This is a genomic window from Planococcus maitriensis (assembly GCF_003289925.1).
In the GTDB taxonomy this organism is placed as follows: Bacteria; Bacillota; Bacilli; order Bacillales_A; family Planococcaceae; genus Planococcus; species Planococcus maitriensis.
Genome location: NZ_QLZQ01000003.1, coordinates 285012 through 342352, shown reverse-complemented (window position 1 = coordinate 342352; position 57341 = coordinate 285012). Strand labels below are relative to the sequence as shown.

At 51.2% G+C, this 57341-nt stretch carries 59 protein-coding genes (2 of these 59 cut by a window edge); 19 read left to right on the top strand and 40 right to left on the bottom strand.

Annotation, left to right across the window (positions count from 1 at the left end):
• The 6 genes from DP119_RS10125 to acpS all read right to left on the bottom strand — a co-directional run.
• A protein-coding gene (locus DP119_RS10125; RefSeq protein ID WP_058381774.1) for an STAS domain-containing protein crosses the window boundary here: on the bottom strand, positions 1-285 show its 5' portion. It extends 78 nt beyond the left edge of the window; 285 of the gene's 363 nt are visible here — the first part of the coding sequence; the start codon lies at positions 283-285; its stop codon lies off the left edge, out of view.
• On the bottom strand, positions 282-1112 hold the full coding sequence (locus DP119_RS10120; RefSeq protein ID WP_112233068.1) for an RsbT co-antagonist protein RsbRA: 831 nt from the start codon (positions 1110-1112) through the stop codon (positions 282-284). Before DP119_RS10120 ends, DP119_RS10125 begins: the two co-directional genes overlap by 4 nt.
• 179 nt (positions 1113-1291) lie before the next feature.
• A complete protein-coding gene (locus DP119_RS10115; RefSeq protein WP_058381776.1) occupies positions 1292-1642 on the bottom strand; it encodes a type II toxin-antitoxin system PemK/MazF family toxin in 351 nt (116 codons plus the stop codon).
• Positions 1643-1646: 4 nt separating this feature from the next.
• A complete protein-coding gene (locus DP119_RS10110; protein ID WP_112233067.1) occupies positions 1647-1931 on the bottom strand; it encodes a transcriptional regulator in 285 nt (94 codons plus the stop codon).
• Positions 1932-1975: 44 nt separating this feature from the next.
• On the bottom strand, positions 1976-3124 hold the full coding sequence (gene alr / locus DP119_RS10105) for an alanine racemase (RefSeq protein WP_112233066.1): 1149 nt from the start codon (positions 3122-3124) through the stop codon (positions 1976-1978).
• 16 nt (positions 3125-3140) lie between these two features.
• Positions 3141-3494, bottom strand: a complete 354-nt coding sequence (gene acpS, locus DP119_RS10100; RefSeq protein WP_112233065.1) for a holo-ACP synthase — start codon at positions 3492-3494, stop codon at positions 3141-3143.
• Between the two features lie 68 nt (positions 3495-3562).
• Here acpS and DP119_RS10095 point away from each other — a divergent pair, with 68 nt between their 5' ends.
• The gene (locus DP119_RS10095; protein WP_058381780.1) at positions 3563-4177 is read left to right on the top strand and encodes a rhomboid family intramembrane serine protease; all 615 of its coding nucleotides are present in this window, start codon (positions 3563-3565) and stop codon (positions 4175-4177) included.
• Positions 4178-4194: 17 nt separating this feature from the next.
• On the opposite strand, the gene DP119_RS10090 is transcribed toward DP119_RS10095, so the two are convergent.
• The 7 genes from DP119_RS10090 to DP119_RS10060 form a co-directional block, all read right to left on the bottom strand.
• Positions 4195-5766, bottom strand: coding sequence for a PH domain-containing protein (locus DP119_RS10090; RefSeq protein WP_112233088.1), 1572 nt, complete (start codon positions 5764-5766; stop codon positions 4195-4197).
• Positions 5759-6238, bottom strand: a complete 480-nt coding sequence (locus tag DP119_RS10085) for a PH domain-containing protein (protein WP_112233064.1) — start codon at positions 6236-6238, stop codon at positions 5759-5761. The genes DP119_RS10090 and DP119_RS10085 overlap by 8 nt, the downstream gene beginning before the upstream one ends.
• A 152-nt stretch (positions 6239-6390) precedes the next feature.
• Complete coding sequence (cshA, locus tag DP119_RS10080; protein WP_112233063.1) at positions 6391-7881, bottom strand: degradosome RNA helicase CshA; 1491 nt, start codon at positions 7879-7881, stop codon at positions 6391-6393.
• Positions 7882-8217: 336 nt separating this feature from the next.
• Positions 8218-8913: an alpha/beta hydrolase gene (locus DP119_RS10075; RefSeq protein WP_112233062.1), complete on the bottom strand. Its 696-nt coding sequence runs from the start codon at positions 8911-8913 to the stop codon at positions 8218-8220.
• Positions 8910-10268 carry a UDP-N-acetylmuramoyl-tripeptide--D-alanyl-D-alanine ligase gene (locus tag DP119_RS10070; protein WP_112233061.1) on the bottom strand — a complete coding sequence of 453 codons (1359 nt, stop codon included), beginning with the start codon at positions 10266-10268 and terminating at the stop codon, positions 8910-8912. The genes DP119_RS10075 and DP119_RS10070 overlap by 4 nt, the downstream gene beginning before the upstream one ends.
• Before the next feature lie 13 nt (positions 10269-10281).
• A complete protein-coding gene (locus tag DP119_RS10065; protein WP_112233060.1) occupies positions 10282-11352 on the bottom strand; it encodes a D-alanine--D-alanine ligase in 1071 nt (356 codons plus the stop codon).
• Positions 11353-11476: 124 nt separating this feature from the next.
• The gene (locus DP119_RS10060) at positions 11477-12247 is read right to left on the bottom strand and encodes a hypothetical protein (protein WP_112233059.1); all 771 of its coding nucleotides are present in this window, start codon (positions 12245-12247) and stop codon (positions 11477-11479) included.
• Positions 12248-12404: 157 nt separating this feature from the next.
• Between DP119_RS10060 and DP119_RS10055 the strand changes: the two genes are divergently transcribed.
• The gene (locus tag DP119_RS10055; protein WP_112233058.1) at positions 12405-13589 is read left to right on the top strand and encodes an FtsW/RodA/SpoVE family cell cycle protein; all 1185 of its coding nucleotides are present in this window, start codon (positions 12405-12407) and stop codon (positions 13587-13589) included.
• A gap of 40 nt (positions 13590-13629) precedes the next feature.
• Here DP119_RS10055 and DP119_RS15840 read toward each other — a convergent pair whose 3' ends face one another.
• Positions 13630-13773: an Lmo0850 family protein gene (locus DP119_RS15840; protein WP_167399213.1), complete on the bottom strand. Its 144-nt coding sequence runs from the start codon at positions 13771-13773 to the stop codon at positions 13630-13632.
• A gap of 282 nt (positions 13774-14055) precedes the next feature.
• Between DP119_RS15840 and DP119_RS10050 the strand changes: the two genes are divergently transcribed.
• From DP119_RS10050 to DP119_RS10035, 4 genes are all read left to right on the top strand, one after another.
• Positions 14056-14376, top strand: a complete 321-nt coding sequence (locus DP119_RS10050; protein ID WP_068872067.1) for a metal-sensitive transcriptional regulator — start codon at positions 14056-14058, stop codon at positions 14374-14376.
• A 28-nt stretch (positions 14377-14404) separates the two neighbouring features.
• A complete protein-coding gene (gene copZ, locus DP119_RS10045; protein ID WP_068872065.1) occupies positions 14405-14626 on the top strand; it encodes a copper chaperone CopZ in 222 nt (73 codons plus the stop codon).
• Positions 14627-14692: 66 nt separating this feature from the next.
• Positions 14693-17080: a heavy metal translocating P-type ATPase gene (locus DP119_RS10040; protein WP_112233057.1), complete on the top strand. Its 2388-nt coding sequence runs from the start codon at positions 14693-14695 to the stop codon at positions 17078-17080.
• A 140-nt stretch (positions 17081-17220) separates the two neighbouring features.
• A complete protein-coding gene (locus tag DP119_RS10035) occupies positions 17221-18408 on the top strand; it encodes an MFS transporter (RefSeq protein ID WP_112233056.1) in 1188 nt (395 codons plus the stop codon).
• A gap of 36 nt (positions 18409-18444) precedes the next feature.
• Here DP119_RS10035 and DP119_RS10030 read toward each other — a convergent pair whose 3' ends face one another.
• The 3 genes from DP119_RS10030 to DP119_RS10020 form a co-directional block, all read right to left on the bottom strand.
• Positions 18445-18771: a DUF5658 family protein gene (locus DP119_RS10030; RefSeq protein ID WP_112233055.1), complete on the bottom strand. Its 327-nt coding sequence runs from the start codon at positions 18769-18771 to the stop codon at positions 18445-18447.
• A 78-nt stretch (positions 18772-18849) separates the two neighbouring features.
• Positions 18850-19704, bottom strand: a complete 855-nt coding sequence (locus tag DP119_RS10025) for an SDR family oxidoreductase (RefSeq protein ID WP_112233054.1) — start codon at positions 19702-19704, stop codon at positions 18850-18852.
• 126 nt (positions 19705-19830) lie between these two features.
• Positions 19831-21120, bottom strand: coding sequence for an MFS transporter (locus DP119_RS10020; protein WP_112233053.1), 1290 nt, complete (start codon positions 21118-21120; stop codon positions 19831-19833).
• Positions 21121-21346: 226 nt separating this feature from the next.
• Here DP119_RS10020 and DP119_RS10015 point away from each other — a divergent pair, with 226 nt between their 5' ends.
• Complete coding sequence (locus DP119_RS10015) at positions 21347-22576, top strand: helix-turn-helix domain-containing protein (protein ID WP_112233052.1); 1230 nt, start codon at positions 21347-21349, stop codon at positions 22574-22576.
• Between the two features lie 52 nt (positions 22577-22628).
• On the opposite strand, the gene DP119_RS10010 is transcribed toward DP119_RS10015, so the two are convergent.
• Positions 22629-23750, bottom strand: a complete 1122-nt coding sequence (locus DP119_RS10010) for an NAD(P)/FAD-dependent oxidoreductase (RefSeq protein WP_112233051.1) — start codon at positions 23748-23750, stop codon at positions 22629-22631.
• A 147-nt stretch (positions 23751-23897) separates the two neighbouring features.
• Here DP119_RS10010 and DP119_RS10005 point away from each other — a divergent pair, with 147 nt between their 5' ends.
• From DP119_RS10005 to cls, 5 genes are all read left to right on the top strand, one after another.
• A complete protein-coding gene (locus DP119_RS10005) occupies positions 23898-24749 on the top strand; it encodes an MBL fold metallo-hydrolase (protein WP_240616409.1) in 852 nt (283 codons plus the stop codon).
• Positions 24750-24907: 158 nt separating this feature from the next.
• The gene (locus DP119_RS10000) at positions 24908-26170 is read left to right on the top strand and encodes a glycosyltransferase (protein WP_112233049.1); all 1263 of its coding nucleotides are present in this window, start codon (positions 24908-24910) and stop codon (positions 26168-26170) included.
• Complete coding sequence (locus DP119_RS09995; protein WP_240616408.1) at positions 26115-26834, top strand: HAD-IIB family hydrolase; 720 nt, start codon at positions 26115-26117, stop codon at positions 26832-26834. The genes DP119_RS10000 and DP119_RS09995 overlap by 56 nt, the downstream gene beginning before the upstream one ends.
• 165 nt (positions 26835-26999) lie before the next feature.
• Complete coding sequence (locus DP119_RS09990) at positions 27000-27830, top strand: squalene/phytoene synthase family protein (protein WP_112233047.1); 831 nt, start codon at positions 27000-27002, stop codon at positions 27828-27830.
• Between the two features lie 181 nt (positions 27831-28011).
• Positions 28012-29469, top strand: coding sequence for a cardiolipin synthase (cls, locus tag DP119_RS09985; protein WP_112233046.1), 1458 nt, complete (start codon positions 28012-28014; stop codon positions 29467-29469).
• Positions 29470-30350: 881 nt separating this feature from the next.
• Here the strand turns inward: cls and DP119_RS09980 are convergent.
• Positions 30351-31223 (bottom strand): M15 family metallopeptidase, encoded by an 873-nt coding sequence (locus DP119_RS09980; protein WP_112233045.1) that lies wholly within the window; start codon positions 31221-31223, stop codon positions 30351-30353.
• A 124-nt stretch (positions 31224-31347) separates the two neighbouring features.
• Here DP119_RS09980 and DP119_RS09975 point away from each other — a divergent pair, with 124 nt between their 5' ends.
• Positions 31348-32499: a 3-phenylpropionate MFS transporter gene (locus DP119_RS09975; RefSeq protein ID WP_112233044.1), complete on the top strand. Its 1152-nt coding sequence runs from the start codon at positions 31348-31350 to the stop codon at positions 32497-32499.
• A gap of 218 nt (positions 32500-32717) precedes the next feature.
• On the opposite strand, the gene DP119_RS09970 is transcribed toward DP119_RS09975, so the two are convergent.
• The 4 genes from DP119_RS09970 to DP119_RS09955 all read right to left on the bottom strand — a co-directional run bounded on the left by DP119_RS09970 (position 32718) and on the right by DP119_RS09955 (position 35945).
• Positions 32718-32963 (bottom strand): hypothetical protein, encoded by a 246-nt coding sequence (locus DP119_RS09970; RefSeq protein ID WP_112233043.1) that lies wholly within the window; start codon positions 32961-32963, stop codon positions 32718-32720.
• Between the two features lie 48 nt (positions 32964-33011).
• Positions 33012-33809 (bottom strand): membrane protein insertase YidC, encoded by a 798-nt coding sequence (gene yidC / locus DP119_RS09965; protein ID WP_112233042.1) that lies wholly within the window; start codon positions 33807-33809, stop codon positions 33012-33014.
• A gap of 143 nt (positions 33810-33952) precedes the next feature.
• On the bottom strand, positions 33953-34738 hold the full coding sequence (locus DP119_RS09960; RefSeq protein ID WP_058381804.1) for an AraC family transcriptional regulator: 786 nt from the start codon (positions 34736-34738) through the stop codon (positions 33953-33955).
• A gap of 313 nt (positions 34739-35051) precedes the next feature.
• Positions 35052-35945, bottom strand: coding sequence for a diacylglycerol/lipid kinase family protein (locus tag DP119_RS09955; protein WP_112233041.1), 894 nt, complete (start codon positions 35943-35945; stop codon positions 35052-35054).
• 190 nt (positions 35946-36135) lie between these two features.
• Between DP119_RS09955 and DP119_RS09950 the strand changes: the two genes are divergently transcribed.
• Entirely contained in the window at positions 36136-37266 is a 1131-nt protein-coding gene (locus tag DP119_RS09950; protein ID WP_112233040.1) for an MFS transporter, read from the top strand.
• 50 nt (positions 37267-37316) lie between these two features.
• Here the strand turns inward: DP119_RS09950 and DP119_RS09945 are convergent, their stop codons facing one another.
• A complete protein-coding gene (locus tag DP119_RS09945) occupies positions 37317-37730 on the bottom strand; it encodes a hypothetical protein (protein ID WP_112233039.1) in 414 nt (137 codons plus the stop codon).
• 67 nt (positions 37731-37797) lie between these two features.
• Positions 37798-38256 (bottom strand): GNAT family N-acetyltransferase, encoded by a 459-nt coding sequence (locus DP119_RS09940; RefSeq protein ID WP_112233038.1) that lies wholly within the window; start codon positions 38254-38256, stop codon positions 37798-37800.
• A 94-nt stretch (positions 38257-38350) separates the two neighbouring features.
• On the opposite strand from DP119_RS09940, the gene DP119_RS09935 reads away from it, so the two are divergent.
• A complete protein-coding gene (locus DP119_RS09935) occupies positions 38351-38842 on the top strand; it encodes a GNAT family N-acetyltransferase (RefSeq protein ID WP_112233037.1) in 492 nt (163 codons plus the stop codon).
• A 79-nt stretch (positions 38843-38921) separates the two neighbouring features.
• Here DP119_RS09935 and DP119_RS09930 read toward each other — a convergent pair whose 3' ends face one another.
• The 6 genes from DP119_RS09930 to mntR form a co-directional block, all read right to left on the bottom strand.
• Complete coding sequence (locus DP119_RS09930) at positions 38922-39470, bottom strand: DUF4064 domain-containing protein (RefSeq protein ID WP_112233036.1); 549 nt, start codon at positions 39468-39470, stop codon at positions 38922-38924.
• A 454-nt stretch (positions 39471-39924) separates the two neighbouring features.
• Positions 39925-40206, bottom strand: a complete 282-nt coding sequence (locus DP119_RS09925) for a GNAT family N-acetyltransferase (RefSeq protein WP_112233035.1) — start codon at positions 40204-40206, stop codon at positions 39925-39927.
• A 77-nt stretch (positions 40207-40283) separates the two neighbouring features.
• The gene (locus DP119_RS09920; protein ID WP_112233034.1) at positions 40284-41252 is read right to left on the bottom strand and encodes a ring-cleaving dioxygenase; all 969 of its coding nucleotides are present in this window, start codon (positions 41250-41252) and stop codon (positions 40284-40286) included.
• Between the two features lie 212 nt (positions 41253-41464).
• Entirely contained in the window at positions 41465-42352 is an 888-nt protein-coding gene (locus DP119_RS09915) for a DUF1002 domain-containing protein (RefSeq protein WP_112233033.1), read from the bottom strand.
• A gap of 54 nt (positions 42353-42406) precedes the next feature.
• A complete protein-coding gene (locus DP119_RS09910) occupies positions 42407-43267 on the bottom strand; it encodes a CvfB family protein (RefSeq protein ID WP_112233032.1) in 861 nt (286 codons plus the stop codon).
• Positions 43268-43290: 23 nt separating this feature from the next.
• Positions 43291-43713: a transcriptional regulator MntR gene (gene mntR / locus DP119_RS09905; RefSeq protein WP_112233031.1), complete on the bottom strand. Its 423-nt coding sequence runs from the start codon at positions 43711-43713 to the stop codon at positions 43291-43293.
• Positions 43714-43941: 228 nt separating this feature from the next.
• Between mntR and DP119_RS09900 the strand changes: the two genes are divergently transcribed.
• Positions 43942-44097: a lmo0937 family membrane protein gene (locus DP119_RS09900; protein WP_112233087.1), complete on the top strand. Its 156-nt coding sequence runs from the start codon at positions 43942-43944 to the stop codon at positions 44095-44097.
• Positions 44098-44155: 58 nt separating this feature from the next.
• Here the strand turns inward: DP119_RS09900 and DP119_RS09895 are convergent, their stop codons facing one another.
• The 3 genes from DP119_RS09895 to DP119_RS09885 are packed head-to-tail and all read right to left on the bottom strand — an operon-like array spanning position 44156 to position 47714.
• On the bottom strand, positions 44156-45274 hold the full coding sequence (locus DP119_RS09895; protein WP_112233030.1) for a GNAT family N-acetyltransferase: 1119 nt from the start codon (positions 45272-45274) through the stop codon (positions 44156-44158).
• 21 nt (positions 45275-45295) lie between these two features.
• Positions 45296-47386 (bottom strand): heavy metal translocating P-type ATPase, encoded by a 2091-nt coding sequence (locus DP119_RS09890; protein ID WP_112233086.1) that lies wholly within the window; start codon positions 47384-47386, stop codon positions 45296-45298.
• The gene (locus DP119_RS09885; RefSeq protein WP_112233029.1) at positions 47343-47714 is read right to left on the bottom strand and encodes an ArsR/SmtB family transcription factor; all 372 of its coding nucleotides are present in this window, start codon (positions 47712-47714) and stop codon (positions 47343-47345) included. The genes DP119_RS09890 and DP119_RS09885 overlap by 44 nt, the downstream gene beginning before the upstream one ends.
• Before the next feature lie 167 nt (positions 47715-47881).
• On the opposite strand from DP119_RS09885, the gene DP119_RS09880 reads away from it, so the two are divergent.
• Complete coding sequence (locus tag DP119_RS09880; RefSeq protein ID WP_112233028.1) at positions 47882-48301, top strand: universal stress protein; 420 nt, start codon at positions 47882-47884, stop codon at positions 48299-48301.
• Between the two features lie 96 nt (positions 48302-48397).
• The gene (locus DP119_RS09875; RefSeq protein ID WP_112233085.1) at positions 48398-49384 is read left to right on the top strand and encodes a P1 family peptidase; all 987 of its coding nucleotides are present in this window, start codon (positions 48398-48400) and stop codon (positions 49382-49384) included.
• Positions 49385-49777: 393 nt separating this feature from the next.
• Here the strand turns inward: DP119_RS09875 and DP119_RS09870 are convergent, their stop codons facing one another.
• The 5 genes from DP119_RS09870 to murB form a co-directional block, all read right to left on the bottom strand.
• Entirely contained in the window at positions 49778-50113 is a 336-nt protein-coding gene (locus DP119_RS09870) for a fluoride efflux transporter FluC (RefSeq protein WP_112233027.1), read from the bottom strand.
• Positions 50110-50463 (bottom strand): fluoride efflux transporter FluC, encoded by a 354-nt coding sequence (locus DP119_RS09865; RefSeq protein ID WP_112233026.1) that lies wholly within the window; start codon positions 50461-50463, stop codon positions 50110-50112. The genes DP119_RS09870 and DP119_RS09865 overlap by 4 nt, the downstream gene beginning before the upstream one ends.
• 32 nt (positions 50464-50495) lie before the next feature.
• Positions 50496-52850 carry a penicillin acylase family protein gene (locus DP119_RS09860; RefSeq protein ID WP_112233025.1) on the bottom strand — a complete coding sequence of 785 codons (2355 nt, stop codon included), beginning with the start codon at positions 52848-52850 and terminating at the stop codon, positions 50496-50498.
• A gap of 86 nt (positions 52851-52936) precedes the next feature.
• A complete protein-coding gene (locus tag DP119_RS09855; RefSeq protein ID WP_068872674.1) occupies positions 52937-54412 on the bottom strand; it encodes a potassium/proton antiporter in 1476 nt (491 codons plus the stop codon).
• Positions 54413-54513: 101 nt separating this feature from the next.
• The gene (gene murB / locus DP119_RS09850) at positions 54514-55431 is read right to left on the bottom strand and encodes a UDP-N-acetylmuramate dehydrogenase (RefSeq protein ID WP_112233024.1); all 918 of its coding nucleotides are present in this window, start codon (positions 55429-55431) and stop codon (positions 54514-54516) included.
• A 202-nt stretch (positions 55432-55633) separates the two neighbouring features.
• On the opposite strand from murB, the gene DP119_RS09845 reads away from it, so the two are divergent.
• Positions 55634-56158, top strand: a complete 525-nt coding sequence (locus tag DP119_RS09845; RefSeq protein WP_058381824.1) for a YceI family protein — start codon at positions 55634-55636, stop codon at positions 56156-56158.
• Positions 56159-56203: 45 nt separating this feature from the next.
• On the opposite strand, the gene DP119_RS09840 is transcribed toward DP119_RS09845, so the two are convergent.
• Positions 56204-57341, bottom strand: the 3' portion of a protein-coding gene (locus DP119_RS09840; protein ID WP_112233023.1) for an FAD-dependent oxidoreductase. 416 nt of this gene lie beyond the right edge of the window; only the last 1138 of its 1554 coding nucleotides appear in the window; its start codon lies beyond the right edge, outside the window — the gene reads right to left on this strand; it ends in the stop codon at positions 56204-56206.

The following is a 57341-nucleotide window of genomic DNA, read 5'->3' as shown; positions in this document are numbered from 1 at the left end:
TCCGAGCTCGATCAAAGTGATGGCAACTGCCGGCTGGATACCGGTAATAACCACTCTTGCCCCCATCAGGCTGGACATGCTGATAACATCTCCCAGCACTTTGGCAATGAATGAATCAATAAAGTCGATGGACGTCAAATCGATGACCACCCCGCGGGCACTGGTTTCATGCAATTTAGTCAAAAGATCTTCCTGGAACTGCAAAGCCGTCTGGTCATCCAGTTCCCATTGGATCGAAACAATTAATGTATCTTTCAGTTTTAGAATCGGGATTCTCACATTCATGCTTCCTCAACCTCCACAATTTTTCGGTTTGTCCAAGCCAACGCTTGTTCTACGCCGCGCTGCAATGTGCTCGTTGTCGTAAAGTCGTTCAAATTGATGCCGAGCGTTACGATCGTCTGGGCAATTTCCGGACGGATCCCGACGAGCATGCATTTCGCCCCGACCAGGCGGACTGCATCGGCGGCTTGGATAATGTGATGGGCGACCATCGTATCGACGACCGGCACGCCCGTGATATCCAACAGCACCACTTCCGCACGGTGCTTGACGACGCCGTCGAGCAGGTTTTCCATAATCAATTTCGCCCGCTCCGTATCGATTGTGCCGACGAGCGGCATGACTGAAACCTTGTCAAATACCGGGATCAGGGAAGCGGAGAGTTCCTGCAACGCAATCTTCTGCAAGCTGACCGTGCGCTCCCACGTTTTGGAGTATGTATCGATCATGCTGTTGCGGATCGGCGTTGCCCAATTGGAAAATTCATGGATGAACCCATCCATATTTTCCTGGTGGATGATGCCGGAATCCCGCATTCCTTCATAGACGATTTCAGCGAAATGATCGATCGCTTTTGTCATGAACGTGATGGACCAGCCCAGGCGAACCACCTTGTCGGCGAAATCCTGTAAGCGGCTTTCATACACTTCGTTGCTTTCCAGCAAGCTCGAAGTCATCAAACCAGCGAATTCACGGCTCGTCTGATTCACCATCTCTTCTGACATTACCTGAAATGAGCGTTCATCCCTCTCATCTCTCATCATTTGCTGCCATTCAGCAATGACGCCGGTCATGTTTTCCTGTATATATGTAGCCATTTGTTTGTTCATCTTGTCGTAAAACCCTCCCGGTGACTCTTGCAGCCACAATTTCATACTTGTCTATCCATTGTATCGGAAAACGAAGCATTTCACATCTTTTTTGATGAACCGTCCCGATTTATGATGCTTTTCTATACGAAAACACCCCGAGAAAAGCCATCTCGGGGTATTTCCATGGAGTATGTATGCTAAAATTTTACAAGTCCGACACTAATTTCCAAGGCTTCGTCCACCTTTTCCATCAACGCATCGTCCAGCTGTGTGATCTTATCCGTCAAACGCGATTTATCAATCGTCCGCAATTGTTCAAGCAAAATAACAGAATCACGCTCAAAGCCATATTTTTTGGCGTTGATTTCCACGTGGGTCGGCAATTTGGCTTTCTGGATCTGGGCGGTGATCGCCGCAATGATCACTGTTGGACTAAACCGGTTCCCGATATCGTTTTGTATCACCAAGACCGGACGGGTCCCCCCTTGCTCAGACCCGACGACCGGTGATAATTCTGCGAAAAAAACATCCCCGCGTTTTACAATCAAGTTGTCACCCTCCGCTTACGAGTTGCACTGTCGTGTGCTCCGCTTCGTACTCAGCGTGCGAACATTCGCAGGCAATTGACAGGTTGATCTGCGACATTTCCACATAGCCCTTGATCATCGCTTCCCGAATATGATATGAATCGTAGACATTTTTTGTTACCCGTTGAGTCGATACATAGATAAATTCACCGTTTTCCTCAATGCGTTCGTTTGAGTGGGCAGTAAGTTCCGACATGAATTGCTTCGGCAATTTAACTACCACTTCTTTCGTCTTTGACTTCTCGTACACAGCCGACACCTCCGAAAATCCCGATCTCTGTCTAATTTACCTTCTCATCTTACCATTGAATCGTTCGGCTGAAAAGGCGATCCGGCATTTTTGGTGCCATTCACATAGACGCGCGGAACCCGCTTCGTCAAAATACAAGGGATTTCATAGGGGATTGTGCCCAGCTTTTCGGCCCATTCATCGATCAAGATTTCCCCGTCCCCTTGACGGCCAATCAGTTGGACCGGTTCTCCGACGGGCAGCTGCTCTTTCAGGCGGACCATGCATTGGTCCATGCAGATGCGCCCGACAATCGGCGCCCGCTGGCCACGGACCAGTACTTCCTGTCCTTGCAAGCCGCGCAGCATGCCGTCCGCATAGCCGACAGGAAGCGTGGCAATCCACTCTTCCCCTTCGCTCCGGTACGTCGCGCCATAACTGATTGTCGCACCTGGCTGCACTTTCTTGATGTGGACAATTTCCGTTTCCAGGCTCAGTGACGGCTCAAGCGCAATCGGCGAATGTTCGCCAACATAAGGTGACGGCGCGATGCCATAGAGCGATATGCCGATCCGGACGGCATCGCAAGCGACAGACGGGTGCATGAGCGCCGCAGCACTGTTCGACACGTGAACCATGACTCCTTCAGGCACTTGCCCCAGCACGCCGTTCATCCGCTCGGCTTGCTGCTCAAAAAGTGACGTGTCCTCATCGTCTGCTGCGGCAAAATGCGTAAAGATGCCATCAAACGAAAATACATCCGAAGCCAGTTTGGCAAATGCCGCTTCCGCTTCCTCGGGTTGTATGCCGAGACGCCCCATGCCGGTGTCGACTTTCAAATGGACACGGAGCGGCTGTCCTGAAACGGCAGCTTTCTCTGCCGACTCGATCCACTCGAGCGACAGGGCGGTAACGATGATATTTTCGCGTTGCGCTACCGGCACAAAAGCAGCGGGCACTGCCCCCATGACGAGGATATCCTGCTCGATTCCCCCGCGACGCAATAATAACGCTTCATCTGGCGTAGCGACAGCGAGCAGGCGGACGCCGTTTTCAACGGCAGTGCGGGCAACTTCTTCCGCCCCGTGGCCATAGCCGTCCGCTTTAACGACTGCGATCACTTCAGCGCCGCCAGCCCGTTTTTGGAATGCTGACAGGTTATTCCGGATCGCCTCTAAGTTGATGACTGCTTTTGTCGGTCGATACATTTCCATAATCTACACATCCTGTTCATTCGGTTTGCAAAACAACTTGCGCGGCGGCAAATTCTTTTGAGTGGGTGATTGAAACAAACCCGCATTCCGCACCGCGGAAAAACATGCCGGGTTTGCCGTTTGCATCTTTTCTGATTTCCATATCCGAAAAAGGGCAGGCTGCGCCGATTCCGGTTCCGCGGGCTTTGGCGAACGCTTCTTTCGCTGCAAAGCGGCCCGCCAGAAATTCGGTCCTGCGTTTGTTCTTCAATAGAAGATACTCGGCAAGTTCCGTTTCGGTCAGGACACGTTCGCGGAATTTCGAAGACCTTTCATCGAGCCTGCGGATTCTCTCCAGCTCGACGATATCAAGACCGATTCCTGTTATCATAAAGGTTTCTCCTTTCATTCGCAAATGGGTAACGGGTATAATAAAGCTATGAAATTGAGGTGACCTTATTGTTTATCAGAAGAGAAAGTTTTTCACAGTATTTAAGAATGTACCCAGTCGTATCGACGTTGATTGCGTTGAATGTCCTCATTCACTTACTGACATTTTTGCCGATGCTCGGTGAATACATTTACTATTATGGCGTCGGGTCGAACTTCCACATCGCGAATGGCGAGTGGTGGCGCTTTGTAACACCGATCTTCCTCCATGGGGGCTTTATGCATTTGCTGTTCAATATGTTCTCGCTGTTTTTATTCGGGCCGGAGCTTGAGCGTTTGACCGGCAAGATGCGCTTTATCACGATTTATATGCTAGCCGGCCTTTTCGCATCGGCGGCCACGTATTTCCTGCAGCCGCTCGATTATGTACATGTCGGGGCTAGCGGCGCGATCTTCGGGATCTTCGGCGCGTTCGGCGCGCTCGTCTATTACGGCGGCCGTGCGTTGCCGCAGCTCAAACAAATTATACTCCCGATCATTGTCATTAGTATAGTCATGACATTTGTGACACCGAACATCAACGTCACGGCGCACATCGCCGGCATGATCACCGGCTTCCTCATCGGGCTCAGCTATTTCCATCCGAAACGCATCGTCAGCTGGCGCGCCAAAAACCGCCGCTGACCCTCCTGAAAAAACCCTCAGCCGATTTCATTCGGTTGAGGGTTTTTCGTTGTTTCCTGATCGATTGCCTGGCGCTGCCTCGATGGTTCATACCAGGCCAGGATGCATTCGGCATCTTCCCGAGCCAGATTCGGCACTAGCGCGGTGGCTCCGAGCATGCCTGATTTGATCGTCGCATGGACAGACGCGACATCGCGGCGGCGCTGGAAAATCGTCCGTGTTACCGCAACTACTTGGATGCGTTTTTTCAGCATGTAAAAGCGATGCAGGCTGATGCCGCGGAATTGCGCCGTCAATTGGCGCCCCGAGATGGAGTATCCCGCCGAACGGTGCTGCCAGAGGCCGATGGCAACGATGACCGGAACGACCGCAATCGCCCATAAGCCATAAGGATAGAAGAAATAGCCGAGCGCCGCGAATGCCGGAACGAGCCAGCCGATCGACAGTCGGTAAAAGAACGGGCGGCTTCTTTTCGGCAAGCGGGTCAATTCCGGAGTCCAGTCGAAATCCGGGAACAGTTCATCCAGGACCGGCTTCATCTTCTCTTGCTTAACAAGCGGGAATAAACGGATCTTTTCATCTTTATCGGCCAAGGTGCCCCCTGCGCTTTCGACCGTGACGTTGACATAGCCGAATAATTGGCGCAGTGGATTTTGCGTCATTTTAATGCCTTGCACGCGGTTAAACGGCACAGAGACTTTTTTCTTTTCCAACAAGCCTCTTGTAATGTAGATCCGTTCATCGTCTGCATGGATGGTGAATTGATAATTGGCGATGAGTGTCATGGCCACCGAAATGACCCACGCAAGCAATAGCCCCGCGAACACGGTCAATGCAACAACCAGATAGCCGAAGCGCATGAATAGCATGACTTCCTCGTAGATGGCATCGTATGGGATCAACTCTGCGAATTGCGATAAGAACAAAGCCACACCGGAAATGACGACGCCAATCCCTCCGGAAGTGGTCGCGAGCACCAATAATTCCTTCATGCTCATGCGGTACAAAACACGCGCTTGTTCTTCCACAGGCTCATCGCGTGGCGGCTCGGCTTCGGCCGGCCCATAGAGCTTTTCGCCACCCGGCCCGGCTTGCGGTGCATAACCGCGTTTCGCCATATGCATTTCCTGTTCGATACGGTCGGCTTCCGCCCGGTAAATGGCGGTCAGTTCCGCTTCCGACTGTCCCGCTTTTCCGGAGCCGGCCGTTTCGACTTTCACTTTGACGAGCCCGAGCGGCCGGTGGAAAATCCCCTCCGTGTAGTTCAGGCTCTGGATCCGTTCAAACGGGATGTAGCGTTTCTTTTTGACGAACAACCCGTACTCGATCCGCAGCTCCCCGTCTTCAAACCAGTAGACAAAGCGTTTCCATTTGATGATGCCGGCAATCAGCATGAACAGCAGCACCACGCCGCCGATAAGCAGCGGCAATAAGCCTTGCCAGCCCTGGTTGAACATGCCCGAAATGCCGTCTTCGCGGAACAAGTTCGCTCCGAAAATGATGACGAAAGGCAAGATCAATTCTTTTAAGCCTTTAAGGAAATTAATGAGTGCTGAAATGGGATGCAGTTTGTAGCGTGTCTCAGACATCATCTTCCGCCACCCTTGCGAGCACGGAAATACGGGAGCGCAATTCATCCGCTTCTTCCGTTATCAATGCTGGAATGGTATGGGTTGTCGCGGCAGTCGAAATGGAGATCTCCGACAGGTCATATTTGCGGAGAATGGGCCCTTGTTCGGTGTCGACGTGCTGGACGCGGACCATCGGCACAAGCGTCCGTTTGACGATGAACAGGCCGTGCTGCAATTCGATTTCCTGGTCACGCACTTCGTAACGCCACCTTTCCCAGCGGATCTTCGGGAATAGATAGATGAACAGGAATGCGAACAGCACCAAGACGCCTCCCGCTGCGGCATAAATCCAATTTGGCCAGTCGAAGAAATATGTAAGGGTCCCCATGCCCGCCAACAGCACAGCGACAACCGCTGTCTCGATCGTTCCGTAGAGGCGCCAGACAGTCAGCCCCTTTCGCGAGATCCGGTTTTTCGGTTGATGGTTCATTATGTCATCTCCAATCAAGAGTACTCTCTTCATCTATACGTTTCATGAACCGGAACGTTTCATTTCATTGTACCTTATTCCGAAACGACAAAAAAGACGGAGAATCGGCAGTTGCTGCCGGTCCCCCGTCTTGTAGTCTTGTGGATTGGATTTTAGGATTCGTGACGGCGAGTGCGTCCAGGACGCCCTCCCCCTGAAGGACGGCCTGAGTCACGGCGGCCTTTATAGCCACCGCCGGACGAACGTCCGCCGCCGCTCTTGCCTTTGTATCCTCCGCCGGAACGTCCGCCACCTTTACCTTTGTAGCCGCCACCGCCGCGTGATGGCAATGGGCGCTCTTCAGTAATTTGGACTGGAGCATCTTCCGGATCTTTCGTCAGCGTTTTAAGCGCTGCTGCAACCAAATCGACTGCGTCGTGTTTTTCCAGCATTTCCGCTGCAAGTTCACGGTAGCTGCCGAGGTTGTTTTTCTCAGTCATTGTTTCCAATTGTTCCATCGCAACACGCTGTAGGCCGATGACCGCTTCATCAGCAGTTGGAGGAACTAGAGCTTCCATTTTTTTCTTCGTCGTTCTTTCGACGATCGACAGGTAGCCCATTTCGCGCGGTGTAACGAAAGTAACGGCTACACCTTTTTTGCCTGCACGGCCAGTACGGCCGATGCGGTGGACATAGCTTTCAGGGTCTTGCGGGATATCGAAGTTGTATACGTGAGATACGCCTGAGATATCAAGACCGCGTGCCGCTACATCAGTTGCAACAAGGATGTCGATTTTGTTTGCTTTGAATTGCTTCAAAACAGACATGCGCTTCGCTTGGCTAAGGTCGCCGTGGATTCCTTCTGCAAGGTAGCCGCGGAGGTTCAACGCTTTCGCCAATTCGTCAACGCGGCGCTTCGTGCGTCCGAAGACGATCGCAAGTTCCGGCTGCTGAACGTTCAACAAGCGGGAAAGGATGTCGAATTTTTCGCGTTCTACGGATTTCACGAAGAACTGCTCGATGTTCTCGACAGTCATTTCTTTCGACTTGATCTTGACGATTTCAGGCGTCTTCATGAATTTTTCAGCGATGCGGCGGATCGGATCCGGCATTGTAGCGGAGAACAGAAGCGTCTGACGGGTTTCAGGGACATTCGACATGATGGACTGAATGTCTTCGATGAAGCCCATGTTCAGCATTTCATCAGCCTCATCCAACACGAGCGTATTGACGTTTTCAAGCTTCAGCGTGCGGCGGTTGATATGGTCAAGCAAACGACCAGGCGTGCCGACGATGATTTGAGGGCGGTTTTTCAAAGCGCGGATCTGGCGGCCGATTTCCTGGCCTCCGAATACGGATAGGATACGCACGTTTTTGTCTTTACCTAGGTTGTAAAGTTCTTCAGAAACCTGGATCGCCAATTCGCGTGTCGGTGCAATGACCAAACCTTGCACATTTCCGTCGCGTGTATCGATTTTCTCGATCAACGGAATACCGAAAGCGGTTGTTTTACCAGTACCTGTTTGTGCTTGCCCGATAATGTCTTTGCCTTCCATGCCCAGGCGGATTGTGCCTTCCTGGATAGGTGTCGCTTCCTCGAAGCCCATACGTCTTACGGATTTCAATGTTGTTTCGCTGATGTTTAATTCTGTAAATTTAACCAAATTTTTTCAATCTCCTTTTGTCTTCATCTTATTTACAAATGGTACACATTTTAGATGAATTTATGACAAGGTCGAGCCTTTATTAAGAACTTTCACGTCGAAAATCATGCTCTGGAGTTTTAAGTCAGAGGGGATGTGTGAACAGGAAAAGCTCGGTCGTTGCCGAGCGGTCTGCACAGCGGGGTTGTCTTCCCCAGTAAGTAGAACAAACCGTTTATGCTCAAAAAAAACCTCTTCACGGAGGAAGAGTGTCTCAAAAATGTATCCATTGCTCTAAACAGAATAACACGCTTCACCTTGACATGCAATTGATATGCAAAGGTTCCAATTATCAGTTTACTGTTCCTTGCGCATGAACTCCAAGACTTTCGGAAACCATTCATCGGCGTCGTCGCTATAGCAGATCAGATGCTTGCCGGTTGCCGAGTGATAAAGGTGCTTTTCCCCGGAACCCAGATGGTCATAAATGTGCTGGGCTGCGGACGGCGGGACGATGCCGTCTTTTTCCCCTTGGACGATGAAGGCCGGCACATCGATCAAGTGGTAATACGGTTCCACTGTTTTGACAACACGCAAAAATTCGACAGTCGAACGGAGCGGGGTATTGCGGAATTTGTATTCATATAAATGGTACAGCGCATTTTGGGTGATCCGTTTGCTGATCAAATCGCGCAGCGCTCCACGCACTTCTGCCCGCATCTGCACCGGGCTGATATATTTTACCGCGGCACTCAATAACACGAGCCGGTCGATCTTGTAGCGCATCGACAGATAAAGTGCAATCAGCCCGCCCATCGAGAAGCCGACGATGATGACGCGGTCGGCTTTCGCTTTCAAACGTTTCAGCGCAAGCTCCGCTTCCATCATCCACACTTCAGCACTTTGCGTGCCAAGTTCCAGCTTTTCGCCATGCCCCGGCAATGTCGGGATCTCGATTACCCAATCCGTCTGCTCCGCTAAATAGTCAGCGAACGGCTCGACCTCGAACGGGCCTCCGGTAAACCCATGGATGCACAGCACACCGGTTTTCATTGGCCGGTAAACGGTTCGATGACTTTTTCCAGCGCCATGCCGCGTGAACCTTTAACGAGGACAGCTGTATCTTTCTTGACGTTTTTCTTCAACAGGTCGATGATCGGGCCATAATCGTCTTCACTCCACAATAACTTCCCTTCATAAGAAGCGGCTAGTTTATCATAAAGCCATTTCATGCGTGGGCCATACAGGCAGACGCCTTCGAGTTCCGGGCCGATTGAACCGGCCAGCTCTTCATGGAAGCGCTGCTCGTGTTCGCCAAGTTCCAGCATATCGCCGAGCACTGCCCATTTCGTTTCTTTCATCGTCGTCTCCCGGATGAAATTCAATGCCGCTTTCACGGAAGTCGGCGCCGCGTTGTATGCATCATTAATGAATACCGCACCGTTTTCTGCAGGGACCAGCTGCATGCGCATATCGGTCAGCGCTGCATTTTTCAATGAGCGGCGGATCTCTTCTTCCGTCAATCCGGCTTCTAGGGCGATCAAGATCGCCGGCAAGGTGTTTTTCACTTGGTGTTCGCCGAGCACAGGGATGGAGAACTTCGCGTCGATGATGCCGTTGACCAGGAAGCTGCTGCCGTCTTCCGTCGCTTTGATGTCGGTCACGCTCAGTTCATTATCCGGGCCGAAGCCGAACGATACCGCTTGGGTAAAATCTTCGACAAACGGCAGTAATAGCGGCTCATCGCCGTCATAGAAAAGCTTGCCATGCTGTTCGAGCCCAGCGACGATTTCGAACTTCGCCTCGGCGATACCTTCTCTCGATCCGAGGTCCTGCATATGCGCTTCGCCGATATTGGTGATGACCGCGTAATCCGGGCGTGCGAGCTCTGACAGGAATTGAATTTGCCCGAAGCCGCTCATGCCCATTTCAAGGACAGCGTATTTGGTATCTTCATCCAAAGACAGGATCGTCAGCGGCAGCCCCAGTTCATTATTGAAATTGCCTTGTGTTTTCTGCACTTTATAGTATGGCTTCAAGACGCTCGCGACCAGGTCCTTCGTCGAGGTTTTGCCGTTGGATCCGGTAATGCCGATCACGGTCGCCTTGAGTTCATTACGGTAGGCGCGCGCCATTTCCTGCAATGCCTTTTCGCAATCGTCAACGATCAATAGCGGCAAATCGGACGGCGGTTCGGGTTCGTCGCGCTGCCATAATGCAGCGGCAGCCCCCGCTTCGATCGCGTAACGGACGTATTTATGCCCATTGGCATTTTCGCCGCGGAACGGAATGAACAAATCGCCCGGCTTCAGAGTCCGCGTATTGATCGACACGCCAGTCACTTCAATCCCTTTTAAATTCGTCTTGATGTCCAGCCATCCGGCTATCTGTTCAATCGGTTTTTTCATAGGTTCTCCCCACTCAATCCATTTTAAATTGCAATAATTGTTTTTCTTCAAAACGTTCGATAGCAAGTTCGATAAGTTTCTCGATGAGGTCCGGGTACTCGAGGCCCGTATGCTGCCACAATAGCGGGAACATGCTGTATGGCGTGAAGCCCGGCAAGGTGTTGACTTCGTTGATGATGATCTCGTGGCTATCCGTCACAAAAAAGTCTGCGCGCACAAGCCCTGCACAATCGAGGATCTTGAACGCTTTTTTCGCAGACTCGACAAGTTCTGCGTAAACCGCTTCGGGCAGTTCCGCCGGGATGATCATCGCCGTGTTGCCGTCTTTGTATTTCGCCTGGTAATCATAGAATGCTTTCAGCGGTTTGATTTCGCCAGCCACCGAGCATTCCGGCTCATCGTTGCCGAGCACGCCGACTTCGATTTCACGGCCGGCCACGCCTTGTTCGATGACGATTTTCCGGTCGAATTTAAGTGCTTCCTCAACCGCGGCAATCAGTTCTTCGCGTGATTCGGCTTTGCTGATGCCGACACTCGAACCAAGGTTCGCCGGTTTGACGAATACCGGCCATGCCAGCTCCCGCTCGACTTTATCCAGCCATAGGTCCTGTCCGTTTTTCCAATCGCGGCGCAGGAAATAGACGTAAGGCGTCTGGTTCAACCCGGCTTGTTCGAACAATTGCTTCATGACCACTTTGTCCATTCCCGCCGACGAGGCCAGGACGCCATTGCCGACGTACGGCAAGTTCATCACTTCAAGCAAGCCTTGCACCGTGCCGTCTTCCCCGTTCGGCCCGTGAAGGAGCGGAATGATGACGTCGAGCGCCGGCTCCTGGCCAGTTGGAAGGAAACTGGAGATGTCGTTTTTACGTTCCTCTTCGCCCGGCAACTGAAGCTCTTCTATAGTAGAAACCGGTCCGGCCAAAGGAGTGCCTTTGCGCCATTCGCCTTCTTGCGTAATGTAGATCGGGTATACTTCATATTTATCAAAATCAAGCGCTTTCGAGAATGCGCTCGCTGTTGTCAACGATACTTCGTGTTCAGCGGATTTGCCGCCGTATAAAAGCCCAATTCGTTTTTTCATTAGTGACCCTCATTTCGTTTTGCATATTGCTTAGTTTATCACGAACGCTGTCAGCCGAAAAATCTTTTTGTCAGCAGCTGTAAAATCGCCCCAACTAAAAATGATACCCGCGTCTTACCGAGTATCATTTCCAGCCTTTTTGTTTTCGGTCGTAAACAATCCGTCCCGATAGCGGCTTGCGGATCGTATCCCCGAGATCTTCCCAGAACTCGTCCATGAAATCGATTTCCCCGACGGTCCGGACATGAAGTTCAATCGTATTTTTCGTTTTTTCGGGATCAGCCAGCGACAGCAGCACCCCTTCGCCCATGTCCATGCGCAGCTTATGGAATTGCTCTTTCGGCAGCTCCGGGATCAAGTCCTTCATCCGGCGGCGGAAAAAATGCTGGCCATTCGTTTCTTTGCGGATGATTTGCGTAAAATGATTAGCAATCAATGCGCCGAGTTTTTCCATGCGCCGGAAATAGATCTTGGTCCATTCCTTTTCCTCACCTGCCAAATACACGTACTCGTTTTGCAGCGTCGTGAAGAACGGGCTTTTCACCGGTTCTTTTTTATGCCCCAAGTAGAGAAGTTCCGCCTGCTCCTGGGGAGTCAATGAATTCAATTGCTTTTCACTGCGGAAATCCACCCAGCAGAACTCGCTTTTCCGATTGGAGCGGGCCCTTTTCAACTGACTGTATTCTTCCTTTGTCGCGAAGTCCAGATGGGTGTGCATATTAAAAGAAGCTTCCTCATACGGATGCTTCAAGAGCAATAAATTCTCCGGCATGTCGACCGCCTCGAGAAAGTGTCCAAAGCCAAAACCGCTGAAAAGCGCCATTCTGTCCGCTTCGCTCACATAGATATATAAATGCTGTATGTAAAAATCCGCCTTCAACGGTTTTTTCTCCATGTGCCCCACTCCATTTCCTCTCTCATTATACGGCTTGGGCGCCGGTTAGGAAACATTCCTGTTTTCAAATCGTCATTACTTTTTGCATGCGCACAAGTTTGGCATATGCTGTATAATGATGGGCGTTATAGTTTAAGAAAAGTATGGGTGAATTGATATGCAAACTAACAAGAGCTTTTCCGATCGTTTCGATTGGTCGCTCACCTTTATATTGTTCCTGTTTTTCATCGTCAGCTTGGTCGCGATCTCTTCTGCCCAGACTTCCGGGCAGTACTTGACCAATTTTGTCCCGCGCCAGGCGCTGTTCTATATCGTGTCGGCCGGGATGATCGCTGTATTGATGTACTTCGATACCGACCAATACAAAAAGATGGCGTATTATTTGTACGGGGCGGGCCTATTGCTCTTGTTCGCCCTGATGGTCGCACCGGACGGGCAAGGCCAGATCGCGCAGCCGATCAATGGCGCAAAAGCGTGGTTCCACACGCCATTCGTCAATATCCAGCCAGCCGAGTTCATGAAAACCTTCTATATTTTAGCGCTCGCGAAAATGATTTCTTCACATCACGAACATCATTTGCTGAGCACCATCAAAACCGATTTATTATTGCTCGGGAAAATTGCCGTGATGCTGGCGATGCCACTTGGCTTCATCCTGCTCCAGCCTGACCTCGGAACAGCGCTTGTGTTCATTGCCATTACGCTGGCCATCGTGGTCGTCTCGGGCATCTCTTGGAAAATCATCTTGCCGAGCTTCGGCGGTGTCGCGCTCGTCGGCGTCATCTTATTGTGGATGACACTCAATATGCAGGAATTGCTTGGGCGCTTCGGCTTGAAGCCTTATATGTTCGAGCGCATCTACACATGGCTCGACCCCTACTCCTACGCAGAGTCAGGCGGCTATAACCTGATTGCCGCCTTGAATGCGATCGGTTCGGGCGAAGTGTTCGGAAAAGGCTATCAAGGCCGTCAAGTGTACGTGCCGGAAAACCACACCGATTTCATCTTCACCGTCATCTCGGAAGATTTCGGGTTCATCGGGGCAAGTGCCGTGATCATTTTGTTCTTCATGCTCATTTACCATTTGACGAAGATCACGCTTCAATTCAAGGATACGTTCAGCACCTATGTATGCGCAGGGATTATCGCGATGATCACTTTCCATGTTTTCCAGAACATCGGCATGACCATCCAATTGCTCCCGATCACCGGGATCCCGCTTCCTTTCATCAGCTACGGGGGCAGTTCCTTGATCGGCAATATGCTCGCGCTCGGCGTCGTCTTCAGCATGCGGTTCCATCACAAGAACTATATGTTCGACCGGTCGCGGCAAAATTCATGAAGCAAATAAAAACTCCGGCGCATTGGGCGTCGGAGTTTTTTTATGAAGAATGGGATGATGCTTGCGGCGGTTGCGGCAATGCCAGCGTTTTGCTCAGCTCTACACGGGATTTCGTTATCTTCGCCTGGACGCCAAGCTTTGCAAGATTTGATACGATGTTGCGGATCTCTCCATTTTTAATCATCCATGATCACCTCTTTAAGAGTAGTTGTTGCTATTTGGACGTGTGCAGATCTCGCTGATGTGACTGTTCCGTTCGAAATAGTTGACTTTTCTTTATCTACGTATATAATACCATCATTTCAAGGTTTCAAACGTATCAATTTGATGACAAATGCAAAGCTTGAGTTAATCTCTTGAAACGCATACCCCCTTAAGGTATACTGAAGCTGTAATCGTAAATAATTCACTTATCGATTGAATAAAGCTGGCGAATGATTCGCCGTCAAAAATGGAGGGGTTTTGAATGAGTGAAGCAATCGAAGAAATGCCAGCCCCGGATGCCTGCAGAAAAAGCCATCACCCCCCTTCGGTCAAACGCGATTTGACGAATCGGCTGAATCGCATCGAAGGGCAAGTACGCGGCATCAAAGGCATGGTGGACCGGGATGTCTATTGTGATGACATCATCACCCAATTGGCTGCCACCCAGTCTGCATTGAACAGCGTGACGAAAGTGCTGCTTGATGGCCATTTGAAAGGCTGCGTAAAAGACCGCCTGGCTTCAGGCGATGAAGAGATCCTGGACGAACTGCTCGTCACGTTCCAAAAGTTGATGAGAAAGTAATAATATAAATACCAAGGAGGAATTTCCCATGAAAGAACAAGTCCATTTGCAAGTAAGCGGCATGAGCTGCCAGCATTGTGTAAAATCCGTAGAAGACAGCGTCGGTGCATTGTCCGGTGTCGAAAAGGTGGATGTTTCACTTGAGCAAGGCGCAGTCGATGTCACGTATGACAGCGCAAACGTGGATGTGGCGCAAATCGCCTCTGCTATCGAGGACCAAGGTTATGATGTAGCGGCATTAAGCGAATAACTGCGGAAACGCAGTTATTTTTTTCAAAACTATATACCCCTATAAGGTATGAAGGTGGGATTATACATGGCTACTAAACAAACGGAACTGCCGATTACCGGCATGACTTGCGCGGCTTGCGCAAACCGGGTCGAGAAAGGCCTGCAGAAGCTGCCCGGCGTATCATCCGCAACAGTCAATTTCGCAACCGAAAAAGCATCGGTCAGTTTCGATGATGAACAATCCGATCTGAAGGATTTGCATCAAAAAGTCGAACAGCTCGGCTATGGCATACAGCAAGAAGAAGTCGATTTCTCGATCCAGGGCATGACGTGCGCGAACTGTTCTGCACGGATCGAAAAAGCGCTGAACCGAATGGAAGGCGTCGAAAACGCGACCATCAACCTCGCCATGGAAAGCGGGCACGTCGTCTACAGCCCGGGCACCTTGACCCCTGAAGCTTTTGTCCAGAAAATCCAATCGCTCGGCTATGACGCCGTGCTTGAGCAGGACCAGCAGGAAGCGACCGATTACAAGGAACAGGAAATCAAGAAAAAGACCCGCCTGTTCTGGATCTCAGCCGCTTTCTCATTCCCGCTCCTATGGACGATGTTCAGCCATTTCACGTTCACGTCCTGGATGTACGTCCCGGATTTCCTGATGAATCCGTTCGTCCAATGGGCGCTTGCGACACCGGTACAGTTCTGGGTCGGGGCGACTTTCTATAAAGGCGCCTATTTCGCATTGAAAAACAAAAGCGCCAATATGGATGTCTTGGTCGCGCTCGGTACATCGGCCGCCTATTTCTACAGCGTCTATCTCGTCCTCGCCAACTTGGGGATGGGCCATAACATGGGCTTGTATTTCGAAACGAGTGCCGTATTGATCACCTTGATCGTCCTCGGGAAAGTATTTGAAGCCCGTGCGAAAGGCCGCTCGTCCGATGCCATCAAAAAACTGATGAAATTGCAGCCTCAGCACGCACTCGTTGAACGCGGCGGGGAATTCATCAGCGCGCCCATTGAAGACGTCAAAGAAGGCGATGTCCTGCTGATTAAACCGGGGGCTTCCATCCCTGTCGATGCGGCCGTCATCTCCGGAAGTTCCGCGGTCGACGAATCGATGCTGACAGGCGAAAGCTTGCCGGTCGATAAAACGGAAGGCGACGCCGTATACGCCGCGACCGTGAACGCCAATGGTTCCCTAAAAGTTCGCGCCGATAAAATCGGCAAAGATACCGTACTGTCGAACATCATCCGCGTTGTCGAACAGGCTCAGGGCTCGAAAGCGCCAATACAGCGGCTGGCCGACCAGATTTCCGGCATTTTCGTCCCGATCGTTGTCGGAATCGCGATCGTGACCTTCCTCGTCTGGTACTTCCTGGCAGCTCCCGGGGATTTCGCAGCGGCGCTGACCAGCACGGTTGCCGTTCTCGTCATCGCCTGCCCGTGTGCGCTCGGGCTCGCCACCCCGACTTCGATCATGGCTGGTTCGGGCCGCTCCGCTGAACAAGGCGTACTCTTCAAAACAGCGGAATCGCTGGAGACGACGAAGCATATCGATACGATCGTGCTCGATAAGACCGGTACCATCACAAACGGCAAGCCGGTCGTCACCGACTTCGTTCCGGCTCCGGATATCGATGCCGAGCGTCTTAAACGGCTCGTTGCCAGCGCGGAAAGCGAATCCGAGCACCCCGTCGCACAGGCAATCGCTGACTTCGGTTCCGCCGGCCTTCCGGTCACTGGATTCGAAGCAGTCCCTGGACACGGCATCAAAGCGCAGGTAGATGGCCAGGACGTTTGGGTCGGCAACCGCCGCTTGCTCGAAGGCTTGACGGTCGATGAACAAGCTGCCGAACGATTGGAACAAGACGGCAAAACCGCCATGTTCATCGCTGTCGACGGAAAATATGCCGGCTTGATCGCCGTTGCGGATACAATCAAAGACTCCGCGAAAGCCGCTGTCGAAGAAATGAAACGCATGGGGCTCCGCGTCGTCATGCTGACCGGTGACCAGCAGCGCACTGCTGACGCCATCGCAAGGCAAGTCGGTATCGATGAGGTCGTAGCGGGCGTCCTGCCTGCTGAAAAAGCGGGACATGTGGCGAAATTGCAAGAACAGGGCCGTAAAGTCGCGATGGCAGGCGACGGCTTGAATGATGCGCCGGCGCTTGCGACTGCCGACATCGGCATGGCCATGGGCACCGGCACTGCGATTGCCATGGAAGCCGCAGACATCACCTTGATGCAAGGCGATTTGATGCGTGTCGCGGATGCCGTGCGCATGAGCCGCCTGACCGTCCGCAACATCAAGCAGAACCTGTTCTGGGCGCTCGCCTATAACTCGGTCGGCATCCCGATTGCCGCTGCCGGGTTCCTTGCGCCTTGGCTCGCAGGTGCAGCGATGGCGTTCAGTTCCGTTTCCGTCGTCATGAACGCATTGCGGTTACAGCGCGTGAAATTGAATAAATAAAGGATTCCAAAAAGCTCCCGGCTGCCATCAGGCAAGCGGGAGCTTTTTCATTGCCCCTCTTTTTGCCGCTGCCGTTGTTCTAAGAGGCAAACAAGAGTAAAATGAAAACAATAGTCTTTGCAGAAAGCAGGAATTCCTTTATGAAGAAAACCATTCTATTGCTCATGTCCGTCCAGTTTTTCGTCTATCTCGGCTTCGGCTTGATCATCCCGATACTCCCTGAAGTGGTCGTCCAGCAAGGATACGCGGACATCCATGTCGGGGGATTGATCACGATATACGCACTGTCTTCCTTCTTCACCGCACCGTTATGGGGCAAATTATCCGACCGTACCGGCCGCAAGAAACTGATTTTGGTCGGGCTTGCCGGATTCGCGCTCAGCTTTTTCCTGTTCTCGCTGTTTCTCGATAACCTCGTCTTGCTGTATATGTCGCGCATTATCGGCGGCCTGTTCTCGGGCGCACTTTATACAGCCATCACGGGATATGTCGCGGACATCACCACAGATGAAGAGCGCAATAAATACATGGGCCTTCTCGGTATGTCGATCGGTCTTGGCTTCATTTTTGGCCCGGCGATCGGCGGCTTGCTCGGGGCAGTCTCCCTGTCCTTGCCGTTCACCGCTTCAGCTGTCCTTGTCCTGTTATTGATGGCCTATGCCAGCATCGTCTTGAAAGAACCGGTCCGCAGGGGCGAAGCAGTCAAGCGCAAGCTAGTGCCAAAAGGCGCCAGCACACTTTGGCAATACCGCATCCGTTATTTATTCCTGTTCTCTTTCATGGTGACTTTCCTGCTCGCAGGATTGGAGTCGACGTTCCAATTGTTCCAGATTGACCAAATCCAGATTACCCCGCTCCAGCTTGGGTATTTGTTCATGGCATCAGGCTTTGTGGATGCTGCCATCCAAGGCGGTGTTGTCCGGCGCGTGAAAAACGGCACGGAGACGCAGTGGATCATCGGCGCACAGATCGTCACCGCTCTAGGCTTGGTGCTGTTGCCGTTTACGACCAGCCTGGTGTTTGCGGGCGTCGCACTCAGCATCTTCACTGCCGGCAATGCCCTCGCGCGCACCGTACTCGTCTCGCTCACTTCCAAAGAAGCTGGCGGCAAATACGGGACAGCGGCGGGCATGACCTATTCGATGGATAATCTCGGGCGCATCATCGGGCCCTTGTTTTTCACTTGGCTATTGACGATGCAATCGGGCGCGATCTATTACCTTTCCGGCGCGCTTGCCATCTTCAGCATTGCGCTGATTGTCCTTTTCAAAGCTTCGAAAAAATCATTGCGCTATACGGAATCAGAAGCCGGCCAGACCCCGGCATAGAAAATCCCCAGACAGCCCAGCTGTCCGGGGATTTTTTTATAGATACAATAAAACGATCCAGATAATATGCAGCGATAATATGCCGACATATACGAAATTGGCTGCCAAAAGAAAATAATGCCAGACCCGGGATTCAAGCCGCACGAGCGGAGTGAAGAGGAACGCGGCAAGGCAAGCGGATAACAGCAGCTTAAGCATAAAGATCGCAAGCGGCGGCAACCCACTGAGTAGCGGATTCGCCTCTTCGATCGCCCCTGCCAACAGCCCCCAATAAGTTAAAAAACCATCCGTTAAATTCAATAAGGCCAATGTCCAGATCGGTTTCTTCAATGGTGTTCTCAATTGCTCAGATATGTCACGCACCTCTCCTCCTGTAAATTATTTTTTTTATGGATAAAAAAGGCATTCGATCAGTTCGGCTGATCGAATGCCTAAAAATACTTAATATGGCGTGCCTCCATTTATGTGAAGCACTTGGCCTGTCACGTAAGATGAATCGTCTGAAGCCAAGTAGACATATCCTGGGGCCAGTTCATCGGGCTGTCCCGGCCGCCCGAGCGGTGTGCCGCTTCCGAATCCCTCGACCTCTTCCGCCGGGAAGGAAGCCGGAATGAGCGGTGTCCAGATTGGGCCGGGTGCGACGCCGTTGACCCGGATACCTTCTTTTGCGAGCGATCCGGACAAGGCGCGGGTGAACGCCAGAATCGCGCCTTTCGTGGAAGAATAATCAATTAAGCTTGGCTCGCCGCGGAATGCGGTGATCGATGTGGTATTGATGATCGAAGCGCCGGGCTTCAAATGATCCAGTGCGGCTTTTGTCAGGTGGAACATGCTGAAGACATTGGTACGGAATGTTTTCTCCAGTTGCTCCGCCGTGATGTCCTTTAGCGATTCCTGTACATGTTGCTCTGCGGCATTATTGACCAGCACATCAAGTTTCCCGAACTCCTCGATCACTTGCGAAATGACTTGTTTGCAAAACGCTTCATCGCCGATGTCCCCATCGATGAGCAAGCATTTGCGCCCCTCTTTTTCGACGAGCTGCTTCGTTTCCTTGGCATCTTCGTGTTCATCCAAATAGGAAATCGCTACGTCTGCCCCTTCTTTTGCAAAAGCGACGGCGATGGCTCGGCCGATCCCGCTATCGCCTCCGGTTATGAGAGCAGCCTTGCCAGGCAAGCGCTGCGAGGCACCCGCCAGATTTCCCTGGAAATCCGGGCGCGGTTCCATTTCCGTTTCGAAGCCGGGCTGGCGGTCTTGATGCTGTGCCGGGACTTTTTCCACTTTGTCTTTCATCGTACACCTCCACCTTTCTCGAGTGTTTTGTCTCCTTCGCTTTTCCCCTTCCACGTTCTCCTAAAACATGGAACTGCCTGGAGGCAAAAAAAAGCCGCCCTATGGAAATAAGGCGGCTTTATTGATTCAGGACAAAACTTTATGCATCGGCTTTTCCGCAAGTTCCGGATAGGCTTCCCGGATGATGGCGGGGCGCATGCTGTAAGCCGTCAAGATCAACAGGCACAGGCTGCAAGCCCACAAGACGTATTGTGCAGGCACCAGGTCGTAGAGCAAGCCGAACAGCAAATAGCCGAGTGGCATCATGGCCATCGCCATCGATTCCAGGATGCCGAAGACGCGCCCGCGGTATTCTTCGTCGACATCTTTTTGCATCATGACCCCGATCGGTGTATTGACGAAGACATTGGAGATGCCGAACGCCAGCATCAACACGAGCAGGTAGATGACATTGCCCCAATAGGACAAGCCGGCGACAAGTGGCAGGGATACAGCCGCAAGGAGCAGTGACATGGCGATGATGGCACGCTTGGAAAATTGCAGCGGGAATTTGACTTCTTTTCGCACCGAGAAATAAATCGATGCCAGCAGCATGCCAAGCGCAATCATCGCTTCGATAAAGCCGAAATGCGTCGCTTGCACTTGCAATTGCTGGACCGCGATGAACGGCAAGCCGATCATCAAAGCGGAGAAGAAGAAGTTCAAGCCGACTGCCGTCGTGACGATCACGGTGATGACGCGGTTTTTCCGCAAGTAGGCAGCCCCTTCTTTCATGCCCTGCCAGACACCTTGCTTGTCTTCCGGAGTTTCCGTTTCAATGCGTCTCGTATAGAGCCGGAAGTTCATCGTCGCTTCGAGAGCGGCTGCGAGGGCATAGGCTGTCACCTGGATGAGCAGGAAGACATTCATCGATACGAAGCCGAATAGCATCCCCCCGATGACCGGCCCGCCGATTGTCGCGATGGCGAGTGCTGACTGGTTATAGCCCATCGCTTTTTGGATACGGTCGGGGTCGATCAAGTTGGCAATGGAAGACGAAAAGGCGACGCTTGTGAACATGGAACTGACGGAAATCAACGCGGTCGCTGTGTAGATCGCTGCCAGCGACAAGCCGTTCGACATGCTGTAGAGCAATAGCCCGCCCACCGACAGCATGCTCGCCGATTGTGATAAGAGCACGACCGCTTTTTTCGGGTAATTGTCCGCTACATAACCGGCAAATGGCGCAAACAAAGTCCGTGGCAGGATGCTGCAGATCAAGTTGATGGCGAAACTGGCGGCGGAACCGGTCAAGGCCAGGACGTAGAGGCTGATGCCGAATGCGTAAACCGAACTGCCGAATGTGGAAATCAATTTGCTGATGGTGAAGGTGTACAGATGGTACGTAGCCTGTTTGATTTTACCCGCTTCGTTCATGTTGTTCGCTCCCTTTTCAATAAGTTTAATTTAATTAAACAAAATATATCATCATTTTATTCGCATCGCAAGAAAAAGTTTAATATAATTAAACTATATTTTTAAATCAATTCCGGCACGCAGCATCCGGCTGGTTTACAATGAAAGTGAAAATCGCATTTCTAAAGGAATTGGCGGATGCATGAAAGCATGGCGTTACTAATATATGAAAAAAGCAGGTGGGTTCATGGCAACTTTGGGGGAACGGATTAAACAAATACGAAAACAGCAAGGCCTGACCTTACAGGCCCTTGCCGGGGATGAGCTGACGAAAGGCATGCTCAGTTTGATCGAAAACAATAAGGCAAATCCATCGATGGAAAGCCTTTCCTATATCGCGGAACGCCTCGGGATCGACCGCACGGAATTGCTTCAGGAAATGCCGACGGCCGAGCTTCGCGCATTGCTCGATGAAATCGAAGAAAAGCGGCGGAAAGTCTCAGGGACGGATGAGCAGATGCTCGCAGCCTATGCGGAAATTGCAGAGCGGATCCATCCTTATGTGGACAAGCTGCCGTTCCGCTATGAATCGGCACGGTTGCTCGAAATTTACAGCCGCTGCTGCTATCACACAAAACGCCATGACTGGAAAGACGCGTTCGACCGTGCGGAAGCAATTTATGAGCAATTGCATTTGATCAATTCCGTCGCCGACCTCCACATGTTCCGTGCGTTGATGAAATTCACGGAGCACCAATATACGGAAGCTTTGGCATCGTTGCAGGAATCGCGCAAGTTTATCGAAGAGCAATCGGGCAGCCTCGATCCGCTGAAGAAACTGGACTTCGACTATTACGAATCGATCCTATATTCCGCGACTGGCGACAAGGAAAATGCCCGCCGCTTGATGGAAGAGGCGATTGCCTATTCCAAAGAGCATCAAATCTTCTACCAGATCAATGCGCTGTACCGGCTGGCCGGCTTTGAAGCCTTGCTCGATGGGGATTTGGAGCGGAAAGATTATTTCATCGGCAAACTAAAGCTTTTCGCGGATTTTTCGGAAGACCCGGAAATCGCCGCTTATGCCAACGCCATCGAAATCCAATTTTTCAATTCGTTCACACACGAATATGAAAAAGCGGACAGGCTGCTTGAAGAAACACGTACCTTGCTGGACGAAGAGGATTTTTATTTCTTGGAAAAAGGCAAGGCACTCTTCGGCATGGGGCGGATCGAGGAAGCGCTTGAGTGCTTCAAGCAGCATCGCATGAACCTCTTTATCCACCATCCGTACGACCTGTCGATGCATTATGAAAAAGAAGCCTATATGGCGCTGATCTATGAACAACTGGGCGATCACGAACAGGCAAAAGTTTATGCACAAAAAGCGAAAGAGTTGATCGAACCGATGCCGGATCTCCCATATAAGCGCTTCATCCTGGAAACCTACCGGAAGATTTCCGGCCAGGCCGGTTAAAATCAAAATGCCATGAAAAAACGGCAGGAGACATGTGTCTCCTGCCGTTTTGTTATTCCGCCCCTTCGAAGGCTTCTTCGATATCGTACAGGCTGATGTCGAGGTCGGTTGTTTCGCCAGTGGCAAGTTTCGCTAGCTGCATGCCGAGATACGGGCCAGCCGTCAGCCCTGACGCGCCGAGTGCGTTGGCGGCAAACAGCTTCTCCTGCCCCGGTACTTGCCCGATGAACGGCAAGGCGCTCAGTGTCGCCGGGCGGAACCCGGTGGCCGCTCCCGTGAATTCGGCTGCGGCAAGCCCCGGCGCAACGTCCAATGTCTTCTCCAGGATGTGATAAATGCCGCCGGCAGTCAGTTTGTCGTCGAAGCCGGCGTTGTTCTCGTGTGTCGCACCGGCAACGATGCGCCCGTCCTCAAACGGCACGATGTATTGCCCGAACGGCACCATCGCAACCGGCCAGTCGCCTGTTCTCATGTCGTCAGATTGCAAATGCAAAATCTGCGCTTTTTGCGGAACGACTTTCAAGTGAAGCCCGAGCGGTTTGAACAGCTCCGCTGCCCACGCGCCACCGGCAGAGATGATCCGGTCTGCAGCCAAGCTCTCCCCGTTTACTTCCACGCCTGTCGCCTGCCCTGCTTCGATCAGCAGCTTGGCGTCACCTTGGATGAACTTGGCGCCTAATCGCTTGGCGGAACGGATCAGTGCATCACGGATGGCGCTGCCGTCGACACGCGCCGCCCCGCTCACATACAAGGAACCGTAGCGATCGCCCGCATATGGGAATCTGTCCTTCGTTTGTTCCGGCGTCAATCGTTCGAGTTCGCCCATCTCGGGAGAACCCGCTTGGCGTTCGCGCGCTTTTTGTTCCATCTTATCGAGTTTCGATTCTTCGTGGATGCTGACGATGCCCACTTGTTTATAGCCGGTCTCTTTCTCCCCGAGCGCTTCGAGTTCCTGGATCAGCACGGGATAATAGGCGGCGCCATTCGAAGCGAGACGGTACCAGGCCTGGTTGCGCCTTTGGGAGATCCACGGGCAGACGATGCCTGCCGCCGCGCCTGTCGCCTGGCCGCGGTCCGCACGGTCGATCAATGTGACGCTATTTCCTGCTTTCGCTGCGTAATACGCCGCGCTTGCCCCGACGATACCGGAGCCGATGATGATAATCGATTTCATTTTCTGCACCTTGCTTCCTTGACAATCTTCTTTCCATTCTACCGAATTGCGGCAGGAGACTCAAACACCGCTAGGATTTGAATTCTGCATAGCGGGTAAACCATTCATATGAAGAAAATCCAGCAGTCAATCGCTAAGGAGGAATCAATGTTTATGGAACGCAGCACTGAAACTGAGGCAATCATGCCGATGACATCGATCCGCAGCGGCTCGGGCATCGAAATCGCTCCGGATACGTATTGCTACACGACGAAAATCTCCAATGTCTTCCTGATCGGGAACCCATCCATCAGCCCGCGCTGGGTATTGGTGGACGCCGGGATGCCGCATTCAGCCGACAAGATTCTAAAAGAAGCGGAAAACCGCTTCGGCCCCGATCAAAAATTGCAATCGATTTTGCTGACACACGGCCATTTCGACCATGTCGGCGGTCTCATCGACATTTTGGAAAAGCATCCGGTCCCTGTCTATGCGCATCCCGAGGAATTTCCTTACCTGAACGGCAAGGAAGATTACCCTGAGCCCGATTCCGGCGTAGAAGGCGGGATGGTCGCCAAAATGTCCAAGACCTTCCCTGTCAAAGCCATCGACATTTCCGAGCATTTAGTGGAATTGCCGGCGGACGGCAGCATTCCGGATCTGCCGAATTGGCGCTGGCTCCATACGCCCGGCCACACGAAAGGCCATGTGTCCTTCTTCAAGGACGTCGGCCGCGTGCTGATCGCCGGAGATGCCTTCGTTACCGTCAAGCAGGATTCACTGTACAAAGTCCTGCGCCAAAAACAGGAAGTGCACGGGCCGCCTGTCTATTTGACGACCGACTGGCGGGCTGCCTGGGAATCCGTCTCCAAACTTACAGACCTGAAACCATCCATCGCCGCCACTGGACACGGCAAGCCGATGAAAGGCGCAAAACTGGCAAAAGGCTTGGTTGACCTAGCTGACCATTTCCCGGATGTCGCCGTACCGTCCTACGGAAAATTCGTCCATACGAAATGATTGAACGAAAGAACGCTCTCAAAAGCGTTCTTTTTTTCATGCCGCTAAAAGTTTTGGAACTTTTCAGAAATCCTGTTTAGCATTCCCTGAATATGGGTATATATAATATGCGCTCCCGGCTTTTTTAGGGAGGAAATAATGAACGGAGATGAACGACAATGACCAAACAAGTGCTTTTTGTATCAGACCATGGCGATCCTTTGGCAAAGCTCGGCGGAAAGCAAGCAGGCGGCCAAAACAATTACGTCAAGCAACTGGCACTCGCTCTTGAAAACAGAGGGTGGCAGGTGGATGTCGTCACCCATTGGTGCGATGAAAATGCCCCGCAAGTGGAACATTTCGGCGAACGCTGCCGTGTGATCCGTGTAGAAGCCGGCTATAAAGGATTCGTTTCAAAAAATGAAATGTACTCCATGCTCCCGGCATTTTATGAAGAAATGAAGCGCTCATTGCCGCTATCGAATTACGATATCGTCCATACCCATTATTGGCTTTCGGGGTTGATCGGAAAAAAACTCAAAGAGGAGTTCGGGCTCCCTTATATCCATACATCCCATTCACTCGGATGGGCTAAAGAAGAAGCGACCGGCACGCATGACGCACGGCGCGAAAAAGCGGAAGAAACCATTCTTGCCCATAGCGACCGTATCCTGGCGACGACAAATACAGAAAAACAAGTGATCAAAGAGAATGTCCCTGCCGCTTCTCCCATCTCAGTAATCCCTATCGGAGTCGACGAGGCGTTCCGCGTCCGCGGCAGCCGGCATCATATCCGGAAAAAATTCGGCTACAAGGACCCCCTTTTCGTTTTTGCAGGCCGTCTAGAGGCAACGAAAGGCATCTTCACCCTGTTGAAAGCCTTCAAGCTCCTGACGGAAAAAAGCGGCAGCCGCTACACGCCTGAACTAGTCATTGCCGGCGGCGAACCCGATGCAATCGACACGGAAACAGGCTTGCCGAAAGATGCGGAACTGCGCAAAGCGGTAAGCGGCATCGAACAGTACGTCCGTTTTGTCGGGCCGAAAAACCAGGAGCAATTGGCTTTGCTGTTCAATTCAGCTACCGCCACCATCGTCCCGAGTTTCTACGAATCATTCGGCATGGTTGCAGCTGAAGCCCAGGCTTGCGGCAGCCCGGTCATCGCCTCGAAAGTCGGAGGCTTGAAGAATGTCGTCGAAGACGGCGTCAGCGGCTTGCTTGTCGAAGCGCAGAACGAAATCGATCTGGCGATTGCCATGGAAGTGCTGTCCGTCAACTCTTTATTGGTGGAACGCCTTAGCCGCCAAGCGGTACGCATCGCGCGCAAAGATTTCAATTGGGACAGCATTTCAAAAAAAATAAATACATTGTATGAGGTGATTATCCGTGAACGGAGCAACACACTTGCTGGCGACCGACCTGGACGGAACCTTAGTCGGTGATAAAGACGGACTGAAGGAATTGCTGGATTTCTATGAACAGCAGCCTTATGAAGTCGGTTTAATCTATATTACCGGACGCCATCTCGCTTCTGCCCGGCAGCTGATCGCGGATGAAGGGCTTCCGATTCCACAAGCACTCGTTACCGATGTCGGGACCGAAATCTATACGGGGACCGGTTTCCAAAAAGACGAAAACTGGGAAGCCCGTTTGATGGATGACTGGGCGCCGGAGCGAGTCGAAGCGCTAGCGAAGGAAATCGACGGATTGGCGCCACAGGACCTGCCTGTGACGAGCCGGCGCTCCTTCCACGTCACGGATGCACAAGCGGTCGAACAATTCCGCAGCCTGCTCGAAGCGGAAAAAGTACCCCATAAGCTGATCTTCAGCGGCGGCAAGGATCTGGATATCCTGCCTCCCGCAAGCGGGAAAGGCCAGGCGCTCCGCTATCTGCTGGAACGCCACGGCGTTTCCGATGCTAAATTACTGGTCGCGGGCGATTCCGGAAACGACCTGGAGATGCTGACGCTCGGCTTTCCTTCCGTCATCGTCGGAAACGCCCAGCCCGAGCTCAAGACCCATGAAGAACATCCGCTCATTTTCCGCGCGAACCGCCATTGCGCCGGCGGAATCTATGAGGCGTGGAATCATTTCCATGCAGATTGAACCCTTTGGAGAATCCGTTTCTTCAAAGGGGTTTCTTTTGGCTTTGTAGGTAATCATTTGTTTTTTCGGCTATTTCGTTTATATTTAGAAGGAAGACATTTACGAATAGATCGGGCCAAGCCCATACATATGCTCGTTCAAAACCTACAAAAAGGAGGACTGAAGATGAGCAAAGTCGCCAATCTGCAAAAAGAATCACTCGCGATGCTGAAACAAACAAGCCGGACCTTTTTCATACCGATCAGCTTTTTGGATCCTGTCCTGAAGAAAACCGTCGGCTCCGCCTATTTATGCATGCGCGCCATCGATGAAATCGAGGACCATCCCGAGCTTCCAGCTGAAGTGAAAGCGTCTCTTCTGCGCTCCATTCAACGTATGCTCGAAACGAAGATGGACGAAACGGAATACGCGGCGCTTGTCGCCCCTTATGCGGACTATTTGCCGTCCGTGACGATGCGGCTTCCGGACTGGGTCGAAGTATGCCCGCCTGAAATCCGCGGAAAAGTGCTAGAATCGACAGCTATCATGGCTGGCGGCATGGCCAAATGGGTCGAAAAAGACTGGGTCATCCATACCCGCGAAGACCTGGACGATTACACCTATTACGTCGCCGGGCTCGTTGGCGTCATGCTTTCCGACCTTTGGAAATGGCATGACGGCACTGAAACGGATACAGACCTCGCCATCGGATTCGGCCGTGGTTTGCAGGCCGTCAACATGCTGCGCAATTACGATGAAGATTACGAGCGCGGCGTCACTTTCGTGCCGGACGGCTGGATGCGTGACGATATGTTCAGCTACGCCCGCGAAAACTTGTCGCAAGCCGATCAATACGTGAAATCCATCAAAAACAAACGCATACTCATGTTCTGCAAAGTGCCGCTCGCCCTGGCCCACAGCACCTTAAAAGCGCTCAAGTCGGGCAAGGAAAAGATGAGCCGCCAGGAAGTCGAAGGCATTGTCGAGCAATTGAAAGAAGAAGAACGCCTCAGCTGAATGAAACTGCACTCTCATCTGAAGAGTGCAGTTTTTTTATCGCCACTAAAGGTGAGTGTCGATTAATTACAATAAAAAGTTACAATAAGGAAATGACCTCCATCCAGCTCTTCCTTTCTTTCACTTATATAACTAGTCTATACTAGAAGCAATAGACAATTACCCCAAAAGGAGAATGGCCATGACCGTCACCATTATCTCTGTGTTGACTGCTGCAATCTTTATCCTGAACATTTTCCTGGCAGCGGCGCTGGTATTTCTGGAACGCCGTGATGCTTCCTCCACGTGGGCATGGCTGTTGGTCCTGTTCTTCATTCCGATAGCTGGCTTCTTCATCTACCTATTGCTCGGACGCAAACTCCGCAAGAAAAAGCTGTTCAAATGGGAAGAAGGCCGCAAACGGATCGGGATCGAAAGCTTGATTGCCCATCAAATGAATGAAATCCACGATGGCACCTTCCCTTTTCAAGATGTCAGCACAAAAGATTACAGCAATTTAATTTACCTGCATTTGCGCAATAACGGTGCTTTACTGACCCAAAATAACCGCGTGAAAATCTTCAACGACGGCCGCGAAAAGTTCGACGCCCTGATCCGCGATATCGAACAGGCACAGCACCATATCCACATCCAATATTATATTTTCCGGCTGGACCAGCTCGGCAACCGTATCATGGACGCTTTGCTTGCCAAGGCCAAAGAAGGCGTAAAAGTCCGCCTGCTGTATGACGACATGGGCTCCCGCAGTTTGAGCAAGCGCCATTTCAAGGAATTCTCAGCAGCCGGCGGCGAAGTGGAAACCTTTTTCCCGTCCATCATGCCGATCATCAACCCCCGGCTGAATTACCGGAATCACCGGAAAATCGTCGTCATCGACGGAAAGGTCGGCTATATCGGCGGCTTTAACGTCGGGGAAGAATACCTCGGCCTCAACCGCCGCTTCGGCTATTGGCGCGATACGCATCTCCGCTTGGAAGGGAATGCCCTTTACCCGCTCCAGACGCGCTTCATCCTCGATTGGAACCAGGCTTCCGCGCGGCGCGACATCGTGTATGATGAAGCTTATTTCCCTTCACAGCCGGAAGATGGCTCGACTTCCATGCAGATTGTGTCCAGCGGCCCGGACGAGGACTGGGAACAGATTAAAGACGGCTATTTAAAGCTGATCCATTTGGCACGCGAATACATTTACATCCAGACGCCGTACTTCATTCCGGATGCGAGCTTCTATGACGCCCTCCGCATTGCGGCATTGTCCGGTATCGACGTGCGCATCATGATCCCGAACAAGCCGGACCATCCGTTCGTCTACTGGGCGACGTATTCCTACGCCGGGCAGATGCTTCGGGCAGGCGCGCGGATATACGTATACGATAACGGCTTCCTGCACACGAAAATGATCGTCATCGATGACGAGGCGTCTACTGTCGGCACGGCCAATATCGATGTCCGGAGCTTCAAGCTGAACTTCGAAGTGAATGCCTTTATTTACGATGAAAAGGTTTCAATGGAGCTGGCCGATTTGTTCCGCCAGGATATGGAACTGTCGACGGAGCTGACATATGAGCTGTATATGGCCAGAACGCGCATGATCAAAACAAAAGAATCGATCGCCCGCTTATTGGCACCGATTCTGTAATCAAACCAGCGAACGCCCTCTCCATGTGGAAAGGGCGTTTTTTTCGTTTGGTGAGTTGCTTATTTTGGGGATGCTTTTCATTGGAAAATAATAGATAAAATGTATGGAGGTGGAGATTATGCTCCAGGGAGGACGCTTGCCGGGGGGGCCGGCTTCAGCCACTTCCCTCGCTAGCGCTCAGTCCAGGGCACCTAGTTTCTCTGTGTTCAAGCATCGCAGGAAAACCGTTGCTCCCACATCTGCATGCAGATGCGTCGCAAATGAATGGACTCGGCTTCCCCTCGCCATCCATTCGCCCCTTTCCACTTCATCTCTAGTTTTAGAGAGGAAATATAATTCATCATACACTGAAGTAAGTATGAAAAACTTTAAGCATCTTCGTAAATTCAAATTGAATAACGCGTGGAACTTCTCTGCAATATCAAGTCCAGCTAAGCGTCGCCAAGAGCGGATGAAGTCAATCAACAGCGATACGTCTTCGCACGCAATATTCAATGAAATCTAAAGCCGAACCGCGCACAAACCCGTGCTCAACTTTCGCTATGCTCAAGCATCGCAGAAAAACCGTTGCTCCCACATCTGCGAGCAGATGCGTCGCAAATGAATCGGCTCAACTTCCTTTCGCCTATTCATTGGCTAGCCGGAGCAATAAGACAAGTGTTCTTCTTGGCTTATTGCGAAAGGCCAACCCCAAGCGGGAGGCGACTATCTCGCGATAAAATAATCTTCGGCTGATTCATCTCACTCTCAAGTCCAGCTAAGTGTCGATACTAGCGGATGAAGACAACTAACAGTGACACTTCCTTACAAATAATATCCAACAAAAAAACCGGCCATTCCCTTTTCAGGAAAATGGCCGGTTCCATTTATTCGCTTATCGCTTATATTCCCAGATATTCTTCCAAGGTGATGTTCTGGTTGTAGATCGCGGTGGCGGCTTCTTTCCCGACGTAACGGAAATGCCAGGATTCGTGCATATAGCCGGTGATCTGTTCTTTTCCTTGCGGGTAGCGCAGGATAAAGCCGTAATTATGGGCGTTTTCTTTTACCCACTTGCCCCCTGCCGTGTCACCGAAGGAAGACGAGGCCCAATGCTGTTCCTGGCCGGCTTCGCCGATATCAAAAGCGAGTCCTGTCTGGTGTTCGGAGAAACCAGGCCGTGCGCTGTAACGGTCGGCTGCGGCTTGGCCGTCTTTGGCGACGTAGCCTTCGTACAATTGTTTTTGGCGGTCGAATCCGCGATAGGTGCTGAAGGCAACCAATTGCAGGCCATCTTCGGCGGCGGCTTGTGCCATCGCATCAAATGCGGCACGGGCCTTCGCGTTTTCGCCTGGCGCATAGCTTGCAGGCAGCGGATGCTGCTTATTCGCCAGCAAGATTCCATTGATGATGGTCGGTTCTGCCGGCAATTGATCGATATCCGGATAGACTGTGGCGTCTTTCGGCGCAGGTGCAGGCGTTTCTTCTTTCGGCTGCTCTTCCGCTGGTGTTTCAGGCTGTTCGGTTTTTTCTTCAGGCGCTGCTTGTTCTTCTTTCACTGCCGATCCCTCCTGTTCTGCCGGGGCTTGCTCCTCAGTTTCTGCCGGTTGTTCGGTAAAGGCCTGTGCCAATGCTTTCATGCTTTCTTCTGTATCCCAATTATGCATAGAGAGCCAGACTGCGGCAATTGCTGCCCAGATTGCTGTCATTGCGATCACCATCCATTTTATATAAAATTTCTTGTCGAATTCGTTTTTCTTTTTTGTCGGTTTCATGGGCTGGCCAACTTTCCTGTCAATTCCTTTTCCATTCTATCATTTTCTTTCCGGAAATTCCCCCGGCGTGAAAATATTTCGGTATACTTTAATAAGACTTTTGGAAAAGAGTGGAGATTTATTCATGAACAATCAAAAATGGCTTTCACTGAACTTTTTTGCGTTTTTCTTTACCTGGGGTGTCTTTTTGCCCTACTGGACCGGCTGGCTGACAAACGAAAAAGGGCTGAGCGTTTCGGCAGCCAGCGTCATCATGGGGACCGGCATGGTCGCGCGATCGTTATCGACCTTGTTTTTCTTCCCGCTCCTGACACGGCTCTTCTCGCTTGGGCGCTTGATGCAAATTCTCGCCATCGCTTCATTTGCGGTCATGGCATTCTATATCCCGGCCAATTCCTATACCTTGCTGTTCATCATCACATTCGCCTTCAGCTTCATCTACCCGAATCTATTGCCGGCGATGGAGAGCGGCGCAACCGTCCTGATGCAGACCGACCGCATCCATTACGGAAAAAGCCGCTCCTATGGCTCTCTTGGCTATACGATCGCTTTATTGATCGTCGGGGCGGCGACCGCCGTCTGGCAGGAAAATGCGATTTTATGGATCATGCTTCTGGGCTTGCTGTTCATGGCGGTCACTCAATCGCTCGCTTCTCCTGTGCCGCTGCAATCGAGGCCCGCGCCGAGAACGAAGAAAGGGCCAAGCGCCACAGCCGAACTGCTGAAGTCAAAAGGGTTTTTGACCGTTCTCGTCGTGTCCATCCTGCTGCAGGGGGCGCATGCGGCTTATTATAATTACGGGTTCATCTATCTTCAGGATATCGGCGTCAACAGCTTCTATATCGGCCTGATCTTGAATGTTGCCGTGATTTTTGAAATCGTCTTTTTCGTCAAAGCCGATACGCTATTCGAGAAATGGTCAGTTTCCTCCATGTTCCTGCTCGCAGGCATCGGCTCGACCGTCCGCTGGATCTTGATTTTCCTGTTTCCATCGGTATGGGTATTCATTTTGGCACAAACGCTGCACGCCCTGTCTTTCGGCGTCGCGCATTTCGCCTTTATCCGCTATATCTTCAAAAAGCTCGACCCTGTCAATATCCCGGCTGCGCAAGGCATGTACGCTGCGCTCGGCATGAGCTTGAGTGTCGCATTGCTGACTTTCGCCGGAGGTTATCTATACGAAATCGCCCCGGGTTATTCATTCCTCGGAATGGCGGCGTCTTCGTTCCCGGCCGTCGTGCTTGTGCTGTTGACACGCAAACGTTTCGCCTATTGAAAAATATTTAAAAATAATGTCTCGACCCCCTTAACGGCATTCGCTGCGCCGAATAATTTGGCATAACTGTTAAGGGAGCTGGGAATTTTGAAAGAGATATCAAAGCATGACCTGCTGACCCTCATGAGTCAGTTGGACTTTCTTCTGGAAGAACGCAAAAAAGATAAACACCATCATACAGAAACAGCACAGGCAAATTAGCCTGTGCTGTTTTTTCATTAGATGAAAATCGTGCCGAGAACGACGAAGAACAAAATGCCGAAGAGAATCGCCATGCCCTTCATCCATTTCGCTTCGCGGTCCATGCCGCGCTCTTTCATTTGTTTGTAGCGGAACGTGTTCGTCAAGACGAACAGCAGTGTCATGAACAATACGGCGATTTCCATGCTGCCCATGAACAGGAAGACGATCGCCAGTATGCTGAGTAATAAAATCAAGACGCCTTGCAAAATTTTCGGGTTCATTATGATCTCTCCTGAAAAAAAAGCCGGCAGCTGCGCCGGCTTCTTCGATTATTTTTTCTTATCGGCTGTTTCTGTCTCTTCAACCGCTTCCAGCGCTTTTTCCGGATGTTCCGAATAGAATTTCCGGCCGATGAATGTCTGGATGATCAACAGGATCCCGCCGACTGCCCAGTAGACAGGCAGTGCAGCCATCGATGTGAACGAGATGAACATGATCATGATCGGAGACAGGTAGATGAAGAATTTCATCTGCTTTTGCTGCTGTTCCGGCATGGTCCATAGCGACACTTTCGCCTGGAAGAAGTACACCGCACCCGCAATGAGAGTCATGGCGATATCCGGCGAACCGAGGTTGAACCACAGGAATTCATGCGAGCGCACATCCGGAGAATAGAGAATCGCAAAATACAAGCCCATGATGATCGGCATCTGGATGACGACCGGCAAACAGCCCATATTGAGCGGATTGACGTCATGTTTTTTGTATAGCCCCATCATTTCCTGCTGGAGCTTCATTTGCTCTTCTTTATCCTTTGTCGCTTTCAAACGCTTCTGGATATCTTCCATTTCGGGACGCATCTTATCCATCTTCACTTTCATGCCTTGCTGGCGCTTGTATGTGCGCAGCATGAACGGCATCAAGACAAGGCGGATGATGATCGTGATGACCACGATCGCCATTCCGTAGCTTCCCCCGAAGAGATTCCCTAAATAATCGAGCGAGAAATCAAATGGCGCTACGAAAACCGTGTAGAAAAATCCTTCTTTGTTTTCAACTGCTGAACAGCCGCTCAAGAAAGCGATCGTTGCCGCAAGCATGAGCAGTAATGTAAGTTTCTTTTTCACATTTGTCACCTTCACCTTTTTGGACTACTAAGAAGTATAACGATATGGCCGCAAAAATTCAATGCGCGGTCCCGGGACTGTCTGCTTTTTTCATTTCCTGTGACAAAAATTAGGCATAAGAAAAAAGGAGAATTGCTTCTCCTTTACTTGGCATTCGGCAAGGTATAGCGGAAATAAGGAATATGCTGGCTGTCGCGGAATTGCTTCGGCGTCACCGAGGTATATTTTTTGAAGATTCGCGTGAAGTAACTTTGGTTGCAGAAATGGAACTGCTTGGAGATTTCCGAAATCCCTTTATTGGAATGGCGCAAATAATATTGCGATTCTTCCACGCGGCGCACGTTCAAGTATTCCACCAATGTAATCCCTGCATGTTCGCGGAAAATGCGCGACAGGTGGCTGGTCGAAATATTGAAGTGTTTGGCGATTTCCTCTACCGATAAATCGCGCTCGACTTCATCGTTGATGAAAATGACGACTTTATTGACGGTTTGGTGGCCGAATGACGGCTGTTTGCGTTCCGAGATGATCGATGTGAAAAATTCGATCAGTTCATCGGCAACGTACATGAATTCCGAATCATTCATATGCTTATCAACCAATTCGACACAAGCTGCATTGAAAGCAAACGCTTTTTTCGGCGGTACGCGCATTTCATACAACTTGCGTGCCATGACAGACGATAGAATGATGTAATAATTGCGGACGGTGCGGATGATGTCTTTTCCTGCATGCAGGGCAAGCATGTCGATCAATTCACGCAAAGTTTCTTTTGCGCGGTCTTTCTCCAGGTTATGGATTTCGTGCATCAATTGAGTCTCCACTTCAAAAAAACGTTCCAGCCCCTCGAGCTGTGCGACGTTTTCAGTTTCATTCATGAAGATTCTGGAAATAGTTTCCTGAATGGATGGCGTTTCGAGTATATTCATCTTCTCCCCGTCTTTCTATGTAAAAAATTTAACGAACTCATTCATTTAATGAAGTGCTTGAATAAATAATAATAATAGCGTTTTACAGATAAATTTACAAGTTTTTAAGTAAATTGAGCTAATTTATTTTTCAAACATATGACATCGGTAACAGTTAAAACCAATTATACACTTAACTGTACGTTTCAGCGACGAAAAAGTTCCGTTTTCCAGTGTTTTTACAAAAAATTGAAAACAGGCCGTCGGTGATACACGGCCTGTCCTGTCTTGTAATTATATCCGGTCGAACGCTAAGCGATAGGCAAGGCATTTGTCAGTCGGTTTCTCCAGGAACCACCGCACGGATGTGGCGAGGCATGATTTCAATGTCGAAAGGCGTCGCACTTCCTTCATCGCCATCGATATTGCAAGACAGTGGCTCGCTTGTGCGGATCGAGACCCGTGTCGTGTGGATGGCTTCCACCGCCGGATCCTCTTCAAATTTTCCGCGAACCAAAGCAGACGCCATACGGACGAATGCCGGAAGCGCGGCATTCTCGACAATATACAAATGAAGCAGCCCGTCGTCGGTCAAAGCTTCGGGCGCCAACTTCTCGAAGCCGCCCACTGAATTGGTCAATGCCACGAGGACGAGCTTGGCTTCCCCTTCCCACGATCCGTGATCATGTTCGATCATGAATGTCGTGGTTTCATCGGAAGTAACTGCCTTGACGCCTTCGAGGAAATAAGCGAATGCCCCCAGTTTGGTCTTCTGTTCAGGCTCCACTTCATAGGTCGATTCGGCAATTTCGCCGATCGCCAGGATGTTCATGAAGTATTGATCGCCGACTTTACCGATATCCACACGCTTTTCACGGCCTGTTTTCAAGCCTTCAATCGCTTCTTCCGGATCCAGTGAGATACCGAGAGCACGGGCAAAGTCATTAACTGTGCCAAGCGGAACCAATCCGAAAAGCGGTTCATGTTCTTTTTCCGCCAAACCTGACACCGCTTCGTTGATTGTTCCATCGCCCCCCATCGCTACGACGAGGTCATATTGTTTTTCGCAGGCTTCCTCGGCAAAATGCGTGGCATCCCCCGGCCCGGTCGTTTCACGCGTATCGGCTTCATAGCCCATCTCCGTTAATGTCTTTTCCGCAAAATCTTTATAATCCGCTGCTTTTTCCTTCCCTGAGGAAGGATTCCATATGAACATCGCTTTTTTCATCTTTTCCCCTCCGGTGCTATAATAAGGTCATGTATTTCAATACCCTAAAGAAAGCAGGATATAATCCACCTTGCCGCATTTATTTCTTTCCATTGTGGCACCTTTCGCCGGCATCGGCAATTCCGGAAGCGCGGCGCTGAAGGTGGAAGTTCCACTCATCAATACATCTTAAAGGAAGTTGGGGACCCCCTTGCGCTTTTTCATCTATCTTATCATCTTCTTTGCGTTTTTTGATCTGTTTGCCCAATTGCCGATCATCAGCCCTTTTGCCGTCTCGCTCGGTGCGGGGCCGTTTTTGGCAGGGCTTGCCGTCGGGATGTACTCATTGTCGAACACATTCGGCAATATCATCTCAGGTATCTTTTCCGACCGCAAAGGTCCTTACGCCATCTTGCTGACAGGGCTTGCTTCGACAACTGCGGCGCTGTTCATCTATGGCTTCGCGGAAGGCCCTTCCAGCCTACTCGCCATCCGCTTTCTGCATGGCTTGGCGGCAGGCTTGACGGTGCCGGCCGCGTTCACTTATTTAGCGAACCGCACCGACCATAGCCGCCGCGGTAAAAATGCAGCGATTTCCGGTGCCTTTGTCGGATTGGCAGCGATTATCGGCCCCGCCTACGGAGCCATCTATACGGGCAGGGGCAGCGTTCCTGAGACGATGGCCGTGACAGGCACATTGATCGGATTGCTCGCGGTCGCGGCCTTCTTCCTATTGCGCACGCATCAGGTCAGAAAGCAAACGGACCGTCCGGCCAAGCGCGAAGCTTTGAAATGGAACTCAGGGCTTTGGCGGTCTTTTTCAGGCGCGTTCTTCCTGATGTTCTCCCAAGGCGTGCTTGCTTACATGCTGCCGCTGAAAGTGGAAGCGCTCGGCTATCCGACTCAATTGAGCGGCCTATTGCTGAGCGCATTCGGCTTGGCGGCCATCCTGGTCTTCCTATTGCCGATCAACCGGCTGTTCGATGCCGTCCGCCCGATCACCACTTTGATCATCGGCTTCAGCGTCATGGGGGCTTCGCTATTCGCACTTGCCAATATTTCGCCAGAACCGCTGTTGTATGCGGCAATGTGTACGTATGGCTTCGGTTTCGCGCTGTTGTTCCCTTCGATCAATTCCTTATTGATCGATGCCACAGAACCTGCGTCAAGAGGCCGCGCTTACGGCTATTTTTATGCCTTTTTCTCTATCGGAGTTGTCGCAGGATCGGGAATCACCGGGGCATTAGCACTCACTGCAGACGGCGGTTTCCTGTTCAGTGGCTCGTTGCTGTTATTGATCGCTTTGGCCAATTGGCTGACGCTCAAGCGCTGGCAATCATAAGCATGCAAAAGACCGCGTTGGCACTTGTGCCAACGCGGTCTTTTTGAAATTCACAGCTTATCGGTATTCAAGCGCGGTTCGGATGAAACCGAATCGGTGTTTTCCGATTTTTCCTCGCTGTCATCGTTTGAAGAAAGTTTCACATCGTCATTTTCTTCCTTCTTTTCTTTCTGTTCTTTTTCATTGTAATACTGGACGGTTGCTTGTGTGCCACCTTCTGCTGTCATCTTGTTTTCCTGCAGATCGGTCTTGTCCAAGCCTTCGCTCTTTTGGTCTTGTTGGTTTTGCTGGTTTTTGTTCTGGTCCAAGTTTTGGGATTCCATGTACTCGTTCACCTTCGCTTTCACGTCATTGAATGCAACAGTCGCTTTTTCGCGATTTTCCGGTTTTTTGAAATATGCGTATGCACCGGCTGCAAGCCCTGCCAAAAGCAAGCCTCTGCCGCCACCTTTTTTCCTAGCCATTTGCAGCACTCCTTTTACTTTTCTTATTACTACCTGTTTACCCTAATCGCCTAAAGCTAATCATGGATCATCCAGCTGTTTTGGCAGCCGAACGCCTCATGTCGATATGCGGGATGCCGTCCTCGTCATAAACGCCCGAAATGGCTTCAAAGCCGAATGAGCCATAAAAATCTTTCAAATACACTTGCCCCTGCAATTGGATCTCGGGTTCTTGCCATTGCTCGTCAATATAGCGGATCGACCGTTCGAGGAGTTCTTTCGCCAGCCCGCGGCCACGCGCCTCTTTACGGACGATGACACGGCCGATCGATGGCGCGTCGTATTTCTTCCCCGCAGGCACCAGCCGGGCATAGGCAAGCACCTGTCCATCTTCTTCGTAAACGATGTGGGTTGAGACTTCATCCAACCCGTCCAACTCCGGATACGGGCAATTCTGTTCTACAACAAATACTTCGACACGAAGCTTCAATATATTGTATAATGCTTGTGCTGTGAAGTCGTCAAATTGATAACTTTTCCACGCCATAATCAATCGCCTCCTGTGATTTCATTATTCCACATCAATGGCTATTCAGGCTAGAGTTTGATATGATAGCAAAAATAATTCCAGAGGTGATCGCATGATTCGCACAGGTACACCGGCAGATATCGAATCTGTACGGGAAATCGCTCACATCAGCTGGAATGATACGTACGAAGGAATCATTCCAGCTCCCATACAAAAGAAGTTTTTGGAGCAATCCTACTCGACCCCGATGCTCGAGATGCGCATGGAGCGGACGATCCTCCTGCTTGCCGAACAAGACGGGCAGGCTGTGGGCTTTGCGAACTTCACGAAAGTCGATGAAGACGGCGATGCCGAATTGATCGCCATGTACATGAAGCCCGAACACCAGCGTTCAGGCTTCGGCAAGAAACTGCTGGCGGATGGCTTGTCGCGCTTAAAAGGCGGACAGCAATTATTCGTCTACGTTGAAAGCGAAAACCATAAAGGCCGCAATTTCTATGAAGCGAACGGCTTCCTGTTGCTTGAAGAGTTCGAGGAATTGTTCGAAGGGCATCCCCTTCAGACAGCCAAGTACGTTTTTGACCTTTCAGGCCAGGCGCAATAAACTTATAGCTGTACAAAACCCCCTCGAATTCACTTCGAGGGGGTTTTCTTTTCTTGCATCTGGAATTCAATCAGATTTCTTATAACGGGCGGTACGGCGTGTCATCTTCACGCGTTACCGTGTCATTTCTTGTAATTGGTTCATTGCTGCGGCCCATCAATTCATCTTCACGGAGCGGCGGCTTGCGCACGAAGCACATGATTGCAGCGATGTAGAAGAGGATCGATGTCAGCGACAAGATCCCGGCGAAAATACCGGCAAGGATGAAGAAAATGCCTGCCGTGCTTGCCTTATCGAATGACTTCAATTTTGTCATGGCCAAAATGGCGAAGACGGTGCTGATTGCCAATAAGATGACCAATACCCAACCCACAACATCGAATCCTGCAATAAATGCATTGAATGTATCGACTGCCATTTGTGCTTCTTGCGGGCTTGTCATCATCGGGTCATTGCGCAAGTCCTCTTCCATCTGGCGGTGCATATCGCTGTTTTCAAACCCAGCCAAACTGGTGATGAGAATGATTGACAAGATGATGCCGATTACGTTGAAAACGATGCCGATGATGCCAAGAGCTTTTTCCCCTGTCCTTTTGATGGTTCCATAATTCTCTGGTGCCTGATTCATAAAAACCCTCCCATTTCTGTTTCCGGGCTTTCCGCTGCAAGGAATATTCCGTCTTGCCCGCGGCCCCTTAGCTTCTATTATTATATTTCTTCCCTCATACATACGCTTTCACAGCGTTTTGGTTTCGCATTACTTCAATTCCCGCTAAAAAGTTATTAAAACTTGTTTAACTTTTATCAAGCTGGGTATTTTATTACTATCAGCAAGACAAATACAGATTATAAAAGGAGTTCTAAAAAATGGAAAATAAACTAATTTTTAACCAAGCAGATTTCATGTACGGAGTAGGCGGCGCATCCATCCTTACAGCCATCGTGTTCTTCATGACAAGCCTGTAAGAAGGAGTGAGCTTATGAGCCGAGCATTCATCGATACATAAAAAAGCAATCCATCCCAAGAGGAAACGGATTGCTTTTTTTGTGTCTTTTTTATCAAGCTTCACCGGCATGCGTGATTAGGCTTTGACGTCGTTGTATTCATCGGAACGTTCAAATGTTTCCGCTACATACGAGCAAACCGGCTGCATCTTGAACTGGTTTTCACGGGCATATGCAGCCGCACGGTCGACCAATTCTTTCGCAAGCCCTTTATTGCGCAGGCTTTCTTCGACATAGGTATATTCCATGACCATCAAATCAGCCAGCTGTGTCCACGTGATTTCCGCTTTTACTGTATCGCCGTCTGTCTCACGAAATGCAAATTCATCTTGCCCAAGTTCTGTAAACTTCAATTCCATCGGTCCAATTCCTCCTTATGTCCACTTTATCTGTGCGGGCGAACCGAAACTTTCTGCCGCTAGAGCTCCAACGCCAATCAGCGGTTGATTTTCAATGGGCGGAGAGAGTCTTCGATTTCTTTGCGTCTCGGCTCAAGGAATGGCGGCAAAGCCAATGTTTCGCCGAGTTCGTCCGCTTTTTCATCTGTTGCAAATCCGGGTTCATCGGTCGACAATTCAAACAAGATCCCGTTCGGCTCCCTGAAATAGATCGCTTTGAAATAATAGCGATCCACTTCCCCGGACGTCTGGAAGCCATTGGCCCGCAAATATGCGTTCCATTTATTGTACTCTTCATAAGTTTTCACACGGAACGCTACATGATGGACGCTTCCCCGGCCGGGGCGTTCCGGCGGAAGGTCTGAGCGCTCCTCTAAATGTATTTCGCCGCCGGGGCCGCCTTCTCCTGTCGAAAAGACGATAATTTCAGGCTGCCCTTCCACTTCCGGGGCATAGGCGCCTACTTTCGAGAACCCTAGAATATCCGTCAACACCTTGGTCGTGCGCTCCGATTTCCGCACTGTCAGCCTGACCGGCCCGAGCCCGCGAATCGCAAACTCTTCGGGGACACTCGCTTGCGTCCAGGGCTCACCGTACGGGATCCCTTCGCCGTTATCGACGACAAGCATCAGGCGAGACCCTTCAAAGTCCTGGAATTCCACTGTCTCACGCCCGAAGCGTTTTGTTTTTTCACCATGCGGAACCTCGAATTCACGGAACCGCTCCAGCCAGTAATCGAGTGCTTCACCCGAAGGAAGCCGGAAGCCGGTGTTGCTGATGGAAGTCACACCCGGATAGGTCCTGCCTGCCATGGGAATATCAAAATAAGTCATATCGGTTCCCGGCGTCCCTACAGCATCGGCATAAAACAAATGGTAAGAAGATGGATTGTCCTGGTTCACGCTTTTTTTGACGAGCCGCATCCCGAGAATGCGCGTGAAAAAATCATGGTTTTTATCTGCATTTGCTGTAATTGCGGAAACATGGTGAATGCCTGCTACCTGCATGAAAAGCACCCTTTCTTTATCTCGAATTCGAGATTGTTATATCCAGTCTAGCACTCATCAGTGTTTTTCCGCAAGACAGCTGTTTCTGCTTCATGAGCAAACCCATGATAAGCAAAAACTGTCCCGGATACCATTTTCAGGGTTCTCCGGGACAGTTTTTTTTTATTCTCTATATGGCTGCGGCCTTGTCAGCTTATCTGCGTAGAGATAGCTCAGTTGAACAAGCCGCGGACGGTATTGGCCAAATCACGGAAAAACTGTTTGACGCTTTCCCAGAATCCTTCGTCGTTGACGATGGTGCCGATTTTGTCTTCAATTGTCTTGCTCAAGTCTTCCAACTCAGTCGACCATTTCGAGAAATCGATATCGAGCTGGCGGATGCGGTCCATCAAATCGACCAGCAATTGGCGGTCTTCCGGGCTCAATTCGATCTGGAGCCGGCTCAATTGTTCTTCGACGATCTGTTCCACATCTTCACGCGTTGCCGGATTTTGCTCGGCAATCTGTTTTTTGATTTCCGTCAGCAATTCACTGACCTTTTCTTGATCGACGCCCCCTTCAGACAGTTCTGTCGCAACGGATAATTCATCGTTGGCCACATCTGTCCGTTCGGGATCGAGCTGTTCCCCATTCACTTCATAGGCTTTATAAATGCCGACAAGCGCAGAATGACCAGTTACCGCTTTCGGCGCCGCGACTTCCACGGTCGCATTTTCAATGCCTGCTGTCAGCATGGCGTTGGCGTACATCTCTGTCGTCACTTGGGTGATGTTGTCCGGTGTAGCGATTTCGATGACCAGGCCTTCACCTTCTTCGGTGCGGGTGATTTTGGCGGAAGAATACATGCGCGCACGCGCGTCCCCGTCAGTGATGTATTGGACCAGATCCTGCCCCGTCACTTCGATTTCCTCTACTTCAGCTTCGCCTGCAACGTCCAGGCTTTCAGCGACTTGCTCCTTTTCATCCGCTGACAAATCGCCTCCGTAGACGACAATCGGCAAGCCGAATTTCTCATTTATCCCGACATTCGCGGAGGCCGTGCCGGTGAACGCCAGCACCAAGGCAATCGCAAGTGCGGCAAGTGTCATTGTTTTTTTCATCTTTTTTTGCCCCTTTCTTCAAATATTAGTACGCATTTGAGGCAGAAAGGTTCCTTAGCCAATCAATTTTGTCCAGCCGTCTTCCTGGACGATGCGGCGTTCTTTGTAAAGCCGGCCGAGCGCGCGCTTGAATGCGGCCTTGCTCATGCCGAACATTTCCATGATTTCGTCCGGAGTGGATTTGTCCGTAAACGGCATTTGGCCGCCTGCGTTTTCCAGATAACGAAGGATTTCTTCCGCATCATCCGACAGGCGTTCCTGCTTGCGCGGCAATAATGAGCCGTTTAGCGTGCCGTCGTCTTTGACGTCGATGACGCGTACGGTCTTTTCTTCGCCGAGGCGCGGTTCTGCTTCACGTTCCGATTCATGGACGAATACACGGTAGTTCTCCGGCACTGACAGCATGAACGAGCCGACCGGAAGCAAGCGGTAAGCGCGGGCTTTCAGGTCTTTATTGTAAACTTCAGCCGGAGCCGGCTCGTAAAGTTCCAGCACCTTTTCTTCAGTTGCCAGACGCCCGTAAAGGTCGCCATAGCGGTCTGTGCGCAGCGTCATGAAAATATGGTCTCCCTGTTTTGGCCACAGATCCTGGACTTGCGGCAAATCCGCCGGCAGCACGTATACTTCACGCGTCGTCCCGATATCAACGACTGCGCCTTCACGCGGAGATACTTTCAATACTTTCGCCCACCCGTATTCACTCGGCAAAATATGCGGAATCATCGGTGTAGCGGAGATGCCGCCTTGGCGGTTGCGGTATAAGAAGACTTCGATCTCCTCTCCCACCTCTTGCCCTTCTTCAATTTCCGATGCATTCATCGTCACTTCATCACCGGAACCGTCACTTAAGATCCACTGGGATGTGGAACGGTCTTTAATGTGCAATAATGCTTTCAATCCTGGATGCAAAGCCATGCTGCATACCTCCTCTATTTGTGTTAGCTGTTTTTTTGCTCATTGCTCAAATTCTTCAATTTTTCCGCTACCCCTTGGTCTTCTTCAAGCAGCTGGACCAGGTCGGCGATGCGGTCGATGGAATTCCAGCTCAAATGATGCTCGATCCCTTCCACATCCCCGTAGATCTTATCTTCGTCCACGCCTATCAGCCGCAGGAATTGCTCGAGCAGGTCATGGCGCTGAAGCAAGCGCTTGCCGAGCTTCTGTCCCTTCGGCGTCAGCATCAGCCCCCGGTAGCGTTCATAGATCAAATAGCCGTCCTTATCCAGTTTCTGTACCATCTTCGTCACCGATGACGGCAACACCGATAGCGCCTCGGCGATATCCGAGACGCGCGCGTATCCTTTTTGCTCTATCAATGAATAGATGATTTCAATATGGTCTTCCATACTTGGAGTAGGCAAATTCCGTTCCTCCCTCGCGTCGCTATGTTCAGTTTACTATACTGCTGTCCTGTGGACAACTGAGCACAAGCGCTTGGCGTGCGCTTTCCAAAGCGCCGAATAAAGGCAATTTTCCAACATCCATAAAAGCGCCTTCGAATGGGGAATGGGAGGTTTAGCGTTTTTTCGCTAAGGGTAGTGATAGTTATAACACAAAAGATACATGAAAATGAAAGGCGGGTGGAGAACATGGGACGCATTCTTTGGATTATTTTGGTAGTAATTCTTGCGGTATGGGTGATCGGATTCTTATTGGACGTAGCAGGCGGACTTATTCACATTCTATTGATCATCGCGGCAATCGTCTTGATCATTAACTTAGTGACAGGCAGGAAAGGTGTTTAGATAAACACCGGACCCAAAAACCCCGTAACAGCAGAGCGACCTGCTGTTACGGGGTTTTTTATGCTTTCACTTTCGCATAGACGCACGTATCACGGAGTTTGCCGTCATGCCTCGACAGGCTGTCCTTGCGCAGGATGCCTTCCAGTTCAAATCCGAGGCGCTCCGCAACCGCGCGGCTCCTGACATTGTCCGGATCACAGCGGATTTCGACGCGGTTCGCATCCAACTCTTCGAAAGCAAAGCGCGTAATGCGTTCTACCGCTTCCGTTACATAGCCTTTTCCTTCGAATCTGCTATCTACCCAATAGCCGATTTCGAATTTGCGCACTTCCCAGTCAATGCGGTGCAAGCCGCTTGAACCGATGAACTGCCCGCTGTCCTTATCGAAGAAATGCAGCCGCAGATCTTTGCGCAGCTCGAAATCAGCTGCCGCTTCGATGAGATTGGCCGTCATCAATGCAAGATCCGGTTCTGATTGGGCAAACGGCATCCAGGGCCGCAACGCTTCCAGCGAGTGGCGCACCGCTTCATAACTGAGTACGGCATCTTCCTTTTTCGGGGCGCGAATCAATAGCCGCTCCGATTCGAAGGCATCCGGAAACTCCAGCAATACCGGGTTGAACGGCAACTCGGCAGGCTCTTTGACAGCATCATCCCACATGACCGGCGTGGTGATGCCCGCTTCCCAGTCTTCACGCGTCATGCCATAAGTCACCGCGTCGTAATAACGGTTTTCCTTTGGCGAAAACCACGCTTGGCGCAAATGCGCTTCCTTGACGAAGCCGGTCCGTTCGAAGGCTTTACGCATCGCGAAATTGTCGTGGCGCGTATGGCCTTCCAGACGGATTTTCTTCTCCGGCAAGGAAAAGACGAAATCGGCGATCATGCGCAGCGCTTTCGGGCCATAGCCTTGCCCGCGATAGGAATCGGCGATCCGCAAATCGAACAGCGGGATTTCATCCTGCAAATCGAAGATCTTCACCAATCCCACTTGTTCGCCTTCATCGTTCTCAATCCAGAAGGTCTTGACCTGGTCCGATTTATAGCCGCCCTCTACGATCGTCTTCTCGATCAAGGCGCGCACCGGGTGTTCGTGGCCATGATAAGGCCAGGAGTTGGTCGTCATGAACTCGATCAATTTCTCGTGCTCTTCCATGGTCCATTCTGTTAACTTCAAATCGCAACCTCCAAACGCCTCTTACTTCTGGACTTTCACCAAGCGCAATGCATTCAAGATGACCAATAGCGTAGCCCCCATATCCGCAAAGATCGCGATCCATAAAGTGAGCCAGCCCGGAATGATCAATAGCAGGGCCAGGATTTTCAGTGCCAGTGCAAAGATGATATTTTCCTTTATTATACGCAAAGTTTTTCGGCTTAGTCGAATAGTATATGGAAGTTTCTCCAGATCATCTGCCATCAAGGCGATATCCGCCGTCTCGAGTGCTGCATCCGTTCCGGCTCCGCCCATGGCAATCCCGATATCGGAAGCGGCAAGTGCCGGTGCGTCGTTGATGCCGTCGCCTACCATCGCCACGCGGCCATATTTTGACTGCAGCTCTTTAACGGCCGCTAATTTACCTTCAGGCATCAAGCCGGCGCGGATATCCGTCACGCCGATTTCTGCAGCAATCGCTTTTGCCGTTGCCGGATGGTCACCTGTCAGCATGATCGTGCGGTTGACGCCGATTTCCTTCAAACGCTCGATGATGGCCGGGCTCTCTTCCCGTATAGCGTCCGCAACGCCGATCACCCCGAATAGATGCTTGCCGGAAAATACCGCCATCGCAGATTTTCCACTTTCCTGTAAGCGATAGGCAGCTGCCGGCGCATGGAAGCCGTGCTCCTCTGCCCATTTCAAGCTGCCGACACGGATGCGCGTGCCGCCGATTTCTGCATGCACGCCTTTACCGGTCAAGGACTGGAAACGCTCGGATGGGTATAGTTCGGGCGCTTGTTTCACAATGGCACGGGCGAGCGGATGCTGGGACATCGCTTCGACTGACGCCGCGAGCTTGACCACTTCCTCGGCCGTATAGCCTTCTTCCGGCAACACATCGGTCATTTCCGGATAGCCTTTCGTCAAGGTGCCGGTTTTGTCGAATGCGACAGCCTGTAGGCGTCCTGTTTCTTCTAAATGGATGCCGCCTTTGATGAGCACTCCCTGCCTTGCCGCATTGCCGATCGCCGTGACAATCGCGACAGGCGTCGATACGACGAGCGCACATGGGCAGCCGACAACGAGCACAGCCAGGCCTTGATACACCCACAGCTCCCAATTACCCGTGACAAATCCCGGAACGAGCGCGACTAGAAAGGCGACAGCGATAATTGCCGGTGTATAGTATTTCGCGAAGCGGTCGACAAATTGCTGCGAAGGCGCTTTTTCCGCCTGCGCTTCTTCCACTAAATGAATGATTTTCGCGATGGTCGTATCTTCCACACGTTTGGTGACGGTTACTTCCAATGCGCCTTCTTCGTTCATCGTTCCGGCAAACACTTCATCCCCCGGCTGTTTTGTCGCAGGAATCGATTCGCCGGTGATCGCCGCCTGGTTGACAGCCGATTCACCGCGCAGCACCGTGCCGTCCATTGCGATTTTTTGACCGGGCTTGACGATTAATACGTCGCCGATGCGGATGTCTTCCGTTTCAAGTTCAATCAATTCGCCGTCGCGCTGGATCAATGCCCGTGACGGGGCCAAGTCCATAAGCGATCGGATCGATTGGCGCGCTTTGTTCATCGAGAACGATTCCAGCGCTTCACTGATGGCGAATAAGAATACGACAACTGCGCCTTCCCGCCACTCGCCGATGATAACTGCGCCAATGATCGCGATGGTCATCAATGTTTTCATATCGAACTCCAGGCGGCTGAGGTTTTTCACTCCCGTGGAAAACATTCGATAGCCGCCAATCAACATCGATGCGCCGAACAAGCCGATCGACCATGGATGTGTCTCCCCAAGCTGGAATGAAGCGATGATGCCGACGATGAGAAAGACGAACGAAATGGCCGTTTCGACCGTCTGGCGCCGTTTATAAAACGGTATATGCGGAACGCGTTGTTTTTCCGGATAGACGCGGATATGGTCGAATGCCCCTGCTTTTTCCAATTCTTCGATCGACACATTGCCATCGACACGCAGTTTGGAAGCCCCGAAGTTCAGCTCTACATTTTTCGCTTCCGGCAGATTACGGATGTTCTGTTCAAATTTCGCCGCACAACTTGTACACGATAGGTTTTCAAGACGATAAGTTTTGCTCAACTGAAACACCTTCTTTCGCATGCTCATTCGCGATGGTCACAAGCTGACGCACATGGTCATCCGATAAGGAATAATAAATCTGCTTGCCTTTGCGTTCAGATTTCGCCAAATCCCGCTCGCGCAAATACCGCAGATGATGAGAGGCTGTCGCTGTCGATGAACCGATCACTGCAGCGATGTCGCAGACGCACATTTCAGGCTCGATCGTCAGCGCATAAGCGATCTTCAGGCGCGTTTCATCCGCCAGCGCTTTGAATAAAGCCGAAACGCCATCGAGCTCAACCATATGTTGCTGCACCCGATCGACCGCTTCGGGATGGACTTTTGTAATATCGCAAACTTCTGTCATCCTGTTCACACCCTTCATTCAAACCTTCATTTGATTGATTTCAGTATACGTCTATCCGCCCTAACAGTCAAATGCCCATTTGAATGAAAAACACTACTACCCGCTTGCAATTCAGTAAATGCTATACTATTGAAAACACCGAAACCACAGAACAGGAGAGACGAATTATGTACCAACACGTATTGGTCGCCATCGATGGATCTGATCACTCAAAACGCGCTGCACAACATGCAATTCAACTCGTTGAAGGCACGCCTGAAGCACAAGTGACCATTATTTGTGCCGTCGATTACGGAAAATCCGAAAAGGAAAGCAATCGCGGGCTCACAAGTGAGCAAATAGCCGAAGCCGCTCGCGATTATCTTGAGCCCTTCGAAGATATCTTCCACCAGGCAGGCGTCCGTGTGAAAAGCGTTATTGTCCACGGTGCACCTGGGCCAGCCATCGTCTCCCATGCGAACGAACATCCATACGATATCGTCATCATCGGCAGCCGTGGCTTGAATCCTGTTCAGGAATTTGTGCTCGGCAGCGTCAGCCATAAAGTGGCAAAGCGTGTCAAAGTGCCGGTCCTGGTCATCAAGTAAAGAAAACTACATTCTGTGGAGCTGTTCGATTCCACATTGTTGAACAACATCGGAATCCGTAGCCTATCATGCAGGAAAACAGAAATGGGGATCATGATGCATAAAGGAAAACGCAATTCCATCGCCGATGTGCCGGGCGTTACAGTAGGCCATGTCACACTCAATGAAAAGATCAATGAAGAGGAATCGGTCTGCACCGGTGTCACCGCGATCCTGCCGCATGCTGGCAACTGGTTCGAACAAAAAACGCCTGCTGCCTCGTTTGTGTTGAATGGCTTCGGCAAAACCGCGGGGCTCATCCAGGTCGATGAGCTTGGCGTGCTCGAATCCCCGATCATGCTGACCAATACTTTCAGCGTGGCAGCGGTGCTGCAAGGGACGATGGACTATATGCTTGCTGAAAATCCATCGATCGGCGATTCGACCAGCTCATTGAATTTGCTTGTCGGCGAATGCAATGACAGCTATTTAAATTCGATGCGGCGGATGGCGGTCGAACCTCTTCATGCCGCCGAGGCGATTCGCACAGCTTCCGCTGACTTTGCACAAGGGGCTGTCGGAGCTGGCAAAGGGATGATTTGCTATGGCGTCAAAGGGGGCATCGGCTCTTCTTCACGCACTGTGGATTACGGGGATGAACAGTTCACGGCCGGCGCATTCGTTTTGACCAATTTCGGGCGCAAAGAAGAAATTGCCATCGCCAATTGGCTGCCGGAAAATACTCCGGAACAGCGGCCAGACGGATCCGTCATCATCGTCATCGCCACCGATGCACCGCTTGATAGCCGCCAGCTGAAGCGGCTCGCCAAACGAGCGGCGATCGGGCTTGGCCGCACCGGCACGCATGTACATAACGGCTCAGGGGACATCATCATCGCCTTCTCCACCGCCTATACAATTCCCCACCAGCAGCAATCGCCTTTTACCGATTTACGGATATTGCGCGATGACCACGAAGTGATGGCGGGGCTGTTCCAAGGCGTGATCGAATCAACGGAAGAAGCGGTCTATCAATCACTATTCCATGCCGAAACCACTTCTGGGCGCATGGGACGCGTCGTCGAAAAAGGCTTGTTCGAATAAAAAAACACAAAAAAAAACCGTTCCGCTTCTTCAGTGGAACGGTTTTTTTGTGTGTCGTGAAAGTGAAGAAGTCGTATTTTCCGAAGCTTACCGCTCGCTTTCCGTGGGCTCGCGCCCAAGCCTCCTCAGTCGCTTCGAAACCCTTGTGCTCCCACATCTGCGTGGCAGATGCGTCGCAAATGAATGTTCTCAGCTAAGCTTCGCTCATTCATTCCTTACGGGGTCTCGGTCGTCTCGCTGATCCACAGGAGTCGAGCGAACGCTTCTCCAAATACTTAGATAGATCATTGATTTTGAATGTTGAAAAGATGATGTCATTTTAATTCATAACTAATTAATAGACTTCTTCAACGCGCAGAAAAACTGTTCCGCTTCTTCAGCGGAACGTTTTTTTTACATAGAAGCAATTGAATAACCGGCAGCAAACAGCAGCAAGCCGGAAACAAGCGTCGCGGAAATATAAAAGATGCCTTGCTTCCAATGACCGTCTTCAAAATCCTTGACGCTATCGAGCGCCATTGTCGAAAAGGTCGTGAAGGCTCCGAGAAACGCGAAGATTCCGAAGGTCGCCGGCACACCTGCCCCGAGACATGCGCCGATGATGAGCGACCCGAGACTGTTGACGAACCAAGTCGCAAGTTTCGGCTGGCGCGCACGATTCTCCACCGCCATATAGCAGAGATAACGGGCCACGGCACCAAGAAAGCCGAATATCGCGATGCTGATCATTCGACCGCCCCCTTGCGCCCCGCCAGCAGCCCCAAAGCCGCTGCAACAATTGATGCGGCCGTCATGCCAAGGGCATACATGATGCCTGTTAATAAGGACGATTCAAGCAAGCGGAACCAATCCGCCGAAAAGGCCGAAAAACTCGTGAACGAACCAATCAGCCCGGTCGAGACGAACAGCCGCGTTCCCGCCGAACGATTCACCAATCGGGCTGCCGCGATGCCGATGATGAAACTTCCGACAATGTTCGCAAGCCACAAGCCCAGACCCGCCCCGGCGAATTGAAACACAGCCGTGCGGAGAAGCGATCCGGCCATGCCGCCAAACCCTACAGCCAATATGTTTTTCATAAAATCCCCCGAACGTTTTTCTCCAGTATACCTTATTCAGGAATGAGCGTTAATTCAGCTCCTTCCACATCGCCTTCGATGCGGGTTTCATGAAACTCGCCTTGCGCCCATTTGTCGACTTGGTTATGGAAAAAGTCGGATTTTACATGGCCGCTCAGCCCTGGCCCGACAATGTGATAGGCTTTCGACAAATCGGCAAGGTCGGCCACAAAACGCCAAGAGGCCCCGTGGTCGACATCTCCATCATCATTGAAGGCCGCTGCCTGCACGGTAATATTCGAGCCGCCCACTGGCACTTTGTCCGGATTCAAGAACTGCTCGAGAATCGGTGAAGCCCCCGCAACAGGATGCGGGAAAGTCAACTGATGGTATTCGCCCCATTCCCAATCTTGCGGATCGCTGCCTTGCGCTGTTTCGATATCATCGAGAGCAAAATCGAGCGAATCAGCGAGCCATTTTCCAGTGCCGCCATATTCACGCACCCATGCGCCCTCGTCTCCTTCAAAAGCCTGGCGCAACATAGCGTCAGTGATATGGTTTTTGCCTGACAGCATATCGTAGACATCCTCAGGAAATTGTTCTTCGAATAAGGTATCCGGCAATTGCCGCATCCATGTGTGGAACACGAATGGCGCTGCCTGGTCTGCGCCGTCTACCTGATCCCAGCCACGCAGCATGCTGAATAGCTCTTGGTGCTCATCCGTCAGTTTTTCGACTTCCGCCATCATCCCTTCGAGAAATTCTGCAGCGTACAGATTTTTCTGGTCCATCTGCAAGGCCATCATGTCTTCCGCAGTCAGTTTATCGTTCCCTTCGAGCACTTCTGCAATGCGCTCATAGCGATAAGGCTGCGCCCAGAAATCCGTAATATGGTACGGGTAGCTATCATCTATGACTTGGTTATTGGCGGTCGCGATAAAGCCGGATTCCGGATTGACCGAACGCGGCAATTCATCGAACGGCACATAGCCGTCCCAGCCATATTCAGCAGAATCACCCGGCACCGGCAATTGCCCGTCGCCTTGCTTGCGGATTGGAATACGCCCGTTCGCTTTGTATGCAATGGTGCCGTCAGTCGATGCGAATACAAAATTCTGTGCAGGCGCCTGGAAATCTTCCAAAGCTGTTTCGAATTGTTCCCAGTTCCCCGCTTTATTGAAATTCAATACGGCCTGCAGTTCGAGCGTCGGCTCAAGCGCGGTCCACTGCATGGAAAAGACGGCGGAAGGCTCTTCTTCTTCATATAAGACCGGCGACACGATCGGGCCGTGGCGGGTGACGAGCACTTCAAAATCGACCGTCTCTCCGTCTTTCACCCGGATCGGCTCATCCAGCACTTGCGCTTGCTCCCACTTTCCTTCATAACGGAACTGTGTCGGATCGTCAGGGTTTGGCGTTTCAATATATAGATCCTGCACATCCGGCCCGACATTCGTCACGCCCCATGCGATCTGTTCGTTATGCCCGAGAATGATTCCCGGGATGCCCGCGAAGATGACGCCGCTGACATTTTGTTCAGGGGACTCCAGATGCATCTGGTACCAAATCGACGGCGTGCTGAGGCCGAGATGTGGATCGTCTGCTAGTAGCGGCAGCCCGCTTTCCGTCTTGTCCCCCGACACGACCCAGTTATTGCTGCCATTGAACTCTGGCGGGATGACTGACGGATCGAAAGCACCGGCGACTGTGACCGGCTGTTTTTTATTGGCTGCCAAAATCGCAGGCGCATCTTCCGGGTAGCGGATGAACAATTCACGCGCTTTGTCTTCCGGGAATTCATTCAACGCCCAATGCCGGACCGCAAGCGAATTCCAATGGCCGCCGAGATCATAGGCCATGAACTTGCCGATTGCCAAGGAATCAACAGGCGTCCACGGTTCGGGTTCGTAGCCGAGCAGCGCGAATTCATAGCTGAGGCGCCCCTCTTCTTTCGCTTCATCGATATACGCATTGACGCCTTGCGCATACCACTCAAGCACTTGTTTCGCTTCTTCCCCGTAGCCAGACCAAGACGCTTCCCCAGCACGGCGCAAGCTGAAAGTGCGGAAATATTTATCGGTATCGACAGCGGCTTCGCCGATCACTTCAGCCAAACGTCCACTCGCCTGCCTTCTCGATAGATCCATCTGGAACAAACGGTCCTGCGCCTGCACATACCCTTGCGCCCTGTACAAATCCGCATCGCTTTCTGCCCGGATATGCGGCACGCCGATATCATCCCGTACGACCGTTACTTCTTCTTCCAGCACTGGAACGGCGATTTCCCCTTCGATGACCGGCTTCGACTTCGAAATGTAAACGTTTACAAAAATGAGCACACCTGCCGCAAGCACAAGAAGTGAACCCAAGGCGACCAACAACCATTTCACCCATTTCTTCCCCTTCATGACAACTCCCCCTTTTTGCTTTTCATTCGACCGGCGTTGTGGAAAATCCTTCCTCAGCATAAAAAAAGCCTGCCGAAGCGGCAAGCTCAGTTGACGAAATCTTCTTCTCCAAGCACCAATTTGACTTTCGGCACCTGTTTCTTTTCGGTAAGGACATACAGCACATCGCCTTTTCTGAGACGCGTCGTTCCGGTCGGCATGACGAGCTTGCCGGAACGGATGATGGCGCTGATCAAGGTCTGGTTCGGAAGGCCGATCGTCTGCACCAACTGGCCGGCAAAAGGCGATTTCTCGGACAGTTCGACTTCCAGCATTTCCGCATTGGCACGATCCATCGATACCAATTCCAGCGAATGGATGCGCTTTGGCACCGGACGCCCGTTCAAACCGAGCTTCTCCGCGAAGAATGGAATGGTCGAGCCTTGCAATAAAGCGGACGTCAGCACGATAAACGAAACGATATTGAAAAACAGGATGCTGTTATCCATGCCGGCGAGCATCGGGAACGTCGCCAGAACGATCGGTACCGCACCGCGAAGCCCTGCCCAGGACATGAACAGCTTTTCTTTCAGATCATAATCGAAGAACGCCGTACTGATGAAGACAGCTACCGGGCGCGCGATGAAAATCAACACGAATGAGAGCACGAGCCCTTTCCAGATGAGATCCCAGTCAGCCAATTGGCTTGGGAAGACGAGAAGCCCGAGAATGACGAACATGACGATCTGCATCAGCCAAGCGAAACCTTCATGGAAGGAGACGATCGAATAACTATGCGTCAAATCGCGCGTCCCGATTACAAGAGCCGCCAAGTATACCGCCAGCAGCCCGCTGCCGCCGAGGACGGCCGTAAAGCTATAGATGAAAATCGCAAAGCCTGCGGCAAGCACCGCATAAAGCCCCGAGGCATCCAGCCGAATCCTATTGATGGTCCACGATGCGAAAAATCCAAGCGCCAGGCCAAGAACCAATCCCAGCCCCATTTGAAGCAGGAAACTGCCGAGCATGTTCCAGACCGATGACTCCGGGATCATGATCAATTGAACAAATGCAATGGTCAAAAACATCGCCATCGGGTCGTTCGTTCCTGACTCCGCTTCGAGCGTTGAGGAAATCTTGGATTTGATGTTCTGGCCTGCGAGAACCGAGAAGACCGCTGCGGCATCCGTCGAGCCGACAATGGAGCCGAGCAAAAAGGCCTGCAGCCAAGTCAAATCAAACACATAGTACGCTGCGACAGCTACGATGCCTGTCGTGATCAAAACCCCAAGCGTCGCCAGGACGAGTGAACCGCCAAGAACCGGGCGGATATGCTTCCATTGGGTTTGTAAACCACCTTCGAAGAGGATAATAATGAGGGCGACAATTCCGACCATCTGGGCAATTTCTGCGTTGGAGAAATAGATGAGGCCTGAAACATCACTGCCTAACACCATGCCGAGGAACATAAACAAAACGAGCGAGGGAACGCCGGCGCGTGCCGATACTTTCGTCATCAAGACGCCAGCCAGGAGGAAAATTCCACCGATCAGGATTATACCGTCTACACTAAAGCTCTGTATATTGACCACCTACTCCGTAAATTACTTTGAATTCATTATACCATAATAATGGCTCTAATTAAAAAAGCGACACTCCGTATAAGGAGTGCCGCTCACTTGCATCAAGCCATATCTTCGCCGACGATTTTCACTTCAAGCTCCAAATCGATGCCGAATTTCTCGAATACCGCTTTTTTCACCATTTCAATGGTCTGGATATAGTCATTGGCTGTCGCGTTGTTTTTGTTGACGATAAATCCGGCGTGCTTTGTCGAAACTTCCGCGCCGCCAAACCCTCTGCCCTGCAATCCACTTTCCTGGATCAGCTTGCCGGCAAAATTGCCAGGCGGCCGTTTAAAGACACTTCCTGCAGAAGGGAATTCAAGCGGCTGCTTGCTTTCGCGCTGGAAAGTCAAATCAGACATTTTGGCATCAATGACCCGCTGCTCGCCGATTTCGAGGCCGAACTCGGCAGCCAGGACATAAAAGCCTTTTTTCGTGATGATGCTTTTCCGGTAGCCGAGTTCCAGCTCGTCTTTCGTCAAGACCAGCTTTTCGCCTTCTTTTGTCAAGACGGTCGCCCGGACGATAACGTCTTTGATCTCGCCGCCGTATGCGCCAGCGTTCATCGCCATCGCGCCGCCGATCGAGCCAGGGATGCCACAAGCGAATTCCAAGCCTGTCAGCTGGCCGTCAGCTGCTGCGCGCGATACTTTCTTAATGTCTGCGCCGCCTTGGGCAATTACTGTTGTGCCATTGATCATGATGCCGTCCAGCTTCTTGAATGTCAGCACGATTCCACGGACGCCGCCATCACGGACGACCATATTAGAACCGTTCCCAAGCATCAAAAGTGGGATCTCATTGTCATATGCGTATTTTACTGTATAAGCTACTTCATCTTCAGTTGTCGGTGCTACAAATATATCGGCCGGCCCGCCCATTTTCGTCAATGTATGCAAATGCAAAGGCTCGTCCATTTTGACGTGATCTTCTGCCACAAAACGGCGCAAATCCGCCAACCAAGTTTCTTTCATCATTCCAAGCAAATCCCTTCTAAACTTTTCGCTCTTAATAGTATCCATTTTTCATCATGTTTTGACAAGCGATATTGCCTTGTTAAGGACTAAAGTCTGGATAAATTTTATCTCTAATTAAAACTATTTTAATTAAAACCTATTGACTTCGAGATATTAATTGTTTATAGTAAGGCTAACACATACGAAATTGGAGGAATTACTCATGAAAAAATGGACAGTAGACCAAGCGCATTCAGAAATCGGATTTTCCGTGAAACACATGATGATCTCAAAAGTGAAAGGCTCTTTCGCTTCATACGAAGCACAGGTGGAAGCAGATGAAAACAACCTTGAAAATGCATTGATCGATTTCAAAATTGACGTAACAAGCATCGACACCAATAATGAAGACCGCGACAACCACTTGCGCTCTGCAGATTTCTTCGACGCTGAGCAGCATCCATACATTACGTTCAACGCAACCGATATCCGCAAAAAAGACGATGACGAATATGAACTCGAAGGCGATTTGACGATCAAAGGCGTGACCCGCCCAGCGAAATTCGAAGCGGAATACGGCGGCAAAGCTACCAACCCGTGGGGCGTTGAAGTTGTTGCTTACAACGTCAACGGCAAAATCAACCGCAAAGATTTCGGTTTGACATGGAACCAAGCGCTTGAAACAGGCGGCGTGCTTGTCGGCGAAGACATCAAATTGAACTTGGAAATCCAAGCGAACCCAGCATAAGCAAAAAAAAGAAGCAGCCATCGCTGCTTCTTTTTTTTCTACGTTTTATATGCCGCCTTCTAATTTCTTCAGCGGTTTCACGGCAGGGCCTTCCAATACTTCCCCGGTATGCGAGAAGCGTGAGCCGTGGCACGGGCAATCCCAGGAGGTTTCGGCATCGTTCCATGCCACGTCACAGCCCATATGCGTACAGGTCGGCTTGACGAGATGCACTTGGCCATACTCATCGCGGTAGCCGCCCGCTTTTTTGCCGTCCACTTTGACAAGGCCGCCTTGTCCTTTTTCCAGGTCATCTATCGTTTTGGACGGCTTCTTGAGTTTCCCGGTGACCAGTTCTTTTGCTACGGATGCGTTGTCTTTCAAGAAACTCGCTGCATCGACGGCTTTCAATTTCGGGCGTGTCGGATCAAAGAGCGCTGCATAGCGGTTGTCACGGCCGACAATCTGGTCAGTCAAGATCCGGCCGGCGATGGCGCCGTTTGCCATCCCCCATTTGTGGAAGCCGGTCGCCACCAGGATGTTTTCGTATCCCGCAGTTATGGTCCCCACATACGGAATTTTATCCAAAGTTGTCATATCCTGCGCGGACCAGCGATACGGGATTTCTTCCGCATCGAAATAATCTTCGCCGAATTTCGCCAAGTTTTCATAATGCTCCATCGTCTCCACCGAGCTTTTCCCTGTCGGATGGCCATCACCGCCCAAGAGAAGAAGCTTCTCCCCGTTTTCACCTGGCGTATAGCGGATCGAGCGGGACGGGCTGTCCGCACTGATATACATGCCTTCAGGGATCGTCCCCTGTGTCCGGACGGCGATCGCATAGGAACGTTCAATGGACATCCGGGAAAAGTACATGCCGTCAAAATCATTGAATGGGTAATGCGTCGCGACGACAGCTTTGTCACATGACAGATGCGATAGGTTTTCCGTTTGGATCACCGGGTCTTTTTTGCTTAGGATCTTCATCGCACGGCTTTGCTCATGGATTTCCACCCCCATCTTCTCCAGCTCTTTCACAAGCCCCGCCAAAAACTTCACAGGATGGAACTGCGCTTGGTTGCGCATGACGAGCGCTTCCGTCACAGGAAACGGCAGTTCGGATTCCTCGCGCGCCAATCCGCCTTCAATTCCAAGCTTTTCGTATGCTTCCGCTTCTTTTTCCAGCAGTTTGGCACTGGTTTCC

Bases quoted from the DNA above. Each gene is read 5' to 3' on its own strand.
- DP119_RS10120 (WP_112233068.1), bottom strand. From the start codon at position 1,112: ATGAACAAACAAATGGCTACATATATACAGGAAAACATGACCGGCGTC.
- alr (WP_112233066.1), bottom strand. From the start codon at position 3,124: ATGGAAATGTATCGACCGACAAAAGCAGTCATCAACTTAGAGGCGATC.
- acpS (WP_112233065.1), bottom strand. From the start codon at position 3,494: ATGATAACAGGAATCGGTCTTGATATCGTCGAGCTGGAGAGAATCCGC.
- DP119_RS10090 (WP_112233088.1), bottom strand. From the start codon at position 5,766: ATGTCTGAGACACGCTACAAACTGCATCCCATTTCAGCACTCATTAAT.
- DP119_RS10085 (WP_112233064.1), bottom strand. From the start codon at position 6,238: ATGAACCATCAACCGAAAAACCGGATCTCGCGAAAGGGGCTGACTGTC.
- DP119_RS10075 (WP_112233062.1), bottom strand. From the start codon at position 8,913: ATGAAAACCGGTGTGCTGTGCATCCATGGGTTTACCGGAGGCCCGTTC.
- DP119_RS10070 (WP_112233061.1), bottom strand. From the start codon at position 10,268: ATGAAAAAACCGATTGAACAGATAGCCGGATGGCTGGACATCAAGACG.
- DP119_RS10065 (WP_112233060.1), bottom strand. From the start codon at position 11,352: ATGAAAAAACGAATTGGGCTTTTATACGGCGGCAAATCCGCTGAACAC.
- DP119_RS10060 (WP_112233059.1), bottom strand. From the start codon at position 12,247: ATGGAGAAAAAACCGTTGAAGGCGGATTTTTACATACAGCATTTATAT.
- DP119_RS10055 (WP_112233058.1), top strand. From the start codon at position 12,405: ATGCAAACTAACAAGAGCTTTTCCGATCGTTTCGATTGGTCGCTCACC.
- DP119_RS15840 (WP_167399213.1), bottom strand. From the start codon at position 13,773: ATGATTAAAAATGGAGAGATCCGCAACATCGTATCAAATCTTGCAAAG.
- DP119_RS10050 (WP_068872067.1), top strand. From the start codon at position 14,056: ATGAGTGAAGCAATCGAAGAAATGCCAGCCCCGGATGCCTGCAGAAAA.
- copZ (WP_068872065.1), top strand. From the start codon at position 14,405: ATGAAAGAACAAGTCCATTTGCAAGTAAGCGGCATGAGCTGCCAGCAT.
- DP119_RS10040 (WP_112233057.1), top strand. From the start codon at position 14,693: ATGGCTACTAAACAAACGGAACTGCCGATTACCGGCATGACTTGCGCG.
- DP119_RS10035 (WP_112233056.1), top strand. From the start codon at position 17,221: ATGAAGAAAACCATTCTATTGCTCATGTCCGTCCAGTTTTTCGTCTAT.
- DP119_RS10025 (WP_112233054.1), bottom strand. From the start codon at position 19,704: ATGAAAGACAAAGTGGAAAAAGTCCCGGCACAGCATCAAGACCGCCAG.
- DP119_RS10020 (WP_112233053.1), bottom strand. From the start codon at position 21,120: ATGAACGAAGCGGGTAAAATCAAACAGGCTACGTACCATCTGTACACC.
- DP119_RS10015 (WP_112233052.1), top strand. From the start codon at position 21,347: ATGGCAACTTTGGGGGAACGGATTAAACAAATACGAAAACAGCAAGGC.
- DP119_RS10010 (WP_112233051.1), bottom strand. From the start codon at position 23,750: ATGAAATCGATTATCATCATCGGCTCCGGTATCGTCGGGGCAAGCGCG.
- DP119_RS10005 (WP_240616409.1), top strand. From the start codon at position 23,898: ATGTTTATGGAACGCAGCACTGAAACTGAGGCAATCATGCCGATGACA.
- DP119_RS10000 (WP_112233049.1), top strand. From the start codon at position 24,908: ATGACCAAACAAGTGCTTTTTGTATCAGACCATGGCGATCCTTTGGCA.
- DP119_RS09990 (WP_112233047.1), top strand. From the start codon at position 27,000: ATGAGCAAAGTCGCCAATCTGCAAAAAGAATCACTCGCGATGCTGAAA.
- cls (WP_112233046.1), top strand. From the start codon at position 28,012: ATGACCGTCACCATTATCTCTGTGTTGACTGCTGCAATCTTTATCCTG.
- DP119_RS09980 (WP_112233045.1), bottom strand. From the start codon at position 31,223: ATGAAACCGACAAAAAAGAAAAACGAATTCGACAAGAAATTTTATATA.
- DP119_RS09975 (WP_112233044.1), top strand. From the start codon at position 31,348: ATGAACAATCAAAAATGGCTTTCACTGAACTTTTTTGCGTTTTTCTTT.
- DP119_RS09970 (WP_112233043.1), bottom strand. From the start codon at position 32,963: ATGAACCCGAAAATTTTGCAAGGCGTCTTGATTTTATTACTCAGCATA.
- DP119_RS09960 (WP_058381804.1), bottom strand. From the start codon at position 34,738: ATGAATATACTCGAAACGCCATCCATTCAGGAAACTATTTCCAGAATC.
- DP119_RS09955 (WP_112233041.1), bottom strand. From the start codon at position 35,945: ATGAAAAAAGCGATGTTCATATGGAATCCTTCCTCAGGGAAGGAAAAA.
- DP119_RS09945 (WP_112233039.1), bottom strand. From the start codon at position 37,730: ATGGCTAGGAAAAAAGGTGGCGGCAGAGGCTTGCTTTTGGCAGGGCTT.
- DP119_RS09940 (WP_112233038.1), bottom strand. From the start codon at position 38,256: ATGGCGTGGAAAAGTTATCAATTTGACGACTTCACAGCACAAGCATTA.
- DP119_RS09935 (WP_112233037.1), top strand. From the start codon at position 38,351: ATGATTCGCACAGGTACACCGGCAGATATCGAATCTGTACGGGAAATC.
- DP119_RS09930 (WP_112233036.1), bottom strand. From the start codon at position 39,470: ATGAATCAGGCACCAGAGAATTATGGAACCATCAAAAGGACAGGGGAA.
- DP119_RS09925 (WP_112233035.1), bottom strand. From the start codon at position 40,206: ATGGAATTGAAGTTTACAGAACTTGGGCAAGATGAATTTGCATTTCGT.
- DP119_RS09920 (WP_112233034.1), bottom strand. From the start codon at position 41,252: ATGCAGGTAGCAGGCATTCACCATGTTTCCGCAATTACAGCAAATGCA.
- DP119_RS09915 (WP_112233033.1), bottom strand. From the start codon at position 42,352: ATGAAAAAAACAATGACACTTGCCGCACTTGCGATTGCCTTGGTGCTG.
- DP119_RS09910 (WP_112233032.1), bottom strand. From the start codon at position 43,267: ATGGCTTTGCATCCAGGATTGAAAGCATTATTGCACATTAAAGACCGT.
- DP119_RS09900 (WP_112233087.1), top strand. From the start codon at position 43,942: ATGGGACGCATTCTTTGGATTATTTTGGTAGTAATTCTTGCGGTATGG.
- DP119_RS09890 (WP_112233086.1), bottom strand. From the start codon at position 47,386: ATGCGAAAGAAGGTGTTTCAGTTGAGCAAAACTTATCGTCTTGAAAAC.
- DP119_RS09885 (WP_112233029.1), bottom strand. From the start codon at position 47,714: ATGACAGAAGTTTGCGATATTACAAAAGTCCATCCCGAAGCGGTCGAT.
- DP119_RS09880 (WP_112233028.1), top strand. From the start codon at position 47,882: ATGTACCAACACGTATTGGTCGCCATCGATGGATCTGATCACTCAAAA.
- DP119_RS09875 (WP_112233085.1), top strand. From the start codon at position 48,398: ATGCATAAAGGAAAACGCAATTCCATCGCCGATGTGCCGGGCGTTACA.
- DP119_RS09870 (WP_112233027.1), bottom strand. From the start codon at position 50,113: ATGATCAGCATCGCGATATTCGGCTTTCTTGGTGCCGTGGCCCGTTAT.
- DP119_RS09865 (WP_112233026.1), bottom strand. From the start codon at position 50,463: ATGAAAAACATATTGGCTGTAGGGTTTGGCGGCATGGCCGGATCGCTT.
- DP119_RS09860 (WP_112233025.1), bottom strand. From the start codon at position 52,850: ATGAAGGGGAAGAAATGGGTGAAATGGTTGTTGGTCGCCTTGGGTTCA.
- murB (WP_112233024.1), bottom strand. From the start codon at position 55,431: ATGATGAAAGAAACTTGGTTGGCGGATTTGCGCCGTTTTGTGGCAGAA.
- DP119_RS09845 (WP_058381824.1), top strand. From the start codon at position 55,634: ATGAAAAAATGGACAGTAGACCAAGCGCATTCAGAAATCGGATTTTCC.